33 protein-coding genes (1 of these 33 only partly in view) are annotated in these 41219 nt (G+C 53.3%); 16 read left to right on the forward strand and 17 right to left on the reverse strand.

Annotation, left to right across the window (positions count from 1 at the left end; genetic code table 11):
* Positions 1–818: the 5' portion of a type II secretion system protein GspD gene (locus B4C79_RS00425; protein WP_171100692.1), read on the reverse strand. Its footprint begins 796 nt before the window's first position; only the first 818 of its 1614 coding nucleotides appear in the window; it begins with the start codon at positions 816–818; the stop codon falls past the left edge of the window.
* A 139-nt stretch (positions 819–957) separates the two neighbouring features.
* Here B4C79_RS00425 and B4C79_RS00430 point away from each other — a divergent pair, with 139 nt between their 5' ends.
* Genes B4C79_RS00430 through B4C79_RS00440 form a run of 3 tightly spaced genes read left to right on the forward strand, consistent with a single transcriptional unit; the run spans position 958 to position 2866 of the window.
* Entirely contained in the window at positions 958–1428 is a 471-nt protein-coding gene (locus B4C79_RS00430; protein WP_291740140.1) for a DsrE family protein, read from the forward strand.
* A 12-nt stretch (positions 1429–1440) separates the two neighbouring features.
* Entirely contained in the window at positions 1441–2727 is a 1287-nt protein-coding gene (locus B4C79_RS00435; RefSeq protein ID WP_291740138.1) for an MFS transporter, read from the forward strand.
* Complete coding sequence (locus tag B4C79_RS00440; RefSeq protein ID WP_291740136.1) at positions 2702–2866, forward strand: hypothetical protein; 165 nt, start codon at positions 2702–2704, stop codon at positions 2864–2866. The genes B4C79_RS00435 and B4C79_RS00440 overlap by 26 nt, the downstream gene beginning before the upstream one ends.
* 12 nt (positions 2867–2878) lie before the next feature.
* Here the strand turns inward: B4C79_RS00440 and B4C79_RS00445 are convergent, their stop codons facing one another.
* Positions 2879–3628, reverse strand: coding sequence for an LrgB family protein (locus B4C79_RS00445; protein WP_291740135.1), 750 nt, complete (start codon positions 3626–3628; stop codon positions 2879–2881).
* A complete protein-coding gene (locus B4C79_RS00450) occupies positions 3621–3995 on the reverse strand; it encodes a CidA/LrgA family protein (RefSeq protein ID WP_171100702.1) in 375 nt (124 codons plus the stop codon). The genes B4C79_RS00445 and B4C79_RS00450 overlap by 8 nt, the downstream gene beginning before the upstream one ends.
* A gap of 106 nt (positions 3996–4101) precedes the next feature.
* On the opposite strand from B4C79_RS00450, the gene B4C79_RS00455 reads away from it, so the two are divergent.
* Entirely contained in the window at positions 4102–4770 is a 669-nt protein-coding gene (locus B4C79_RS00455; RefSeq protein ID WP_171100704.1) for an OmpA family protein, read from the forward strand.
* An 81-nt stretch (positions 4771–4851) separates the two neighbouring features.
* On the opposite strand, the gene B4C79_RS00460 is transcribed toward B4C79_RS00455, so the two are convergent.
* The 7 genes from B4C79_RS00460 to B4C79_RS00490 form a co-directional block, all read right to left on the reverse strand.
* On the reverse strand, positions 4852–6621 hold the full coding sequence (locus tag B4C79_RS00460) for an AMP-binding protein (RefSeq protein WP_291740133.1): 1770 nt from the start codon (positions 6619–6621) through the stop codon (positions 4852–4854).
* A gap of 245 nt (positions 6622–6866) precedes the next feature.
* Positions 6867–7868, reverse strand: coding sequence for a CaiB/BaiF CoA transferase family protein (locus B4C79_RS00465; protein ID WP_291740131.1), 1002 nt, complete (start codon positions 7866–7868; stop codon positions 6867–6869).
* Positions 7869–8144: 276 nt separating this feature from the next.
* A complete protein-coding gene (locus B4C79_RS00470; RefSeq protein ID WP_291740129.1) occupies positions 8145–10490 on the reverse strand; it encodes an acyl-CoA dehydrogenase in 2346 nt (781 codons plus the stop codon).
* A 74-nt stretch (positions 10491–10564) separates the two neighbouring features.
* Positions 10565–12709 carry a 3-hydroxyacyl-CoA dehydrogenase NAD-binding domain-containing protein gene (locus B4C79_RS00475; RefSeq protein WP_291740127.1) on the reverse strand — a complete coding sequence of 715 codons (2145 nt, stop codon included), beginning with the start codon at positions 12707–12709 and terminating at the stop codon, positions 10565–10567.
* 21 nt (positions 12710–12730) lie between these two features.
* Positions 12731–13936: an acetyl-CoA C-acetyltransferase gene (locus B4C79_RS00480; RefSeq protein WP_291740125.1), complete on the reverse strand. Its 1206-nt coding sequence runs from the start codon at positions 13934–13936 to the stop codon at positions 12731–12733.
* Positions 13937–14083: 147 nt separating this feature from the next.
* Positions 14084–14509, reverse strand: a complete 426-nt coding sequence (locus B4C79_RS00485) for a type II toxin-antitoxin system VapC family toxin (RefSeq protein WP_206018526.1) — start codon at positions 14507–14509, stop codon at positions 14084–14086.
* On the reverse strand, positions 14506–14700 hold the full coding sequence (locus B4C79_RS00490; protein WP_105027346.1) for a type II toxin-antitoxin system VapB family antitoxin: 195 nt from the start codon (positions 14698–14700) through the stop codon (positions 14506–14508). The genes B4C79_RS00485 and B4C79_RS00490 overlap by 4 nt, the downstream gene beginning before the upstream one ends.
* Before the next feature lie 98 nt (positions 14701–14798).
* Here B4C79_RS00490 and B4C79_RS00495 point away from each other — a divergent pair, with 98 nt between their 5' ends.
* The 3 genes from B4C79_RS00495 (at position 14799) to B4C79_RS00505 (ending at position 18059) form a co-directional block, all read left to right on the forward strand.
* On the forward strand, positions 14799–15425 hold the full coding sequence (locus B4C79_RS00495; protein WP_105027347.1) for a TetR/AcrR family transcriptional regulator: 627 nt from the start codon (positions 14799–14801) through the stop codon (positions 15423–15425).
* 68 nt (positions 15426–15493) lie between these two features.
* Positions 15494–16753, forward strand: a complete 1260-nt coding sequence (locus B4C79_RS00500) for a hypothetical protein (protein ID WP_291740122.1) — start codon at positions 15494–15496, stop codon at positions 16751–16753.
* 100 nt (positions 16754–16853) lie between these two features.
* Complete coding sequence (locus B4C79_RS00505; protein ID WP_291740121.1) at positions 16854–18059, forward strand: ammonium transporter; 1206 nt, start codon at positions 16854–16856, stop codon at positions 18057–18059.
* Between the two features lie 15 nt (positions 18060–18074).
* Here B4C79_RS00505 and B4C79_RS00510 read toward each other — a convergent pair whose 3' ends face one another.
* From B4C79_RS00510 to B4C79_RS00525, 4 genes are read right to left on the reverse strand one after another with little or no spacing between them, the layout of a single operon-like run.
* A complete protein-coding gene (locus B4C79_RS00510) occupies positions 18075–18776 on the reverse strand; it encodes a DUF599 domain-containing protein (protein WP_105027350.1) in 702 nt (233 codons plus the stop codon).
* Complete coding sequence (locus B4C79_RS00515; RefSeq protein ID WP_291740119.1) at positions 18773–22045, reverse strand: glycosyltransferase; 3273 nt, start codon at positions 22043–22045, stop codon at positions 18773–18775. The genes B4C79_RS00510 and B4C79_RS00515 overlap by 4 nt, the downstream gene beginning before the upstream one ends.
* A gap of 12 nt (positions 22046–22057) precedes the next feature.
* Entirely contained in the window at positions 22058–26110 is a 4053-nt protein-coding gene (locus tag B4C79_RS00520) for a translocation/assembly module TamB domain-containing protein (RefSeq protein ID WP_291740118.1), read from the reverse strand.
* Positions 26107–27891, reverse strand: coding sequence for an autotransporter assembly complex protein TamA (locus B4C79_RS00525; protein WP_291762185.1), 1785 nt, complete (start codon positions 27889–27891; stop codon positions 26107–26109). The genes B4C79_RS00520 and B4C79_RS00525 overlap by 4 nt, the downstream gene beginning before the upstream one ends.
* A gap of 528 nt (positions 27892–28419) precedes the next feature.
* Between B4C79_RS00525 and B4C79_RS00530 the strand changes: the two genes are divergently transcribed.
* Positions 28420–30837, forward strand: a complete 2418-nt coding sequence (locus B4C79_RS00530; protein ID WP_291740115.1) for a hypothetical protein — start codon at positions 28420–28422, stop codon at positions 30835–30837.
* 114 nt (positions 30838–30951) lie between these two features.
* Positions 30952–31791, forward strand: a complete 840-nt coding sequence (locus B4C79_RS00535) for a hypothetical protein (protein WP_105027354.1) — start codon at positions 30952–30954, stop codon at positions 31789–31791.
* 83 nt (positions 31792–31874) lie between these two features.
* Here B4C79_RS00535 and B4C79_RS00540 read toward each other — a convergent pair whose 3' ends face one another.
* Positions 31875–32948: a 2Fe-2S iron-sulfur cluster-binding protein gene (locus B4C79_RS00540; RefSeq protein ID WP_171100724.1), complete on the reverse strand. Its 1074-nt coding sequence runs from the start codon at positions 32946–32948 to the stop codon at positions 31875–31877.
* 12 nt (positions 32949–32960) lie between these two features.
* The gene (locus B4C79_RS00545; RefSeq protein ID WP_171100725.1) at positions 32961–34163 is read right to left on the reverse strand and encodes an alkane 1-monooxygenase; all 1203 of its coding nucleotides are present in this window, start codon (positions 34161–34163) and stop codon (positions 32961–32963) included.
* Positions 34164–34344: 181 nt separating this feature from the next.
* On the opposite strand from B4C79_RS00545, the gene B4C79_RS00550 reads away from it, so the two are divergent.
* From B4C79_RS00550 to B4C79_RS00580, 7 genes are all read left to right on the forward strand, one after another.
* On the forward strand, positions 34345–34986 hold the full coding sequence (locus tag B4C79_RS00550; protein ID WP_291742994.1) for a TetR/AcrR family transcriptional regulator: 642 nt from the start codon (positions 34345–34347) through the stop codon (positions 34984–34986).
* Positions 34987–35117: 131 nt separating this feature from the next.
* Positions 35118–35861, forward strand: a complete 744-nt coding sequence (locus tag B4C79_RS00555; protein ID WP_105027358.1) for a response regulator transcription factor — start codon at positions 35118–35120, stop codon at positions 35859–35861.
* 54 nt (positions 35862–35915) lie between these two features.
* The gene (gene hemA, locus B4C79_RS00560; protein WP_105027359.1) at positions 35916–37184 is read left to right on the forward strand and encodes a glutamyl-tRNA reductase; all 1269 of its coding nucleotides are present in this window, start codon (positions 35916–35918) and stop codon (positions 37182–37184) included.
* A complete protein-coding gene (prfA, locus tag B4C79_RS00565; RefSeq protein ID WP_291742987.1) occupies positions 37185–38267 on the forward strand; it encodes a peptide chain release factor 1 in 1083 nt (360 codons plus the stop codon).
* Positions 38264–39127 carry a peptide chain release factor N(5)-glutamine methyltransferase gene (prmC, locus tag B4C79_RS00570; protein WP_291742984.1) on the forward strand — a complete coding sequence of 288 codons (864 nt, stop codon included), beginning with the start codon at positions 38264–38266 and terminating at the stop codon, positions 39125–39127. Before prfA ends, prmC begins: the two co-directional genes overlap by 4 nt.
* Positions 39128–39207: 80 nt before the next feature.
* Positions 39208–39540, forward strand: coding sequence for a Grx4 family monothiol glutaredoxin (grxD, locus tag B4C79_RS00575; protein WP_105027362.1), 333 nt, complete (start codon positions 39208–39210; stop codon positions 39538–39540).
* A 53-nt stretch (positions 39541–39593) separates the two neighbouring features.
* Positions 39594–40196 (forward strand): UbiX family flavin prenyltransferase, encoded by a 603-nt coding sequence (locus B4C79_RS00580; RefSeq protein WP_291742980.1) that lies wholly within the window; start codon positions 39594–39596, stop codon positions 40194–40196.
* A 75-nt stretch (positions 40197–40271) separates the two neighbouring features.
* Here B4C79_RS00580 and B4C79_RS00585 read toward each other — a convergent pair whose 3' ends face one another.
* Positions 40272–41138, reverse strand: a complete 867-nt coding sequence (locus tag B4C79_RS00585; RefSeq protein ID WP_171100733.1) for a class I SAM-dependent methyltransferase — start codon at positions 41136–41138, stop codon at positions 40272–40274.
* Positions 41139–41219: the final 81 nt, after the last annotated feature.

Genomic DNA, 41219 nt, shown 5'->3' on the forward strand with positions numbered 1-41219 from the left:
GAAGCGCCCGCAATGGAAGAATCTGGCGCGGTATTGATGCCATTGCCAGTTTTGTACAACTCCCAACGCACCCCCATGTTGTTGGAGTCATTCAGATCAACTTGCAAAACATTCATGTCGTACACGATCAGCGAACGCGTCGCCCGTGCACGCTCCAGATAATTTTGAATGTCATTCAAGGCCCTGCGGTTGGCGCGAAACACCAGTGATCGATTAATGCGGTCCAGGTAAACATCGCGTGCGCCCAAGTACTGCATGGTGTTGGTAATGCCCGCCATGCTGTCCTCGTTCAGCACAGGCGGCATTGTGACGACAAACTGTTGCTCAGGCATGATCCTCAACACACCCGACTCAGTCACTGTCCAGAAAAACCCCATGATCTCGCCCAACTTGTTCATCACCTGCGGCAAAGTGCCACTGAGATTGTTCAGCGTGACCACTCCATAACGGGACGCTGCATCCGCCCCACCCTCAAAACTCAATGGCATGTTGGTGCTCGCGAAAATCAGCTGCAGCACATCGAACAAGCCGCGTTCGGTTACCGACAGGTTCTCGACCATGCGGTTTGGCAACTCTCCTTCGGAAATTTGTGGACGAACCCAAAAAGTATCGGAGGGCAAACGCTCAATCGGCAAGGTCACCTGAGGTGCGGCCTGACTGGCTCCGGTTATTTCCGGTGCTTTCAGTTTGGCCCGAAACTCATCTTCCTGCCCGAAGGGCCTTAATGACGAGCAAGCCACTGCGCTGAATGCGACAGCCGCGTAAACACCAATTTTGCTGACCGCCAAAGCGGTGTTTAATGCAGTGTTGGGTTTCATACTGTTGCTCATCCTTTTAAATCGGTACTGTTGAGTATCCCGATGCAGGATGGGTTAAACATCCCTCTAAGGAGTCACCTCGCCGACCCCACCTTTTCGCGGGATAAGGCGGGGTTAACCGACATTGAAGGAGCAATTCATGAATTGGCTTATGATCAGAAATACCTTGGTAGCCTGCGCGGCAGGCTTGTTGATGACTAGCACGGTGTATGCGCAGGAATCTGCCCCCGTGAAACGAATGAACACACAGGACATTACCTCGAAGGTGGTTTATCACATTGACGGTGCCGAACAACCGCTCAAAGCCCTGCGCAATATTCGCAACCACCTGGATGTTTCACCGAGAACCACCATTATTGTGGTGACCCATGCCAATGGCGTGGACTTTTTAATGGAAGGTGCCAAGCATGCTGAAACGGGCACACAATACGCCCCACTGGTGAGCGCACTGACCGCCCGCGGCGTGGTGTTCGAGATTTGCGAAATTACCTTGAAAAACCGCAATTTAAAGAGAGACCAGTTTGTGCTCGATGCGACATTCACGCCATCAGGCGTGGTGCGTGTGGCCGACCTGCAAACCCAACAGGGTTTTGCCTACATCAAACCTTAATACCCGCTTGCCATGCAATTGAACACTCACAAGGCAGTATCCCCCCTCACCGTGTTGTGGTGCGGGGCATTCATCATGACCATCTCATTGGGCATACGCCACTCATTCGGGCTTTTTTTACAGCCTATGAGTTTGAGCAATGAGTGGGGGCGTGAAGTGTTTGCCTTTTCAATTGCCATGCAAAACCTGGTGTGGGGTGTGGCACAGCCATTTGTTGGAAGAATGGCTGATCGCCTGGGCTCAGCAATCACCATGATTCTTGGTGGTGCGCTATACACACTGGGTTTGTTTTTGATGGCCATGGCTGAAAGCCCGGGTATGCTGACCTTGAGCGCCGGTGTTTTGATTGGTCTGGGTTTAAGCGGCACCACCTTCCCTGTGGTGTTTGGCGCGGTCAGCCGTGCCATGCCCCCTGAAAAACGCAGCATGGCCATGGGCATTTCCATGGCTTTGGGCTCACTGGGGCAGTTCGCGTTTTTGCCCGGTGGTTTGTTTTTGATCAACCAGGTGGGTTGGTCTTCAGCACTCACCATTCTGGCGTGTTTTGCGGTGATTATTCTGGTGTTGGCCTGGCAATTGATTGAACCCAAAGCCACGCCCCTGAAAACCGATGATGCACCCTGCAGTGCCGAGTGCCCGAACACCGCAGCCAGCCACCAGGAAGCACCTGCAGAGAAAGAGCTCGGCATGTGGGCCTCGCTGGGGCAAGCCATACGGCATCGCGCCTTCCTCATGCTGAGCGTGGGTTACTTTGTGTGCGGCTTTCAAATTCTGTTCATCAGCGTACACCTGCCCAGCTATCTTCAAGACAGCGGCATACCCGCCAGCGCGGGCAGCACAGCCTTGGCCTTGATTGGCCTGTTTAATATATTGGGAAGCTATCTGGCCGGTTTGTGGGGTGGCAAGTTCAGAAAACCCATGCTGCTGACTGGCATTTATGGCCTGCGCGGTGTGCTGATTGTGGCTTTCATCCTGACTCCCTTAAGCACCTGGAGTGTGTACTTGTTTGCAGCGGGCATGGGCGTGTTGTGGTTGTCCACCGTGCCTTTAACCACAGGCACCGTGTCTGCGATGTTTGGGGTAAAAAACCTGTCGATGCTCGGCGGCTTGGTGTTTATGTTCCACCAAATTGGTGCCTTTGTAGGCGGCTGGCTGGGCGGCCTTTTGTTTGATGCCACTGGCAGCTACACAATGGTGTGGTGGATATGTGTGGCTTTAAGTGCAATTGCCGCTGCGGTAAACTGGCCTATTCAGGAACAAAGCGCAAGCCCGAATGAACCCACAGTACAAGCCGCCTGAAAACCAACAAACCAGTACACCACTGATGCCGCGCTGGGCCAAAGTGGTGCTGGTGGCGTTTGCATTGCTGGTGATGCTGGGCTATGCAAGCCCAGACATGCGGGCAGTGTATGTGGCTGCATGGGCAGCGTGTTTTTGAATGCCCTGGCTTTTAGCTGAAAAAACCAAACACCCACGGTATTAAAAGCGCACCAAAAATGCCGTGCAAACCCATGCCCAAGCTGGCATAGCGCCCAGCCTCGGGGTGCACTGAAAATGCCCGTGCCGTGCCAATACCATGCGCTGCAAGCCCCATGGTAAAACCACGCACCCACCAACGCTTCATGCCCATGAAATTAAACAGCCAGGTGCCCACCGCTGCCCCCAAAATTCCGGTGACGATCGCAAACAAAGCCGTGAGCGTGGGCGAGGCACCAATGCGTTCGCTCACCCCCATAGCAATGGGTGCTGTCACCGATTTGGACCACAAGCTTTGAACAATATCCAGGTTGGCGCCCAACAGATGGGCAGTACCCAGAGCGCTGCCGATCGACAAAGCACCACCCACCAACAAGGCTGCACTCAGCAACACCAAAGTACGAATGGTTTGCCCCTTGACCGCAGTAAGCCCCTGGTAAATAGGCACCGCCAATGCCACGGTGGCTGTGCCCAATAAAAAGTGGACAAACTGGGCACCTTCAAAATACTGCTGGTAACTTAAACCCGTGATTTGCAAGAATGCAGCCAACAACAACACCGCAATCATGACCGGGTTGGTGAACGGATGCTGCCCACTTTTTCTGTAACACCAAAGGCCAATTTGATATGCCAGCAAGGTGAGAAACAAGGCGCTGAGTGGATTACCACTGAGGTAAACCCAAATTTCAGGAAGCTCCAGCACGCGGCGGGCAGACTCATTCATTTTTGCCACCCTCGCTCACTTCACCCGGCATGAAGCGGGCAGCCAGTTTGTCCAGCAACCAGGCAGTGCCCACCAAAGTCACCACCACGCTGACCAGCAAGGTCATCAAGATCACCAAACCAAATTCAGCCAGCACAGGCCAAAACACGACAACACCCACCGCCGCAGGCACAAACAGCAAACCTAGATTTGCTGTGAACACATTGGCGGTCGATTGAATATCGGCGGGCACACCACCCTTGATGAAGAAAAACACCAACAAGGCGATCAAACCCAGCACGGGACCGGGAATGGATGGGAACAGGGCAAAGCTGAGCAACTCGCCCAAGGCTTGAAAAGCAAGAAGTATCGTCAATGATTTAAGCATGTGGCAGTGTAGCGCCATGAAATTTTTATAGTCAACCTGTAAAACGGTGAGGCGTTAGAATGAAACTGACAGCAATTGATTCAGAACAAAACCCAAGGAATACACCATGAACAAATTCAAACTTTCAGCAATCGCCCTTACTTTGTTTGCCGCAGGCTGTGCCAGCAACGGCGGCGGCATATTTCAGCAACCGCAGGCCCCACAACAGCCCGCCCCCGGATCGCCCGTGGCCGTAGCCGGTTGCCCTGTTGCCCCTGAGCGCAAAGTAGACAACACCAAAACTGCAATTGGTACCGCAGTGGGTGCAATTGGTGGTGCCATTGTGGGCAACAGCATTGACGGCAAAGACACCGTGCGCGGTGCGGCCTTGGGTGGCCTGTTCGGCTACCTGGTGGGCAGCCAGATCGCCGTGCGTGAGCAACGCGATGGTTCTGTGATGCTGGACATTCCTGGTGCCGCCTTGTTTGACACCAACAAAACAGCAATCAAATCGCAATTTGCCGGTACATTGGACCAAATTGCAGCCACACTGCGCGACAACCCCAACACCATTGTGTGCGTGATTGGCTACACCGACAGCACAGGCAGCGACCAGTACAACCAAGACCTTTCCGTGCGCCGTGCACAATCGGTGACCAGCTTCCTGACTGGCAAAGGCATCGATGGTGGTCGCTTGACAGCTGCGGGCTTGGGTGAACGCTTTCCGGTAGCCACCAACGACACCGAAGCAGGCCGCACTCAAAACCGTCGCGTTGAGATGTACGTACGCAACTAAATCTGATCAAGCTGCCTTTGGCAGGCTGCGGTAATAAAAAAAGCCACCTGAGAAGGTGGCTTTTTTATTGAACTCACTGATTTACGCAGTTTCTTTCGGCTTGTCACGAAGTTCGCGGCGCAAAATTTTGCCAACTGGCGTTTTAGGCAAGTCGTCACGGAACTCTACGAATGACGGGATTTTGTAACCAGTCAGGTTCTGGCGGCAATGTGCAATCAAATCTTCTTTGGTCACACTGGCGTCTTTCTTCACCACCACCAGCTTCACTTTCTCGCCAGTCACTGGGTCGGGCACGCCTACCACGCCACATTCAAGCACGCCAGGGTGCTGTGCAACCACGTCTTCAATTTCGTTCGGAAACACGTTGAAGCCGCTTACGATGATCATGTCTTTCTTGCGGTCTACAATTTTCACGAAGCCTTGCTCGTCCATGGTGCCAATGTCACCTGTGGCCAGCCACCCGTCTTTGTCGATTGTTTTGGCGGTTTCTTCAGGGCGGTTCAAGTAACCCAGCATCACTTGTGGACCACGCACACAAATTTCACCAGGTTCATTCAAACCAGCCCACAGGCCATCGTCACGCTTCAAACGCACTTCGGTGCCCGGAATAGGCAAACCCACGTTGCCGCGGAATGCAGGGCGCTCGCCGCCATGCAGCGGAGGTACTGTAACCACTGGCGAAGTTTCTGTCATGCCGAAGCCTTCAGAAATTGCGCAACCGGTTACTTTGTACCAACGCTCAGCGATAGGCTGTTGCAAAGCCATACCGCCGCTCATTGCAAACTTCATATCGGAGAAATCACGTTTGCAGAATTCTTCGTTGTTCAGGAAAGCATTGAACAAGGTATTCACCGCAGTGATTACATGGAATTTTTCTTTGCGCAGCACCTTCATCACAGTGCCCACATCACGTGGGTTGGCAATCAGAATGTTGCGCGCACCAAAAGTCATGAACAACATGCAGTTCACGGCCAGAGCATAGATGTGGTACAGCGGCAGCATGGTGACCACACAAATCGGGTCTTTGCCAATGGCTTCGCTCATCCAGGCCAAGCCCTGCTCCATGTTGCTCATCAGGTTACGCTGAGTCAGCATGGCGCCTTTGGAAACGCCAGTGGTACCACCCGTGTATTGCAGCAAAGCCACATCGTCCAGCTTGGGGCTGGGCTTGGGATAAGAAACACCTTTGCCAGCAGCCAAGGCCTTCTTGATCGGCACCGCTTGTGGCAGGTTGTAAGCAGGTACCATTTTCTTGACCTTGCGCATCACAAAGTTCACGATCAGGCCCTTCAAGCCACCCAGCAAATCGCCCAGCTGCGTGATCACAATGTTCTTGACCTTGGTACCCTCGAGCGACTGCTGCAAGGTATTGGCAAAGTTCTCGAACACCACAATGGTGGTTGCGCCAGAGTCTTTCAACTGATGGTTCAATTCACGCACGGTGTACAGGGGGTTGACGTTGGTCAGAGTACAACCCAGCTTCATGGCACCCACAAAGCACACGGGGAACTGCACGCAATTGGGCAGCATGATCGCCACCACATCGCCAGCCTTCACACCAATCGATTTCAGGTAGCCAGCAAACTGGTCGGACATGTCATCGACCTGTTTGTAGGAGAACTCAGTACCCGCTGAAACGAAGGCTGGACGATCAGCGTACTTTTTCAAACACTCGGCCACCAATTCCAGCATGCTGGTGTAACGCAGGGGTGGCATGTCGCCTGACACGCCAGGAGGGTAGCTTTTGGTCCAGTAATGCGACTCGAAAAGCTCTTGCGCTTCTTTGCTGACAAAACCATTGAATTGATCGGGCGATACCTTAGGGGCGGCCTCGTCGGGACGTGCTGACATGTACTGATCTCCTGTAAACCGAGCGAATGCGGCCAAGGAGGCGCCACTTTGGGTGGCTTTTTATGTCTCCCCGGCTGAGCCTGCGTGGGCTCGGTTTTTATAAGTGTTGTATAAGACTTCCGGCAAATTCAACAATACCATTCTTCCTGCAATTTTGGTAAGAATCGCGTAAGTTAGCCCAAAGATTTCAGGATTTTAGACGCAGTACTCGATTTACCGGCGCAATTTTCCCATCCGAAAAAACATCAAATACCCAGCAAATTTCGCTTTTTGATTTCTGCACGGCTCAGCACCGGCGTGATACAGGCGTCCACTTTGCCAAACACTTGCTCCCAATGGGCAAGAGGCTGAGAAGCAATCAGCGCCTTCATGTCGGCCAGCATTTGAACTGCGGGTGGGGTGCCTGGCATGGCACCGCGGCTCCAGTGAACATTCACCCACTCGGGCTTGCCCATGGCTTCGCAAGCCACTTTCCAGAACTTGTGCTCCAGTGAACCTACCGCCAAATGACGCTGGTCTGCAGTTTTGTACACGTTGTAACAGGCCAGGCCGCCGCTCAGCAAATCGTCTTGATGCTTGGCGGGCTTGCCGCTGAGCATGATCCACATCTGTTCCATGCTCTCGGGCATGATGTTTTGCTTCCACAGGTTGTGGGTCATGGACACATCCACAAACGTGCCCTGCCCTGTACGCTGCGCTTTCAGCAAGGCTGCCAAGATGCCCTGCACGGCCGCAGACGTGCCTCCAAACAAATCACCAAACTGCACCGCAGGCACCGGGATGTCGCCGTCGGCTGTTTGCAAGCCATCAAGTACTCCACTGAGCGCCATGTAATTGATGTCGTGGCCAGCCTTTTCAGCCAATGTGCCTTTCTGGCCATAACCGGTGATGCAACACATCACCAGCTTCGGGTTCAGTGCTTGCAAGGTGTCGTAGCCACAGCCCATGTCGGCCATCACGCCGGGGCGGAATCCATCAATCAGCACATCCGCTTTGGCAGCATGATCCCTCAAAGCCTGAATGCCCTCGGGCGTGCGAAAGTCCGCAGTAACAATCTGTTTGCTGCTGTTCAAAGCGGCATACAACATGGGCATGCTTTTGGCGTCATCCCCGTGTGGGGGTTCCATCTTGATGACCGTGGCACCCATCTGCTGCAAGATCAGTGACGTTGCTGGCCCAGGCAAATTGCGCGACAAGTCGAGCACGGTGATGCCTTCGAGCAAGGTGGGGTCTTGAATGGGTGACATGTGTGACGGCCTCGGTGATTGATTGTGAATAACTTTGTTGATTTGGACCGGATCGACCCTAGCCTGGCTTGAGGCACCATTCGCTTCGCCCTGAGCAAGGTTTCTCGATCCGGCTTGATGCTTCTGGCTTGGGGCATGCGAAACGCCACAGCGTCTTCGCATCGATTGCTTTCAGCAATCGCCCCGCGCTGCGAATCCGCCGGGAAACCTTGCAAAATCGGGCGAAGCGAACAGTACCCCTAGCCAAGCCGGGGCGCTGTTCACATGAACGCCACGTTAAGAGTTCACAACCCTCAAGCGCTCACCTTGTACCGCTGCGCCATGGCTTACATTGGGCACATTGGCACATTCAAAGCCGGGTGCGTAAGTTACCGAGTTGTCACCGAAGAATTCCTGCGGTGTGAACTCGTCAACCATGATGGCTTCCAGGCTGATGCGGTTGGCACGGTCCAGCAACTTTTTGTCGGCTGCTGTAATAATGCCCTTGGCCAATGCGGCTTCTGCCATTTCCTGCACAGAACCCTTGTCCACCAGCTTGGAACGGCGCGCCTGAATCACTTTCATTTGCACCACTTCGGCTTCCTGTACGGCCTGGAAGGCCGCCATCAAACGCTTCACGCCTGTGGTTTGTGCCAGCACTTCATCGCTGTCCATGTCGGCCAGGTTGAACTTGGGCATGTACAAATCACCTGTGATACGGCCCAGTTGGGCACCGCTCTTGGTGATTGTTTTGGCCACGGTCGGCACCAAACGATCCAGACCAGAACCAACAATCGGGTTCACGCGCAAGCTGAAATAGCCCACGGTGCGCAGCAAAAAGCCCACTGCGTTGTTGCCAAAGTTGGAATAGATGGATTCGAATGCTTTTTGCACTTTCGCCAAGGCGTATTCGCAAGCGTACTGAACCAGTGGCAAGTCTTCCTTGATTTCACCTTCAGCCACGTAGCGGCGAATGGTTGAAATGGCGAGCAGTTGCCAGCCCAAAGCATCGGCGAAATGGCCGGTCAGTTGCTGGCGGGCTTTCAACTTGCCACCCACGGTGATCAGGGCCATGTCGGTGAGGAATGAATATCGGGATGAAGCCCAGGCCAGCTTGCGCAGGTAAGGTGTAACACCGTCAATCTTCGGTGTGCTGGCCATGTAACCACGGGTCAGCGTAAGACCAACCAAACGGCTGGTGTTCACCACCATGTGACCAATCCAGCCTTTCAGGGCGCTGCTGAAGGTGGGCAGGTCGTTGGCTTCCAGCGCGTTCGCAATTTTGAATGCGTAGGGGTGACAACGCACAGCACCTTGACCAAACGTAATCAGCGAACGGGTCATGATATTCGCGCCCTCAACGGTAATTGCAACCGGGGCTGAACAGTAGCCACGGCCAATCACGTTGTTGGGGCCTTGCATCACACCAGCACCTGCCATCACGTCCATGGCGTTTTTAGCTTGCTCACGTGAAAGTTCGGTGAGGTAGGCTTTCCACACAGCCGACACCACAGGGGGCTGTTCGCCGTTGTCCAGTGCGCTCAACGCATACACACGCGCAGCTTCACTGAGGTAGGCCATCGCCGCAATTTCAGCCAGCTTTTCCTGAATACCTTCCATTTCAGCAATCGGCATGCCGAACTGCTGACGAACACGGGCGTATGCGCCAGAGGCAGCCGCTGCTGCACGGATGCCGCCGACCGCACCAGCCGGCAATGAAACCGCACGGCCACCGGCCAGCTGTTCCATCAACATGCGCCAGCCTTGGCCTGCGCACTCTTTGCCGCCAATAATTTCGTCCGCATCAATCACCACATCGCGGCCAATAATCGGGCCGTTGTAGAACGCATCACCAATCGGCTGGTGGTGTTTGCCCATTTCCAAACCAGGTGTGCCACGGTGTACCAGAGCCACTGTAATGCCGGGCTCTGCACCCTTGCCCAGCAAATTCTCGGGGTCGTGCAGCTTGAATGCCAGCGAAATGAGGTTGGCCACCGGTGCCAAGGTGATGTAGCGCTTGCGGAAGTTCAGCTTGATTTGAACCTTGCCCTCTGCGTTTTTAAATACCACACCGCGCGCCAGAATGGACGCAGCATCGGAGCCTGCTGTGGGTTCGGTCAAACCGAAACAGGGCAGGTATTCACCACTGGCCAGGCGTGGCAGGTAATGTTCTTTCTGTGCCTGAGTACCGTAGTGCTTGATCAACTCAGCTGCCCCCAAGCTGTTGGGAATCACAACCAGTGTTGACAGCAGTGGGCTGTGCGATGTGATCATCGCCATGATGGTGGAAATGGCGTTGGCCGAAAATTCCAGACCACCAAACTTTTGGGGAATCAGGAAAGAATAAAAACCGGCAGATGCCAAAAAGTCGACTGCTTTTTTCGGAATGATGCGTGTGGTCGCAATTTCATGCGGGTCGCACATTTCGCACAGTTGCTGCACTGGGCCGTCGATGAAATCGCGCTCGCGCTGATTCAATTTCGAGTAAGGCTCGGCAAACATTTTTGCAAAATCGGGCTTGCCGGAAAACACCTGCCCGTCAATCCACACCGTGCCTGCTTCAAGCGCCTGGCGCTCGGTCGGCGAAATTTGCGGCATGGCTTTGGCTTTGATCAAGCCATTCATGATTGCTTTGAATACCATGGTTACTGCTCCTGTTTTCGTCATTCATCGCGAAGCCAGCTGCCCTTGGACAGCTTGCTTCGCAGGGTAAAAAATCAAGCCAGCTTGTCTTCCAGCTTTTTGCCTTGAGCTGCCATTTCCACCAGCATGCTGGCGGGCTTGAAACGTTCGCCATACAGAGCGGCCAGTTCTTCGCAACGCTTAACGAATTGAGGCAATCCTTTCGCGTTGATGAACTGCAACATACCGCCTGTGAATGGCGCGAAGCCCAAACCGAAAATGGACCCGATGTTGCCATCCGCCACGGAACGCAGCACTTTTTCCTGCAGGCAGCGTGCGGCTTCATTGGCCTGGATGTACATCAAACGGTCCTGAATTTCCTGTGAGCTGGGCTGCTCTTTGGCCAGCGGGAATTCTTCGCTCAAACCTTTCCACAGGGTTTTGCCTGCGGGGGAGTAGTCGTAGAAGCCTTTGCCGTCTTTCTTGCCGATGCGGCCGTGCTTTTCAGCCACAGTAATCAGTGTTTTGTAGCCTGGGTGCTCGGGGAAAGTTTGGCCTGCGGCTTCCATGTCTTTCTTGGTTTGCTTCATGATCAGCAAACTCAGGCTGAGCGACACTTCGTCGTACAGCGCCAAAGGTGGCATGGGCATGCCGGCTTCCAGACCTGCCATTTCGATGGAACGGGGGTGAACACCCTCGCCCACCATGGCAGCAGCTTCCATCAGGAAGGTACCGAACACACGGCTGGTGAAGAAGCCACGGCTGTCGTTCACCACAATCGGTGTTTTGCCGATTTGCTGAACATAGTCAAAGCCCTTGGCCAGTGTTTCATCGTCGGTTTTTGCACCCATGATGATTTCAACCAGCGGCATTTTGTCCACGGGGCTAAAGAAGTGCAAACCGATGAACTGGTTGGGGCGCTTGGATGCTTCGGCCAAGCCAGTAATTGGCAAGGTCGATGTGTTGGACGCATACACGGCTGTTGCTGGAATAACCGCTTCAGCTTTGGCAGTGACATCGGCCTTCACGGCGCGGTCTTCGAACACAGCTTCAATCACCAAATCCGCACCTTCCAATTTGGAGTAGTCGGTGGTGGCAGTAATCAGGTTCAGCAGTGCCTCTTTCTTTTCAGGTGTGCTGCGCTTTTTGGCAATGGCTTTGTCCAGCAGGTTGGTGCTGTAGGCCTTGCCCTTGTCTGCACCTTCCTGAGTGGCGTCGATCAACACCACCTCAATGCCCACTTTCGCAGACACATAGGCAATGCCCGCACCCATCATGCCTGCACCGAGCACGCCAATTTTCTTGACCTTGCTTTTCGCAGGTGCGCTTGGGCGGCTTTGACCTTTCTTGATGCTGTTCAGCTGGTACCACAGCGTATTCATCATGTTCTTGCTTTCTTGCGACAACACGCAAGCAGCGAAGTAACGGCTTTCCACTTTCAAACCAGTGTCGATATCGGTGATACCGCCCTCGAATACGCAGCTTGCAATGTGGGTCAGCGCTGGGTAGTTACCAAATGCCTTGGCGTTGGCCATGCTGGGTGCGATCGCCCAAATTTGCGCAATGGCTGGGTGCTTGGAATCGCCACCAGGGAATTTGAAGCCCTTCACATCCCAGGGCTGCAATGCTTTTGGATTGGCAATCGCCCAAGCCTTCGCCTTGGCAATCATTTCCTCAACTGAATCTGCTGTGTCTTGAATAATGCCCTTCTTCACGGCCTGCTCAACGCGCAATTCCGTGCCTTGGGTCATCATCTCCAGCGCGCCCTGAATACCGATCATGCGGGGCAAACGCTGTGTACCACCGCCGCCAGGCAGCAGACCGAGCTTCACTTCGGGCAAACCAAATTTGGCTTTGGGGTTGTTCAGTGCGATGCGGTGGTTACAGGCCATGGCCAGTTCCAGACCACCACCCAATGCGGTGCCGTTCAAGGCGCATACAATGGGCTTCTCGCACTTTTCCATGCGGCGCAACAGGGTTTTGAAGGCTTCCGCCAAATCAAAAGCTTGCTGTGGGTCGGTAATTTTGTAAACCGTGTCCAGGTCAGCGCCAGCCAAAAACTCTGGCTTGCCAGAAGTCAGCACCACACCTTTCACGGCCGCATCGGTTTCAATGCGGGTCAGGGCTTCCGCAAAGGGGCCCATCAATTCTTCGTTCAATACGTTCATGGAACGGCCGGGCATGTCGAGCGTGACTACCGCGATGCCATCCTGACCGAGTTCAAATTTCACTGCACTCATTGTTGTTTCTCCTTCGGCCAATTAAATGCGTTCGATGATGGTGGCAATACCCATGCCGCCGCCCACACACAGTGTGGCCAGGCCCAGGGTTTTGTCTTGCCGCTCAAGTTCATCGAGCAAGGTGCCCAAAATAATTGCGCCTGTTGCGCCCAGTGGGTGGCCCATGGCGATCGATCCGCCGTTCACGTTCACGCGGTCCAGGCTGATACCCAGGTTGCGTGCGGTTTGCATGGGTACCACAGCGAATGCCTCGTTGATTTCCCACAAATCGATGTCAGAAGCTTTCAAGCCTGCTTTTTGCAGAGCCTTCAAACAGGCTGGCGTTGGGCCAGTCAACATGATGGTGGGCTCAGAGCCAATCACCGCTGCCGCACGAATGCGTGCACGTGGCTTCAAGCCAGCCTTGCGTCCGGCTTCCTCGCTACCAACCAATACCAAAGCAGCGCCATCTACGATGCCGGAAGAATTGCCCGCATGGTGAATGTGGTTGATGCTTTCAACGGTGGTGTACTTGCGCAGGGCGGTTGCGTTGAAACCCATGCTGCCCATCATTGCAAATGAGGGCTGCAAAGTGGCCAGGCTTTCCACGGTGGCATTGCCACGAATGAATTCGTCGTGGTCGAGCATGATCAAACCATTCAGGTCCTTCACAGGCACACGGCTTTTGTTGAAACGGCCTTCGGCTTGGGCCTTGGCAGCACGGCGCTGGCTTTCCACGGCGTACGTGTCTACATCGGTGCGGCTAAAGCCTTCCAGCGTACCGATCAGGTCGGCAGAAATGCCTTGGGGAATAAAGCCAAGTTTGTCGTTGATGCGGGGGTCCATGAACCAGGCACCGCCATCGCTGCCCATGGTCCAGCGGCTCATGCTTTCTACGCCACCCGCAACCACCATGTCTTCCAGACCGCTGCCTACCTTGGCTGCTGCCAGGTTCACTGACTCAAGGCCTGAAGCGCAGAAGCGTGACTGGGTTACACCCGCAACAGTTTCAGCCCAACCAGCATCCAGCACAGCAGTGCGTGCAATGTCAGCACCCTGCTCACCCACTGGGGTTACGCAACCCAGCACCACATCGTCGACGAGGCTGGTGTCGAGATCATTGCGCTGTTGCAAAGCGGTCAGCAGGTTGTTCAGCAACCAAACTGGTGTGGCCTGGTGCAGGCTGCCGTCTTTCTTACCTTTGCCCCGTGGGGTTCTTACTGCGTCAAATATCAGTGCCGATGGCATCTGTGCCTCCTGGATTTTCTGGATTCGGTAATGAAAATTACCGAAGGTATCGTGAATTCTTCACGGTCCAGAATGGCGATGTGCAAACGCACAATCAACCCAAGAAGTTACTTTAGAGTGTCACCTCTATGCATATGGTAATTTGGCTTACCGTTTTTCATCCCCTGTGTAGCGGCGCGCTGAATCATGCATGAAAAACCGGTCTTGAATCGGCGGCTGCAAGCCCAATTCCTTTACGACGCGCAACAACGGCATGTCGCGAGTCCACAGCGTAGTTCCCGGCGACAACAGCACGGAGGCCAACAGGTGCGTGTCCACATAACCCAAGCCCTGTGCATGCAATTTACGCAATTCGATCAGTTCAAGCACCTCGGCTGGCGAAGCAGGCACTGAGGGCTGCAAATCGGCCAGCCAATTCAGAATGCGATCACGGTCTTGAAGGTTGGCCAGTGCCATTTCACCCAGCACAAAAGGATGACCCAACACACAGCCCTCGTTCAGCAGGCGAACCAGTTGGGGTTCGGACTGATGAAAATGATCCACCCACACGGTGGTGTCGACGAGTACCTTCACAACTGCCACTGCCTGCGAGGAATGTTTTGTAATTCGGGTTGGGTGCCCCCCAACAAGGCCAGCCTGCGGGCGCTTTCCCGCTGTATCAGTGCGCGCAGGGCTTCGCGCAGCAGTTCATTTCGCTCGCCAAGACCGGAAAGCTGCTGGGCTTTGGTTAATAATTCATCATCAAGGTTAACGGTTGTTCTCATGGTGTTGGGTGCTTGTGGTTGACCGCACCAACATTAGCACCAGATGATTCGCCTTTTGATTCACCCCATTGAACCCACGGCAAGTGGGTCCGGTCACTATGAACGCAAGCGCAAGCAACAACAAAGTCGATGTGAATGCCAACCCCGCCAACATGCGAAAGGCCACGCTGGACCGCATAGAAAATGCAGTGCTGGAGCTGTTTACCAACCATGACTTCAACAGCGTGCCTTTAATTGAGGTGGCCCGCACCGCCAATGTCTCACTGCAAACCATTTACAAATACTTTGGCAGCAAGGAACAATTGGTGGCCTATGTGCTGGACGCCACATTGAGCAGGTTGGCCAACCGCATGATCGACCACCTTGAAGGCATTGAAGACTACCGGGAACGCCTGCGCAAAACCCTGTGGGTGATGCTGGACTACTTTGACAAGCACCCCAAGGTGATATTGCTGTTGACCGTATCAATCCCGGCCAGCCGCTACCAGGACTTGCCCGTGTATGAAAGCCCGGAGTTGATGGGGGCTTTTCTGGGCATGCTGAAAGAAGGTCAGCACAAGGGCGTATTTAACGACACCGTTTCAAGCAAAATGCTGCTGGACGTGTTCATGGGCGTATTCGGCCGCGTGGCTCAAATGCACTTTTTGCGCAAGGAAAGCCACAAACTGATTGACCAGTTTGACGACCTGTTTGGAATTTTATGGGGTGCATTGAAAGCGAACTGAAGGCGAACTGACATGGAACCTTGATCACTGATTGGGCACACAATACAAATCAAGCCACCACAATCTGCATGTCGAGTTCTGTTGAAGGTTTCACTGCCGCGGGCTGGAGTCAGCTTGCTGCGCAGGCTGCAAAAACCATGCACACTGATGCGGGTGGCATCGACTTGCCCGCAATTGCACCAAGCGGTGCAGCCTGGGCAGCTTTCAAGCAATCTCCCGAATTACGCGCAGCCTACACTGCGCAACTGAACACCACCATCAAGAATATTCAGCAGTTTGTGGGGCAACACGCAAGTACGGGTGCACAACGGCAAAAAGCAATTGGTAATTTGAATCACTTTCTTCAAACCCGGGTCAATTGCAATGCCGACAAGCTTTCACCGTTGGTCGTCAACGAAAGCCGGCGCAACCTGAACCTGTTTGCACAACAACTGAACAACCCGAACATTCCAGCGGACAAAAAACTGTCTTGCGCACTGGCCTTGGCAGAGGGGCTGGGCGTGTGCAATGAAGGCGAAACGCTGAACATTCTTGAAAACACCAGAGACCTGTGCAGCCAGCAAACAGGCTTGGCCGGGGTGTTGACCCGCGCCAAAAACAACCTTGTCGAGCAACACCTTCAACAATTGGTAAGGCATGAAGACAAGCCACGTTTAAATGACGAACTTGCCCTGCAACTTGAAATTCACCATATTCAAGCCCTGAAGAATCATGTGGCAGGGCAATGGGGATTGGAAGTAGTTGAGGACCGGTACGCCACACAGGCTTACCAAAACCAGGCGGGCCCGATGGCTGAAGAACTACTTCGGCAAACCATTACACCCCCCGTGCTGGCCAATACAGTTGCCGAACAAATTGCCCAAACGTTTTGCAACCACACCCACAGTAAATTAAGTACCGGCATCCCGACTGAACAACTGAAAACCGAGCCTTTGCGCCGGGCCATTCAGGCCGAATTCGGATCGGAAATTGAACTGGAAAACTGCCTTGAATTCAATGCCGACTACACCCAGGTGAAATTAAAGCCATTGGCCGAAATTTCACTGCATGTCATTGAAAAATGCCAAGACCTGGGCTTGATAAACCCACATGCCAATCCCGTTGGTGTGCTGAAACAAAGCACCCCCGATCTTCAAGCGTGCATCAAGCAGGTGGGGTTCCTGCGCGGCGCACCTGCCAACAACCCTGCGCATTCGCCCATGTTGTGTAACTTCTGGGCAGGCTACACAAAAACTGTGGTGTCCGATTACGAGAAAAAACGACATCAGAAGGAGAACTCTCCCGCCGACGTGGTCCGCATTCTGAGAAAGCTTGATATCCAGACCTGATTGAATTCGCACCAGTACGGTGCAAAAATTGCCTAAAAAGCGGGCATCGTTTTTGCAACTAATGCCCCACTTTTAACCAAAAACCTCAAAATTCACCAAAATGGAACAAATTACTCTCGCACTGGACACTCTTTTTGTGCTTCTAGGCGCCATCATGGTGCTTGCAATGCACGCCGGTTTTGCATTTCTGGAAGTGGGCACGGTGCGCCACAAGAACCAGGTCAATGCCCTTGTCAAAATTCTGGCTGATTTTTCAGTCAGCACCATCAGCTACTTCTTCATCGGTTATGCCATTGCTTATGGCGTGGGTTTTTACGAACCAGCTACCGTGCTTAATGAAGGCAACGGCTATTCGCTGGTGAAGTTTTTCTTCCTGCTCACCTTCGCGGCCGCCATTCCTGCCATTGTGTCGGGTGGCATTGCCGAGCGCGCGCGCTTTGTGCCCCAATTGGTGGCCACCGCGGCTTTGGTGGGTTTGGTTTACCCCGTGTTTGAAGGCATGGTGTGGAACGGCAACTATGGCTTTCAGGAATGGCTGACTGCCAGCTTCGGCGCCCCCTTCATGGACTTCGCAGGCAGCGTGGTGGTTCACGCTGTGGGTGGCTGGATCGCCTTGGCCGCCGTGTTGCTGCTGGGCTCACGCCGTGGCCGCTATACCAAAGACGGGCGCATCAGCTCGCACCCGCCCTCATCCATCCCCTTCCTGGCGCTGGGCAGTTGGGTGCTGGCAGTGGGTTGGTTCGGTTTTAACGTGATGAGCGCCCAGAAAATTGAAGGCATTTCAGGCTTGGTGGCCGTAAACAGCCTGATGGCCATGGTGGGCGGCACCCTGGGTGCCTTGGTTGCGGGCCGCAACGACCCAGGCTTTGCCTACAACGGCCCATTGGCCGGTTTGGTGGCTGTGTGTGCAGGCAGCAATATCATGCACCCGCTGGGGTCGCTGGCTGTGGGCTCCATCGCAGGCGTGCTGTTTGTGTACATGTTCACTTTCACGCAAAACCGCTTGAAGGTTGACGATGTATTGGGTGTGTGGCCATTGCATGGCATTTGCGGCGCCTTTGGTGGTATTGCAGCAGGCGTATTTGGCCAGCAAGCCTTGGGCGGCATGGGCGGAGTGTCGTTCATGAGCCAGTTGATCGGCACTGTGGCTGGCGTGGCATTCGCTTTGCTGGGTGGCTTCGTGGTGTATGGCCTATTGAAAATGACTGTGGGTATTCGCCTGAATGACGAAGAGGAATTCAACGGTGCCGACCTGACCATTCACAAGGTCAGCGCCAGCCCCGAACGCGAAACCAGCAGCTGGTAATTTACAGGCAAATTTTTATCTCGACATGATCTCCAGGGCTTCTGAATAGAAGTCCCTGCGGATCAACACAAACACGATCAAAGCGCTAAAGGCCATCAACAAACCTGGATGAATCATCCAGGTGACCGAGGCAATACCGAAATAATAACTGCGCAAGCCTCGGTTGAATTCATCACCGGCCAGGCTGTTGATGCGCGCCATGCGCGACACATAGGCTTCGTTGTAATCCTTGTCCGGATTACCGTCGGGTGCAGCACCTACCAAAATGGTCAGCAGATTGAATTGGCGCAAACTCCAGGTGAATTTAAAGTAAGCCACCACAAACACGGTGAGCACCAACAGCACCTTGATTTCCATCAAACCGCGGCTAACCTCCCGGCTAAACGGCAAGTCGCTGGTAATGTTGACCAACTGATCGAGCGTACCCAACAGGGCGAACAAACCGGCAATGATGTAAATCGTTGTGTTGGCATAAAAAGTAACACTGTTGACCAGGTTACCGATCAACGCGGTGTCGCCCACGCGGTTGCTGCGAGAAAGCATTTCACGTGCCCACAGTTTGCGGAACTCATGCGTTTTTTGCGCCAATCCATGGCGACCAAAGCGGCTGCGACCATCGAACACGTAGTTGTAACCCCGAAAGCAAATCACAAAAAATGCAACCGCGATCCAGTCGAATACGGTGAGCAGGGAAATTGCGGTTTGAACAGCAGTCATGACGACACTCCAACAACTGAGAACAATTGACGCCAATTGTGCGCCGCTTCGGCGTGGCTGAAACGGTTCGCGGAAGCAAAAGCCTTTTTGCTTAAGCCTTCATGAAATTCGTAACTGTCAAAAACAGAAAGTATTTGATCCGCGAGCGCATCTGTATCCCCAAATGGCGCTAGCAAACCAGTTTCACCGTGCACAATCAAATGCGAGGGTCCATACGGCACGTCAAAAGCAATTGCAGGGCATGCGTGGCAAATACTTTCCATAATGGCCAGTGAGTAAGCCTCGGCCTGGCTGGTCAACAGCGACAAACCTGCACGCATGTAATGGGCCGCAGGATCATCTGTCCAGTCATTCAAACCAACATGGTTCTGCAAGCCCAACGATTCAAGCTGTGTCTTCAAATCAGACAAGAGGGAACTACCCGCCACTGCAAAACCGTAAAAATCAAGACGCGCCTCGGGATACCTCTTCACCACTTTGGCCAAAGCTGCGATTGCCAGGTTATGATTTTTCTCGGGGCTGTATCTGGCCATGGAGACAATTCGAAATCTGTCCCGAGTCTTGAAATCCGGGATGGAGTCCTTTAATTCGCACGAATGGCCAATGGGAAACATTTGCCCTGCCCCGTAGCGTGCAGAGATGTCATTCATTTGTTGATCGGTCAGTGTAATGACTGCATCCGGACGCTTGATGTCGTGCAAGATGTCCCTGAAATTGGAGTTGGTCGGACTCGTGGCCATATCTGCCACGGTGTGTGTATGGATAGCGTGAATAACAGGCACCACTGCCACCTGCCCAGGCGATTCCCGATGCAAGTGATCACGCGCAGTCACCGCAGGCAAGTACCAATACCGATTTTTGTCCACGATGAGCACGTGTTTACCGCCCTGCTTTTTCAACATGGAAACCAAAGCATAAGTCAGCCATTCCGATTCACTGTGCAAACAGGCCACGAGCGCCCCGGTTGAATTGTGTAGGCGAACATCCGACAGCAGTTGTTTTTTGTCAATTCGCTTGTAAAGCTTGGCAATGGCCAATGTGCCATCGGGGCGCAAGTAGTGTTCATGGTTCACCGCGCCATCTGAATCCAGGTACTGCATGCAACTTAAAAATCCACGGCAATCGTAATAATCCTTTCTGAACTTCACTCCGCCAGAAAAATGATTGATGTGAATCAGCATGTCGTTCACAGGATTGCGAACCACGTACATCAGCAGTTGTCCTTGCGGGCTCGTTACGCGAATATCCCGCCTGCCGGCGACCAGCTGGCTGCGAAGCATTGGATTCTCAAAGAGCGACTGACCAGTGTTCAGTTGAGTTGAAACGAGCTCTGCATCCTGAAAATAATCGTGAACTGACCGGCACACTGAAGACTCGGGCAAAGCCTTGTTGGCCACCAACTTCTCGATTGACTCATGCAATCGTGGGTTATAGCGACAGGTCAACAACACTGGTCGCACATGCATCTCTTGCTCAAAAACCCGATATCGAAGCAAAGCTGCATTCTCAACGCCCGAACGCTGAAAACCAAAGTTCTGGTTCAGAAACCAAAAATTGGTCTCTTGAACTTTGGCGTTCAATGCCTTGTTTGGCTTGGCCGGTTCCAGATTCTGAGACAAGGCACCCTGCACCAAAAACTTCCGGTAAGCCACCAAACCCGATACATAGTGCTCTACATCATCAATACGCACCCGGTAAGCATGATGCCGAATAAAAAACGAACCGTTCAGCGTGTCGGGTTTCGCAAAATACATGGCCCATTCAGGCCAAAAATAACCGGTTGTCAAATAATTGGCGCGCCAGTGCAGGGCTCGATAAAACTTCTCGGTGTCCACCTGTGCATACAGGTCGGCAAACTCAGGCATGGTTTGCAAACGAGAGAGCATTTGTTCGGCGGCCATCATCAACTCGAGCAAGGTCGGGAAAGTGGTGATGCGTGTCAGCACGAAATCCAGGTGATTTGCGAAATTGCGAATTCCGAACTCAAAGTACTCTCGCTTGGGTCGGTACTGGGTAAGCTCGTTCACGCAGTAGCTCATCCAGTGATCATTCGCTTTCCAGTGACGGGCTTCAATAAAATATTCAAAAGCCAACTCCACCGCTTGAAGCCACCTTGCCCTGCGGGTGATTTTGTACAAACGCATGAGGGCGAATGCGGCTTCACCATCGTAATAAATAATCCTGAATTGTTCTTTGATGGAAAGATCAGGATAGTTAAGCACATGCACAAAGCGGCGAGTGCTCGGATTAAGCATGGCAACCAGGCCTTGGGCCAGTTGCTCCATCAATTCAATGTATTCCGTGGTGCCGGTCAGTTCGGTGTACTTGGCCAACGCGAGAATACACACCGCATTGCCACCCAGCTTGATTTCATTGCCGGTGTCGACCAAAAAGGCCGCCTGAATTCCACCGCTTAATTCAACCCGCTTGATCAACTCCTGCGTCAAGCAAAGTAGCGAACGTTCAATCGCCGACTTCAAAAAAGCGCTTTGTGTGACTTCCCATGCCTCAATCATGGCGTAGGTAGAACTTGCATGGCGAAGGGTGTTGTAGGTTGGAATTTCCTTGTTGAAGCATGGAAACAATCCATACACGAACTGGCCGCTGTCCTTGACTTGCCGGGCCAGAAATTCGCTGGCATTGAACACCAGCTGCCGGCAGGAATCTGCATCCAGATCGGGGAGCGTGCGACGCCCTACAGCCACACCGTGAGGCTCCAGGCCGTGCACGGTTTCATCCTTACCGATGTAAGCACCTTGCGTCAAAAACAGATACACCGGCTGATCATCATCATGATTCAACACGAATGGTTGACCATATTTCTTTCTGGCGTACTTTTCGAAATTTATAACATGGAGCTTCGCGAACTCTTCCTCTGAGCCGCCGTACAACATGGCGTTGCCGTTGAGCTCGCCCCACAAAAAAGAATGTTTGAACTGCGGATCCAGGGCGATTCCATAACCGAAGTAATTTCGTTTTGTTGTTGACAGCAGCGCCTTTAGCTCCGCCCAGCTTGTTGTTTGAATTTCGCTAACCCGATCTACGCGTACATGCTCAAAATCGAGCAATGTTTTGCGAAAGGAAGTGCACGCATGGGAACTTAGCGCATTCCAGCTGGCTGCAAACGACTGACCCACAAATGTTTCTACGCTTGCGCGCTCAAGCCCATTGGAAGTAGACAACATCAAGACGCAGGGTTCGTGGTCGCGGACCAAGCTCACACCGGCAAACCAACTACCCAGTTTTTCAAGTCTGACAGGATTGATCATGGTGTCCTGCGATCAGTCAAAAGAGAATTGATAAAGCACATCCACTGCATTGTCCGCACCGGCTCGTGCGATGAAACTCAACTTGCGAGAGTATTGATAGTTCAATTTCAGAATACTGGCAGCCGTTGTTACAGATTGATCAAAACTCAGGTAAACACGATCGCTGAATCGCTTTCCCAGCGACACAATACGCTGGGAGAGCAAGGGGTCGTCCGATCCAATCACGTTTGCAGAGGCATCTGCACCGGGCGCAATAGCCACCTTGCTGCCCACTGCGCGGGAATCCGCTGCAGTCAGGGAACCAGTACTTAAACTCAAATCATCAATCCCGATTGATTTCGCAATTTTGCGCGTGGTGCTTTCGTCTTCATCACCAAAAATTGCCGCAGCTGCTGTCAGCAACAAAGTGGAATCACGATCTGCTGAACCACTGCCGCGCCCAAGGATCATCCACGACAGCTTTTCAGAATCAGGGACTGCCGGTTCACTCACCAGACTAACCTTGGGTCGCTGCGCCGTACCAGTCACTTCAACACCCGCTTCAACTGCAACGCCTTTGCGCACCGCACGAACATTCAGTCCCGGGTTGTCCAGAGGGCCCTGGAAATTAACCACGCCGCGCTCGATTGACAGGTCTTGCCCGTATGCACGGTAGGTACCACTCACTGTTTGAATGGTGCCAGTTGCGCTCAAACGCCGGCCTGATCGGCGCTGCCCACTGCCACCTACCCCTTCAAGCATCACCAAACGCAAACCACCCTCAAGTCGACTTCGCAAGCCCTCAGCATTCACGTAAAAGCGTTCGCCCAGATTGGCGCGCAACTGCAGATCAATTGGCAAACCCTGCCCGGCCAGTTCACTGCGCCCCTGAATAAACACATCGTCGCCCAAGGTTTGTGGACCACTTTCGGGCATCTCAAAATATGCGCCAAGGGTATCCACTTCCCCCCGAATTTTTAAGGGTTGGCCCTCGACACTGGGTTGCTGCACAGTGACAGTCGAGTTCACCATCATCCATCGGTCAGGGCGCTGCAACAAGGGAACCCTGTCCATGGACAGTCTTATTTCACCATTCAGACCTGTCAAATTCCAGACACCCTCTGCCTTCACTTTCCCGTTGCCCTGGATGAGAGGACCCAACTCCTCGATGTAGCGCCGAGGCGGGCGACGGTTGTATACCGTGAATTCAAATGTGTCGATACTGGCCTTGTCGGTGGTGAAGTCAACCACCACGTTACCGTCTTCAAAGCGTACCCCTTGATCCAGCTGAAACACATCCAGATCCATTGCAAACAAACGCCCCTGCACATCCGGGTTGTTTGCAGTACCTGCAATCGCCATTGCAACCTGGCCTGCACCGCTGGTTCTAACCCCACCGCTCATCATGGGCCCAAGCCAGTTAAGCTCTGTAAAGCCGGCTGCCACAGAGCCCTGCATGGCTTGATCACCAGCAATTTCCCAAGCCTTGGTTTGCGGATTCTGTTGAACCGGCAATTTCAAGTTTGCAGTCACCGCACCGAAATCGTCAGCAAGAATGTTCAAATCCACACTGGCCGCCTCTCGGTTAAAGTCAAGATTTGCAGTCAGGGTTCGAATATCCACGTCCACTTGTGAATCCTCCAGAATCTGCAAACCACCTGACACATGCCGGATATTCACACGACCATCCACCTTGTTGGGATTGGCCAGGTAGGTCCAGTTCACTTTCGCGATCAGGTCTTTGGGCTCTACCGTCAATTGCTTGCGCAATATTGGCGACATGCGTGGGAAATAAAACTGGGGCATTTCACCCTCAACCCGAATCTCCCTGTTCGCAATGCGAAGAATTCTGTTGTTCAACACCGAGGTGTCTTCACCTTTGAGAACAAAATCTGCAAGTTCGACATACCCCGGTGCAAGAACAAGTGGTGCCGGTGCCTGAAGTGAAAAGCTGCGGGCAGGCAACCACATTCCCTCCACTTTCAGTTGGGTAAGCTGTCCTTTCCAGCCTGAAACCGATTTCGGTGTGCGCAAAACACCGATCCCACCCGCAAAAGCAAACTCGCCTTTCAATTGACGCAAGCGGCTAAATGGCTGCAAGCCACTGGAAAATACACCCCGTAACTCATGCTGATTGCGAATGCCTCGAAGCGTCAGTTTTAATTCATTCAAGGTGTTGGTTGCCGCGCCAGGCACCTTCACTTTGCTCGCCACAATGTCACCAACCCAAGGTGAACCTGGCGCCGAACCAAGGTTGAACTGTCCGGACACGGTCTCGATTTGAATGGTGTCATCCAGTTTCAATTGGCGAACGTCGACATTGCCTTCACCCGAGAAGTTTCCGTCAAATCCACGCAGCTTTCCTTTCAATCGCACCGTTCCCGAAAGTGTCATTTGAATCAGTTTTCCGAGGCGCGGCAGCTCATCCAGGTTCAAATCCAAATCCACGAAATCAGACTGTGTTCCGTAACTCCCGTTGGCTTTCACTGTGTTGCCCACCACGTCCAGGTCCAGCAGCACATTGCTTAAGCGCGACACGCCGCCAGTGGCTTTGGCAACCAGTGTAAGCGGGGCATTGGCCAAACGGGAATTCACCAAATCAAGATTGAATTCACCCAAAGGATCAACCGTTCCAGCCTGTCCGCTTTGAACCAGAACGCCCTTGAAAGAGGCCTTCCCGTTCAAGTCACCTTGCAAGAAAGGACTGGCATCCGGAACGTAGTTGGCCGGATTGATCTTCATCAATTCAATCTGAACGTCGGTTGGCATTTTCCCAAGCAAATCCACATGCAACTTCCCGCGAAGCTCAGCTTGCCGGTCGCGAACCAAAAGGCGATCTACCCGCAACTGCGTACCGTTTTTAGTGCCTTGAATAGAGGAGGTCAACGCGAGCCGTTGAGGCAAAGTGGCAAACACGGACGCATCTACATTGCTTGTCTTGACATCAAAATTCACGTCTCCGGCCAATACATCAAGCGTGGGCACTTGATCAACCGGCTGCTTCGGCGCGCGCCATTGCATGACAGCACTCGCATTGCCAGCCTGACGTTTTCCATCGGCCAACTGAAGCTGATCCACCCACAAATCGAGTTGTTCGGGAAGTTGATTTTGTAGAACCAACTTGAAACGGGTTTGCATGAAAGCCAGTGGCAAACCCCCAGACTGAACAGTTGAAGGCTGCGCATTCCGAACCGAGAAATTACCAATACTTTCGGAGAAATCTTCATTGGGCTCAACGGTTGCAACAATCGCTAGCGAGGCGCGCGGTGCCCCATCCAGCCAATTGGATGGATCAAAATTTTCCGCGTTTATACGCACAGTTTCAAATGGGGTTGAACCCCACAACGTAAGCACCGCATTGGCTTGCACACCCTGGGTTTGATCTGCCCTTTCTGGGTTTTCCCCTTTGGCATCCAGGGCAAGCTCCAAGCGCTCCAGGGAACCTGTTGCCGCCAGCGTGGCATTCAGTAACACATCCTCCAAATTGCGCTGTGCATTCATAGACCCAGTGATTTGATAAGGCTTCGTCAAAGTCATTTCGAGTGTGGAATCGACCTGTGAGTCACGCACAGTCAAGGAAAAATTGTGAACGCTTAGCTGTTCCGATTGAACCGAAGCCTTCACATACACCTGCTTCAATTCCTCACCATTCACCAACAATTGCCGCACGCTGAAATTCTGCAAATCCAGATCAACTGGCAGGCTGATTTTTTCCGGCAATACCAGAGGTGTATCGTCTTCAGAAGGCGGTGAATCGACGCGCACAACCTGTGCAGACAAATTGGTGATTCGAATCAATCGATTCAAGGCACCCGACCAGTCAATTACAAGCTGAATTTGCTCAGCTTCAACCTTGGTGTCCTCTTGCTGCCATCGAATAAACTCCAGGTCAAACCCTTGCCACAAAGTGCCCTGAATGCGGCCAAACTCAAGTTGTTGGTCCGTATTGGCATTCACCCAGTCCTGCGCTTGAGCAACAGTAAACCGAAGGCCTTGTTCCGAGTGAACCACCCACAAAATTCCGGCTGTAGCAGCCACCATGGCCGCCAGCAGCAATGTACAAAATGCAAAGAAACCGCGCTTCAAAATGCCACTCCCAGCGCGAAGTGAATTCTTAAATTGTCCTGGTCTGTGGCTTTGGCCACATCGAAAGCGATAGGACCGGCAGGTGTTTTGTATCGCACCCCCACACCAATGGCTGGTTTAGGATCAAAGTCGCTCCAGTTGTCTGACACATCACCCACGTCCGTAAAAACTGCGGCGCCAAGCGGCCCCCCATCGAACCAACGTGTGTACTCTAAACTACCGATCATCACGCGACGACCGCCCACCAAAACACCTTGATCAATAACACCGAGGTCAAGAAAATCGAACCCGCGAAGGCTGTTGGTGCCCCCAGCGCGGAAGAGGTAATCCTGTGGAATATCCCGACGCGCACTGGCCACAACCGTACCAGCCTCGAATCGGGCAGAAAACAAATTCTCCCGGGACGGTGACCAAAACTTCTGCACTCGCCCGTATAAACGCACAAAATCCTGATCGGAGGCAAACTGTTCCGCAGCAACAGCCAGTTGGCCAAAGGCAATATATCCCTCAGAGGGATTCAATCGGTCGTCAACAGCATTTCTTGTCCACGATGAACTTGCAACCAGGGCCTGAGTTTGTCCGAAGTTGATGCCAAGTGCCCTTCGCTCCTCCAGCTGAAAATTCAGACCCAAACGGAAATCATTGATGCCTTTGTTGAATTCCCTGATCACGCCTACAGAGGAGCGATCCACCTCAAGGTTTGATATTTCCTGATGATCAATTGCAACCCCAACCGAATCGGTAATTCCGCGGATTGACGGGGGAAGAAATACATCGGCATAAGCCGATTGACGCTTTTGCTCAACCCGAACACCAGTGACAAGTGAATAAGCCCGATCAAACAAGTTATTGAATTGATAAGTAGCCTCGGTCCGAAACCCGGTGTTGGAGCTGTAACCTGCACCCAACCCCAGACGCTTGCTGTCACTTTCCATCACCGTGACTTCGATTGGAACATTCACAGGCTGTCGATCATCCGCATCAATTTTCACATCAACGGCTGAAAAATAAGTTGTACCTTGAAGTTCTGCCAGCAGCCTTAACAGCCGCTCTTGTTCATATCGATCGCCGGGACGAATGGTGTTGTAACGAGAGACCAAATCTTTGGGGTATTTGTTCAGCCCTTCTATTTGCAACTCGCCAAAAGTAAACACGGGGCCACTGTCGTAAACCACACGCAAGGCAACCGTATTTTTCTCGGGGTCGACATCGGCAAGACTTTCAGAAAGGGTTGCCGCAGCGAAATCTTTGGCCAGCATGTCTCGCAAAAGACTGTCTTTGCTGGCACTCCAATCCGCTTGATTAAAGGGTTGACCAACCCCCAACAGCCACAAAGTTTTCAATCTCTCACGGCGCTGCGCGAATTCGTCTTGGTTGATTTCACCATCGAATTGAATATCCACTGAGACAATTTTACTTTGCACCCCTGGCTCGATATTGATGTTCAGTGGTGGCGCCACATCCTCAGGAACTGTTTCATCAACAATCCTCTGAATCGAGGGGGAAAAATAACCTTCCGTACCTAACGCATCTCGAATGGCTGGCCGCAATCTCCTGAAGAGTTGCCATGCATCCCCGTTGTCATTCACCTGTGCAGTCAAGCGAATTTGTCGCGTGGACTGCTCAATCAAATCGTTGAACTCAGAAGCAGTTTGATAATTCACAATCGGTGGATCAAACTCGGTCACCGTGTCTTGAGCGTAAACCAAGCCAATGGGTAGGCCTATTGCACAGCAAGTGGCACAAAGCCAGCGAACAGCCCTGCTTTTGTGGTTAGCCAAAAACTTCTTCATGCTTTCCTGAATGGATTAATCGATTCTCCCTAGATTGACACTTTGACACCCCGGCAAGACATCGTGAATTGGTCAAGCCCAAATTGCCAATAAAAATACACAAATTTACCCTGAGGCCGACTCAATCTCATTGAAAGTCAGGCGGGGGTTCAAAAACTACAATCTCTCATCCGAATATTTACGGGGAACCCCCCACCAAAATGGGCCCCCCAAGGAGACAAGCGCAAGGAAAAAAATCTCTGTTATATGACATGAATTTGACATCCAGCAACTGCAAACCAAGGCAATACATTGGACCAATTATTGCAATAAACAACCACAGAACCATCGCCAATAAACAATCAATTCTCAATTATTTAATTTCTATTTAACAATTGTATTTGTCTTTCCCGGCGAACGAAAATTAATCATGCAGCTATTTGTATTTTCCTGAATCCGATTGAATCGGCTGTGAGTAAAACGCTTATAGCAGTGGATTTGCCTACGAAACTCTCTAGCCCCAAGGAAATGTGAATCATGGAAAACGCCAACCCCGACGTGGGAATAATTAAATCGCCAGCCGGTCTTCAGGTAGAACGAGGCGGCAAGATCGTTGAGCTAAGTCAGGGCGATGCCTTGAAGTGGAATGACGTTGTAACCAACACTGGCACCCAGACCGTAGAAGTATTAATGCCTGCGGTGTCCGCCGGACATGGTGACACGCTGCTGCAACTTGCACCCAACGCGTCAGCCAAGCTGGAACAGATTACTTCCACCGTTGCGGATGGTGCAACCCGAACAGAGGTTGTCGCGCTGAGCGAAGGCGTGGAGTTGTACGACATTGACAATGATGTCAGTTCGGCAATCCTGACCCCATACGAAGGGACAATGTCAGGCTTGGTTGGTGCCGGTCTGTTGGCCGGCGGTAGCGCTGGCGCCGGTGTAGGCGCAGCTATTGGTGGCGCCGCCCTCGGTGCAATCGCGCTAAGCGACGACGGTGACGACACAGTAACTACAGTTGACCCAAGCGACGACAGCGATTCCGACTCCGATTCTGACTCCGACAGCGATTCCGACTCCGACAGCGACTCTGACTCCGACAGCGACTCTGACTCCGACAGCGATTCCGACTCCGACAGCGATTCCGACTCCGACAGCGATTCTGACTCCGACAGCGATTCTGACTCCGACAGCGATGCAGAAGGCGACACCTCTGGCCTGATCGGCGGTATCGAGTCACTGAACGATGGCTTGGAACAAACTCCGCTTGCGCCAATCACCGCTGTGACAGGCGCGGTGGCCGATGGTCTTGCCACGGTGTCGGACGGCATTGCGAGTATGTCCGAACAAGACCCAACCGGCGTTGCTAACTTGCTGGCTGAAACCATTGGCCAGCCTCAAGAAGGCTACACCAACGAGCAAGAGGGCCTTGCCGGTACCCTGAGCAATCTGTCTCAAGGTTTGGCGGAAGGCGCAGAGCCAACTCCTCTTGACCCAGTGGTCGACCCCTTGGCACAAACCTTGGGTTACAGTGAAAACGAGCCGGCACAGCAGACAATGATTGCAAGACTCTCAACCGCCGAAGCTGAAAACAAGGGCGAGGTTGATGGTGTAGCTCAAGGTCTCACCACAATCGGCAATGTTCTGGCATCTGATGAGAGCCCATTGAATCCACTAACCGCCGGCATTTTGGCACCCGTGGTTGGCACCAGCGATGCGGATGCTGGTTCACCTGGCGTACCCGGTACCCTACAAGAAGTAGCTGAAGGCCTAACCGACCTGACCAACCCGAACAGTGCATTCGCGCCGTTGGCACCACTTACCAGTGGTTTGGCATTTGTTGTTGCCGGTGGGGAAGACCCAACTGGTGGGCAGCTTCCCGAGCAACTCACCGTCGGCTTGGCTGGTGGCGTAGCTCTTCTTGGTGAACAAGCAACTGACAACTCTGGCTCTGCGGGCCCCGGTGAGCCACTTGTTGAAACTGTGGGCAACCTGCTTGGTGGCGAACGTGCTGAGGATGATGGCGGCGAACCGGGTGAAGGTGAAGAACCAGAGGAACCCGGTGAAGGTGGCACAACCGGCACACCGCTGGACGTGATCCTGGACCCAATCGCTGACGCTGTTGGCGGAGGAGGCCTTCCTGAAACACCGCTATCACCCCTCACAGACGCGTTGATGGAGAATACAGATCCAGACGTTTTTGCTGAGAGCCTGGCAGGCGTGATCGAAGACATCGGCGCCAACACACCACTTGCAGCGGTGACTGAACCTTTGGCTGAAGCACTGCGTTCGGGTGGTCTTCCGGACATGGGTGGTGGTGACGATGGCGAGGAGCCAGAGGAGCCAAACCCAACTGCTGGTCCAATCGAAAGTGGGGCTCTCCAATTTGTGGATGCAGCGCCAATCGAGATGATTCCGGCAATAGGTCAGCCAATTGAAGATGGCATCATCACTGGTGCTGCTGCACTGGACGGCCTGCTGGCTGGCGGAATCCCCGGCGCACCTGCACTCCCAGGCTTGCCTGGTGGTGGCGAAGGCGAACCAGGCGAAGGCCCAACCGGAACACCTCTGGATGCAGTATTGGCTCCATTGGCCGACTTGGCTGGTGGCGGTTTGCCAGAAATCCCAGGCTTGCCTGGCGGTGACACCGGTGGCGAGACACCAGCACCTAATCCAGAAGCCGGTCCGATTGAAAGCGCAGCCCAGCAGTTCGTGGACGTTGCTCCAATCGAGATGATCCCAACCATTGGTCAGCCAATTGAAGATGGCATCATCACTGGTGCTGCTGCACTGGACGGCCTGCTGGCTGGCGGAATCCCGGGCGGTGACGCGGGTCTGCCTATCCCGACGGATCCGTCTGCACTGACAGATCTGTTGGGTGGCACAGGCTCTCCATTGGGCTCACTGCCCGGTGCAGACGATCTGCCAACCATCCCTGGTCTGCCCACTGCATAATCTGCAATGACCCAAGAAAAACCCCTCCTCGGAGGGGTTTTTTATTTGAATCCAAATCCCGGTTCAGTGCAGTAAAAATAATAACTTTACCGACAACCCAACGGATATCACCTTATGAGCACGGCACCTCAAATCGGCACCATTGCCTCAAAAACCGACAAGCTATTGGTTCAGCGCCAAGGCGAGCAACTCACCTTGCGTCAAGGCGATGCAATTTTGGCCGGCGATGTTTTACAGAACAAAGATCTGGTCGCCGTGGACATTGAACTACCAGGGCAGGCCGCCGGCCAAGCCGACTCACTGGTGACCTTGGCGCCGGAATCAGCTGCTCAAATCGCCACAAACTCAGCCGCCGAAGGCGGCATGATTGAAGTGACCTCCTTGACAGAAGGCGTTGAACTTTTTGCGGTCAGTGAAGGCACTGACGGTGCCATCTTGCTCGCTGATGCCGGCACAGGCTTTAGTGGACTGGTTGGTGCAGGTCTGCTTTCCGCCGGCACTGCCGGTGGGGCCAGCGGAATTGCCACTGCGATCGGTGGCGGCGTGGGTGTGGCTGCACTTGCCGCCTCATCTGGCGACGACACCAACGTAGAAGGTTCAGCCTTTACCGATGTACGCGTGGACAACGGCGATGAAACAACAGAACCTGTTGACGATCCCGAGAATCCCGACGAAAGCGAAAATCCCGAAGATCCGGAGAATCCGGAAGACCCTGAAGATCCAGTCGACAACCCGGAAGAACCCGAAGAACCAACAGATCCCGTAGACGAAGGAACCACTGGCACGCCACTGGATGCTGTACTCGACCCCTTGGCCGATGCACTCGGAGGCACCCCCTTGTCGGTGATTTCCGATCCCTTGTTTGATGCCTTGGGGTCCCTCCCAATCGGCTCAGCACCCAACCCTGCAGATTCATTGCCACTGGACGCCGTCACAGGCAACTTGCCAATCTGAGTAAGAGTTTCTGACATAAAAAAGGCCACCGAGGGTGGCCTTTTTTTATTCAATCCAAGCGAATCACCAATAACCTGTGCCACTCATTCAAATTTGTCGTAACGAATGTTCTCAGCCTTCACACCCAACTTCGAAAACTTGGCAATTGCTGCATCAATCATCGCGGGCGGCCCACACAAGTAGGCCTGAACCTGCGGCCAATCCAACTCTAGCTTGTCCAGCTCATCTGTCACGTAGCCACGCGCACCGTTCCAGCTTGAATTGGCGGGTTCCTCTGACAACACCTGCTTGAAGTTCAGTGAGCCTCGCCAGCCTTGCTGAATTCGACCTATTTCCTCATCGGCATACAAGTCGCGCTGGGTACGGGCACCAAACAGATAAACTGCGTCTCGAGTTTCGCCAGCCCACTTGGCCTGCTCCAGCAAACTCAAAATAGGCGCCATGCCACTGCCACCGGCAACACACACAATCGGCGCTGGCTTCTCACCCTCAGCTGGGCGCAAATAAAAATCACCAAACGGCCCGCTCATGCTCAGCCGGGTTTCTCGCCGGTTGGCAGCAAACAGCCATTCAGTGAACTTGCCGCCGGGCACCTTTCGAACATGGAAAACAAGTTCATCGGCTTCCTGGCCTTTGGGTGCCATCGCAAAACTGTAGTTGCGCGACAAGCTGAATTCTTCAAGTCGAATTTCAGCATATTGACCCGCCTTGAATGGCATGGGGTCATCCAGCGCAACACGCAATTCCACAATGTCGTGTGTCAAATCTTTTTGACCCACGATTGTTCCGCGGGTTTCCACCAAGCGGTCACCGCCAGAGGTTAATTCCACTTCAATTTCAAGGTCGGTTTCCGGAATTGACTGACAGGCCAGAATCATCCCGGCTTTCAAGTCCTCGGCGCTCAGCACATAACTTGAATCAGTCAGTTCGCGCACTTTGCCGCTTTTCAGTTTGCACTTGCATTGGGTGCAACTGCCCACTCGGCAATTGTGCGGAAAACCCAAACCAGCGGACAAGGCCGAATTCAAAATGACTTTGCGGCCTTTTTCCACCTCAAAGCTTTGACCCCCAGGCGCAACACTCACCTTGTGGGTCACTTTGCCTTTCTTGCCAGCCGCTGCGCCACCCTGCAATCCAAACCATTCAAGCAATTTCATGGTTATCTCCCTTTACGCAGCAGCGCGATTCAATTGTTGGCCAGTCTGCTGCCCCAACTGGGCAGATTTCAAACCTTTCATGCCGCTCTTCACGCTGGCCTCAATCGCCAGTTTTTTCTCTTCCGGCGTGGCAAAGGTTTCATCCCAATGGTTCAACAAAGGCGTCATCACCTTCTTGTAAAGCGGGGGCACCAGGGCCAGCAAAATAGTGCCCAAATAGCCAGTTGGCAGCATGGGTGCATGGCGATAGCTGCGCAGGTTCCAGTATTCCTGATCTGCCTCAGCATGGTGGTGCGAGTGGCGGGTCAGCGCGTACAACAAAGCAGTCGACACCGAAGCATTCGTGTTCCAGCTGTGACGTGGTTCTACCTTGTCTTCCGGACGACGAACAATGCCGTAATGCTCCATGTAGTTCACGATTTCAAGCAAGGTTTTACCACCCGCACTCATGATCCAGAACATCACCACACCCGCCCAGCCACCAATGTAGAACGAAGCAGCAAACAAGCTCAAGCTCATCAAATTGCCACGCATCATGCGACTGTGGATTGGGTTCCAGACTGACTGGTTGAACTTGGCCAAGCGCTGCTTCTCCAGCTTCCAGGCCGACTTGTAACCGCCAATGGTGCTTTTCAACACAAAGCCATACACATTCTCACCGCGCTGTGCAGTGGCAGGATCGGCTGGGGTACCCAGGTTTTTGTGATGCCCATACACATGCTCAATCGCAAAAGAAGCATCACAAGTAAACGCCAGCATCCAGCGACCCAAAATCATGTCGCGCATGCTGTAGGTGCGGTGGGTCAGTTCATGGCCCACGTTGGTGCCACCAGCACCAAACAAAAACGCACCAGCCACAGCACCCACAAACCATTGGTACCAGGTGGTATCCGCTTGCAACTGAAGGCGGTCATAGCCAAATGTGTTCAACATAAAAGCATCAATGCCCAAAACATCCACAGGGGCCACCGCCCAGGTAAAGCAAAGTGTTACCCACATCAAAATGGGCAAAGTCAGCCACAGCATCAGGTTCAGAAAAAACTCGCCTTCCATGCGGGGCTCACTGCGATCATCAGGCAGCAAAACATCGCCCAATGCCACAACAAGCACCAAAGCAGCAATGCCGGTGTACATCCATGCCCCGCCCTGCATCATCGCGTGCATCACGCCAATCGCAATCAGCGGAAAAGTGGTGAATTTAAGGTAATGCAACATAGGTGGTCTCCCATTGATGAATGCCCAATAATTGTTATTGGAAGGGCAAGGTCTATCCCGATGAAAATCATGTTAACAATTGTAAACATACTCGTCAATACCCATCGCCCTAAATTTGGATAAAACTTCCAAATCAAGGATTCATAACAGATGTTCGGGTTTTCGCTATAATCGTTGGCTTATGACCACCAACGCATCAACCATCCACGGCCGCACCCGGCTTATTGAAGCTGCATTGAACCTGAGCTATCACCGGCGAAGTTTCTCCAGCCTCGGCATTCGCGAAATCACGCGCGAGGCGAAACTCTCTGCGCCTGCGTTTTACAGGCACTTTGAAGACCTGGCCGACCTTGGCACCGCAGTTATTCTCGAAGTAGAAAAAGCAGTGCTCGACGCCTTCACCGAGGTTCGAATCAGTACTGCCAAAGAGGCCGACCTCGACATTCGCCCCATGCTAGTCAAACGGTTTTTTGACTGGGCGGCCGAGAATCCAAAACCAGTCGTGGTGGGTGCCTCCGAGGCTTTCGGTGCCCTGGAACGCATGCGCGACGGTCTGAAAAAAACCATTCGGGCGATCAGTGAAGACATTTGCAGCGACAACCGCATTGCCGCCCTGCTACCCGGTTTGCCCAAAGAAGAAATGATCGAGGTACTGGAAGTGCTTGCTCAAAATGTGCTCTTCATGGCAGTTGAGTACGTCGAGAAACCCGATCAGCGGCAGGCCATCTACGACAAAGCGCTTCGCATTGTGGCTGTTATTTTTGCAGGCGCGCACGCCACACATGCCATGAAACTGGAACAGGAAAACAACCAAGCCCTATGATTGATAAATTGAACAACACTTCAATTTAACAAAAAAGCAACATTGTGTTTCCTGCCCTGTTTAAAGGATTAAACTGTCAACACACAAATTAACATTGTGGTAACAAAAATTCCGAAACAGGAGCCACACCCATGCGCATCGCCATTCTTGAAGACGACCTGACACAAAGCGAAATGCTGCGCTGGGTGCTTGAATCGGTTAACCACAAATGCCATTGCTTTGCCACATTCAAAAGCTTTCAAACCGCCCTGTACCGCGACAGCTTTGATTTAGTACTGCTCGATTGGGTATTGCCCGACAGCTCTGGCCCCAAGGTGATGCACTGGATTCGTGAAACCCTGCACATCAAAGTGCCCGTGTTGTTCATCACTTCAAAAACCGACGAAGAAAACATTGTCGAAGCGCTGAATGCCGGTGCTGACGACTACATGATCAAGCCCATACGTCGTGGCGAACTGATCGCCCGTGTCAATGCCCTGCTGCGTCGCGCGTATCCCGAATTAACAGCTCCGGAGGTGTTTGAAATCACCGACCTGGAATTTCACCCCAAGTTCTCCACCATCGTACGACACACCAAACGCGTGGTCATGACCCAGAAAGAATTTGATTTGGCCCTTTTGCTGTTTCGCAACCTGGGCAAGCCCCTGTCACGGTCACACATTCAGGAAAGCGTGTGGGGACGCGACACCGATTTGCCCTCGCGAACCATGGACACCCACATCTCCCGCGTACGCTCCAAGCTGGCTTTGCGGCCAGAGCAAGGCTTCCGTTTAACCCCTGTGTATGGCTTTGGTTACAAACTGGAACAGGTGGACCATGAAGGCAAATCCACAGATCTGGCAAAAATCAAACGCCAACTCGCCGAGAACGATTGAGGGCGTATCCGCCATAGCGGGTTATAATGAAGGGTTTTCCGCCCAGTAGGTATTATGGAGCTTTTCGCAGTCGGCCTGAATTATCAATCCGCACCGCTCGCACTTCGCGAGCGTTTGGCGTTTCCGGCCGAGCAATTGCAAGAGGCCCTGCGTGCGCTGGCGCAGCGCGTACAAGCCCCTGAAGCAGCCATTCTCTCAACCTGCAACCGCACAGAAGTATATTGCGCAGCCAGCAATATTGAGCAGCTCAAAACCGACTTGCTTGAATGGCTGGCAGTCAACCGCAACATTCCAACCACCGAACTAGGCCCCCACCTGTACATTCTTCCCCAACAGGAAGTGGTACGTCATGCATTCCGCGTGGCCAGCGGGCTGGATTCCATGGTGCTGGGCGAAGCCCAAATTCTGGGCCAAATGAAGCAAGCCGCCCGCACCGCTGAAGAAGCAGGTACGCTGGGTCAAATGTTGCATCAGCTGTTTCAGCGCACCTTCTCGGTCGCCAAAGAAGTGCGCTCGCACACAGAAATCGGCGCCCACTCAGTTTCAATGGCGTCAGCCGCCGTGAAACTGGCCAGCCGAATTTTTGGAGACCTCAGCAAGCGCCATGTACTGTTTATTGGTGCCGGTGAAATGATCCAGCTATGCGCCACGCACTTCGCCGCGCAAAACCCGAAAAGCATCACCATTGCCAACCGCAGCGCAGATCGCGCCAACCAATTGGCTCAAACCCATGGCGCCAGCGTCATCGGCCTGGCGCAGGTGCCCGAGCAACTCGCAAAATCCGACATTGTGATTTCATGCACGGCCAGTACACTGCCCATCATTGGTTTAGGCATGGTTGAAGCTGCCTGCAAGAAACGCAAGCACGAACCCATTTTCATGCTCGACCTTGCGGTACCCCGCGACATAGAAGCGCAAGTCAGCAAGCTCGACGACGTATTCCTATATTCGGTTGATGACCTTAGCCAAATTGTGCAGGAAGGCCGTGAGCAACGCGCCGCCGCCGTGGAACAAGCCGAGGCCATTATTGAATCGCAAGTGCAAGGCTTCATGCGCTGGATGAGCGAACGTTCGCTGGTCCCCACCATTCAGGAAATTCACCAGAAAGCCGACGACATTGCCCAGCTTGAACTTGATCACGCCCGCAAGCAACTGGCCAAAGGCACACCCGCCGACGACGTACTACAGCTGATGGCCCACCGCATGAGCGCAAAATTCATGCACGGCCCCATGCAAGCGCTTCACCACGCAAGCCCGGCCGAACGGGAAGCCCTGTTAAAGTGGCTACCTCAGCTATTCAACATTAAAAACACCGACAAATAGATGAAAGACAGCATGCGGAACCGGCTAACGCGCCTTGCCGAGCGCCTTGCCGACCTTGAAGAATTCTTGTCGTCCCAAAACGCCGCCAACGACATGGCGCAGTTCAAGGCCATCACGCGTGAGCGCTCTGAATTACTGCCCGCCACTGAACGCTTTGCTGAATATCAAAGCATTGAAGCCGACCTGAACACCGCGCAGGAATGGCTTTCCGACCCCGACATGCGCGACATGGCCCGCGAAGAAATTGCACAAAACGAAGCGAAACTTGCGCAACTCGAAGCCGACCTTCAACGCCTGCTGCTGCCCAAAGACCCCAATGATCACCGCAATGCCATGCTTGAAATTCGCGCAGGCACCGGCGGCGATGAATCTGCATTGTTCGCAGGCGACCTGTTTCGCATGTACACCCGCTACGCCGAACGCCAGGGTTGGCAAATCGAGGTCATGAGCGCCAGTGAATCGGAACTGGGTGGCTACAAAGAAGTGATCATTCGCCTTGCCGGTGACAATGTATACAAGCACCTGAAGTTTGAATCAGGAGGCCACCGTGTTCAGCGCGTGCCCGCCACCGAATCACAAGGACGTATTCACACCTCCGCCTGCACTGTGGCTGTAATGGCCGAACCCGACGAAGCTGAAGTCATTGAAATCAACCCCTCTGATTTGCGAATCGACACCTACCGCGCCAGTGGTGCGGGTGGCCAGCACATCAACAAAACCGATTCCGCTGTGCGAATTACCCACTTGCCCACAGGCCTGGTAGTGGAGTGCCAGGACGAACGCAGCCAGCACAAAAACAAAGCCAAGGCCATGAAGGTGTTGAATGTTCGCCTTCAGGACAAAATTGACCGCGAACGCCAAGCCGCTGAAGCCAGCGAACGCCGCAGCCTGGTGGGCTCCGGCGACCGGTCCGAACGCATACGCACCTACAACTTCCCGCAAGGGCGGATGACCGACCACCGGATCAACTTGACCCTGTACAAACTCGACTACATCATGGATGGCGATTTAACCGACCTGATGAACGGCCTGACTGCATTTCACGAAGCTGAACTGCTGGCCGAAATCACCGCCAAAGAATGAGCACACTGCCCAAACCCACCATTGAATCGGTGTTGCAGCAAACACGCGAAGAAACCGGGCTTGCGCCCAGCGAGCTGCGTATCCTGATGACCCACATCACCGGGTTTGACCGGGTCAATCTGGTGACAAAGGGCAACCGGGAACTGCCCATGGACCAACTCAGCGCGTTCAAATCATTGGCCGCCAAAAGGCAGCAAGGCGAACCCATTGCTTATTTGGTACAACAAAAGGAATTCTATTCACGCCCGTTTTTTGTCGACTCCCGGGTGCTGATACCCCGCCCGGAAACCGAAGAACTGGTAGAACATGCCCTTGGTTTTTTGCAAAGCAAATCGACTGAAAATCTGCTGACCCGAGTGCTCGATATCGGTTGCGGCAGTGGTGCCATTGCGGTGTCACTGGCCCTTGAAAACCCGATACTTGAAGTAACCGCCAGCGACATTTCAGCGGACGCCCTGTGGGTTGCCCAATTCAATGCCAATGAGCTGGGCGCGAAAAACATCCGTTTCGTTCAATCTGATCTCTTCGAGAATTTGCTGAACCAAACACCGCCCTTGGCATTCGACCTCATTTGCAGCAACCCGCCCTACATTGAACTGGGGGACGAACATCTTTCACAAGGCGATCTGCGTTTCGAGCCCCAACAAGCCTTGACGGATGGCGGCGATGGCCTGCGCTTTTACCGTGAAATTGCCCAACACAGCCCAAGCCTGTTGCGCGCAGGTGGTGGCGTGCTGGTTGAACACGGCCACCTTCAACAGGCGGCCGTGAAAGCCCTGTTTTCAAAGGGGCCTTATGTGCACGTTCAAGGCCTGCCCGACCTGGCCGGTACCCCGCGCTTCGTGTTTGCCCACATCTAGGCATTGAAAACGAGCGTTTTATACCCACATCCATTACACTACAGGGTTGTAGCAATTCATCCAATTGAAAGGAAGTTTTTATGAGCGCTCGCGATTCCATTCACGAAACCGTCACCAGCCACCCCGTGGTTTTGTTCATGAAAGGAACAGCCCAGTTCCCCATGTGCGGGTTTTCTGGTCGCGCCATTCAAATCCTGAAAGCCTGCGAAGCCGAAAAAGTAGTCACAGTGAACGTGCTGGACGACCCCGAAATTCGCCAAGGCATCAAAGAATACGCCAACTGGCCCACCATTCCACAACTCTATGTGAATGGCGAATTTTTGGGCGGCTGTGACATCATGACCGAGATGTACCAAAGTGGCGAATTGCAGGCACTGATCGCCGCCGCCAATGCGTCGACCAAGTCTGAGTAAATCATGAAACCGGCCGCACCAATCGCCCTGCGGCCACTTCCAGGCACCCCATCTTGAGCAGCACCCTTCCCCCCCAATTCAAACAGTCCATCACTGTTGCCATTACCGGTGCCAGCGGTGCTTTGTACGGTTTGAAAATTCTCGACTTGCTGCGTGCTCGCGGCGACACGGAAATTCACCTGGTGGTGTCGTCTTCAGGCTGGCTCACCCTGGCCAGTGAATGCGACCTGAGCAAGGAAGAAATTGAAGCGAAAGCCCATGTGGTGCACTCGCCCAAACAAGTGGGCAACTGCATTGCAAGCGGATCTTACCCGTCCGCAGGTATGGTCATTGCGCCCTGCTCCATGCACACCTTGGCTGCTGTGGCACATGGATTGTCAAATAACCTGATCACCCGTGCAGCCGATGTGGTGCTGAAAGAGCGACGCCGCCTGGTGTTGCTGCCTCGAGAAACTCCGCTGAATTTGGCTCATCTTCGCAACATGGTCAGCGTGACAGAAATGGGTGGCATTGTGATGCCACCAGTGCCCGCGCTATACCAGCGCCCTGCCAGCATCGATGCCATGGTCACCGACACCGCCCAGCACGCCCTGCAACTGCTGGGACTACCCAATGTACAGCGCAATGAATGGCAGGGGCTCAAAAGCAACAGCTAACTGATTGCGCTTTGCCCGCACCATCTTGTGGGTGCTTATTCAACGCCTCGAGCCAGCCCTGTCCGCTTCAGGGATCTAGGCTGGCACGTGAAAGCGCTGCTGCAAGCCCTCTTCACCATCCAGCCCTAACTCCACCAACATGTCGCGTAATCGCTGCGCGGCCTTTGGGTTCGATCGCTGGTGCTTCTTCGCAATAATCAACTCATTTTTCATCGAATGCTCCCAACCCACCAACTCAGTCACAGTCACCTGGTAACCATGCGCCTCCAGTTGCAGGCAACGCAACACATTCGTTAGCTGGCTCCCAAATTCACGGGTATGAAGTGGATGGCGCCACATTTCCACCAAACTGCTTTTACCCAGCTGGCTGGCTTTGCTCTTGCGCAAGTGCGTAGCCACCTCAGCCTGGCAACACGGCACCAAAGCCATGAACTTCGCCTGTTTTTTCAAGCCAAATGAAATCGCATCGTCAGTGGCCGTGTTACACGCATGCAGCGCAGTGACAATATCGACAGTTTCAGGCAAATCAGGGTGCTCCGTGGCCTGCGCCACCGGCAAATTAATAAACTGCATACCCGCATCAAAACCAAGCTGTTTCGCCAGGGTATTCGACTTGTCCACCAACTCCTGTCGGGTTTCCACGCCTGCCACTACAGCCCCATCAGGGTTTTGTTTCAAGTAGAGGTCGTACAAAATAAACCCAAGATACGACTTGCCTGCACCATGATCCACCAAGTACAAGCCGCCGTCATTGGCTTTGCGCACCTCATCAATCAACGGTTCAATAAATTGGGTCAAGTGGTACACCTGCTTCAACTTCCTTCGGCTGTCCTGGTTAATGCCACCTTCTCGCGTCACGATGTGCAACGCCTTCAACAATTCGATTGACTGACCTGGCTTTAGCTCAAGTGTATCTAGGGGGTTTCTTTTGGGTTTGGGCATCGCTGTGGGTTGCTGCGGTGAATACAATGCGCACAGTGTAAAGGGTTTAAGCTCAACCGGCTTGGGTTCCGATCTCTTGTC

The sequence above is a fragment of the Limnobacter sp. UBA7229 genome, assembly GCF_002473065.1.
GTDB classification, from domain to species: Bacteria; Pseudomonadota; Gammaproteobacteria; order Burkholderiales; family Burkholderiaceae_B; genus Limnobacter; species Limnobacter profundi.

Excerpts from the sequence above, each read along its gene's own strand:
- B4C79_RS00470 (WP_291740129.1), bottom strand. The coding sequence starts at position 10,490 with ATGGTATTCAAAGCAATCATGAATGGCTTGATCAAAGCCAAAGCCATG.
- B4C79_RS00545 (WP_171100725.1), bottom strand. The coding sequence starts at position 34,163 with ATGTTGCATTACCTTAAATTCACCACTTTTCCGCTGATTGCGATTGGC.
- B4C79_RS00455 (WP_171100704.1), top strand. The coding sequence starts at position 4,102 with ATGAACAAATTCAAACTTTCAGCAATCGCCCTTACTTTGTTTGCCGCA.
- B4C79_RS00535 (WP_105027354.1), top strand. The coding sequence starts at position 30,952 with ATGAGCACGGCACCTCAAATCGGCACCATTGCCTCAAAAACCGACAAG.
- B4C79_RS00585 (WP_171100733.1), bottom strand. The coding sequence starts at position 41,138 with ATGCCCAAACCCAAAAGAAACCCCCTAGATACACTTGAGCTAAAGCCA.
- B4C79_RS00505 (WP_291740121.1), top strand. The coding sequence starts at position 16,854 with ATGGAACAAATTACTCTCGCACTGGACACTCTTTTTGTGCTTCTAGGC.
- B4C79_RS00475 (WP_291740127.1), bottom strand. The coding sequence starts at position 12,709 with ATGAGTGCAGTGAAATTTGAACTCGGTCAGGATGGCATCGCGGTAGTC.
- B4C79_RS00435 (WP_291740138.1), top strand. The coding sequence starts at position 1,441 with ATGCAATTGAACACTCACAAGGCAGTATCCCCCCTCACCGTGTTGTGG.
- B4C79_RS00460 (WP_291740133.1), bottom strand. The coding sequence starts at position 6,621 with ATGTCAGCACGTCCCGACGAGGCCGCCCCTAAGGTATCGCCCGATCAA.
- B4C79_RS00550 (WP_291742994.1), top strand. The coding sequence starts at position 34,345 with ATGACCACCAACGCATCAACCATCCACGGCCGCACCCGGCTTATTGAA.
- B4C79_RS00510 (WP_105027350.1), bottom strand. The coding sequence starts at position 18,776 with ATGACTGCTGTTCAAACCGCAATTTCCCTGCTCACCGTATTCGACTGG.
- B4C79_RS00495 (WP_105027347.1), top strand. The coding sequence starts at position 14,799 with ATGAACGCAAGCGCAAGCAACAACAAAGTCGATGTGAATGCCAACCCC.
- B4C79_RS00515 (WP_291740119.1), bottom strand. The coding sequence starts at position 22,045 with ATGATCAATCCTGTCAGACTTGAAAAACTGGGTAGTTGGTTTGCCGGT.
- B4C79_RS00500 (WP_291740122.1), top strand. The coding sequence starts at position 15,494 with ATGTCGAGTTCTGTTGAAGGTTTCACTGCCGCGGGCTGGAGTCAGCTT.
- B4C79_RS00540 (WP_171100724.1), bottom strand. The coding sequence starts at position 32,948 with ATGAAATTGCTTGAATGGTTTGGATTGCAGGGTGGCGCAGCGGCTGGC.
- grxD (WP_105027362.1), top strand. The coding sequence starts at position 39,208 with ATGAGCGCTCGCGATTCCATTCACGAAACCGTCACCAGCCACCCCGTG.
- B4C79_RS00480 (WP_291740125.1), bottom strand. The coding sequence starts at position 13,936 with ATGCCATCGGCACTGATATTTGACGCAGTAAGAACCCCACGGGGCAAA.
- B4C79_RS00530 (WP_291740115.1), top strand. The coding sequence starts at position 28,420 with ATGGAAAACGCCAACCCCGACGTGGGAATAATTAAATCGCCAGCCGGT.
- B4C79_RS00555 (WP_105027358.1), top strand. The coding sequence starts at position 35,118 with ATGCGCATCGCCATTCTTGAAGACGACCTGACACAAAGCGAAATGCTG.
- B4C79_RS00430 (WP_291740140.1), top strand. The coding sequence starts at position 958 with ATGAATTGGCTTATGATCAGAAATACCTTGGTAGCCTGCGCGGCAGGC.
- B4C79_RS00445 (WP_291740135.1), bottom strand. The coding sequence starts at position 3,628 with ATGAATGAGTCTGCCCGCCGCGTGCTGGAGCTTCCTGAAATTTGGGTT.
- B4C79_RS00465 (WP_291740131.1), bottom strand. The coding sequence starts at position 7,868 with ATGTCACCCATTCAAGACCCCACCTTGCTCGAAGGCATCACCGTGCTC.
- prmC (WP_291742984.1), top strand. The coding sequence starts at position 38,264 with ATGAGCACACTGCCCAAACCCACCATTGAATCGGTGTTGCAGCAAACA.
- hemA (WP_105027359.1), top strand. The coding sequence starts at position 35,916 with ATGGAGCTTTTCGCAGTCGGCCTGAATTATCAATCCGCACCGCTCGCA.
- B4C79_RS00490 (WP_105027346.1), bottom strand. The coding sequence starts at position 14,700 with ATGAGAACAACCGTTAACCTTGATGATGAATTATTAACCAAAGCCCAG.
- B4C79_RS00450 (WP_171100702.1), bottom strand. The coding sequence starts at position 3,995 with ATGCTTAAATCATTGACGATACTTCTTGCTTTTCAAGCCTTGGGCGAG.
- prfA (WP_291742987.1), top strand. The coding sequence starts at position 37,185 with ATGAAAGACAGCATGCGGAACCGGCTAACGCGCCTTGCCGAGCGCCTT.
- B4C79_RS00440 (WP_291740136.1), top strand. The coding sequence starts at position 2,702 with ATGAACCCACAGTACAAGCCGCCTGAAAACCAACAAACCAGTACACCA.